The organism is Lacinutrix venerupis, assembly GCF_003663945.1.
Classification (GTDB): domain Bacteria; phylum Bacteroidota; class Bacteroidia; order Flavobacteriales; family Flavobacteriaceae; genus Lacinutrix; species Lacinutrix venerupis.
Genome location: NZ_RCCH01000005.1, coordinates 173,015 through 230,685, shown reverse-complemented (window position 1 = coordinate 230,685; position 57,671 = coordinate 173,015). Strand labels below are relative to the sequence as shown.

Sequence of the window (57,671 nt, the reverse complement as noted above, 5' to 3'; positions counted from 1 at the left end):
AAAAAAAAACATAGGAAACCAAGTCATAACAAGATTTCCAACCTAACAAATACAATTCTAAGTATTTTAAAAAAAGATAGAAACCAATCCTTTAACTATAAACAAATTGCAGCTAAACTTGGCGTTAACGATGCTAGTAGCCGTAATCAGATTATAAAAAAATTAGCGCAACTTAAAGCTAAAGAAGAGATTAAAGAAATAGATCGTGGTAAGTTTCAAATAGTAAATAATACAGAATACCATACAGGAATTTTTGATGCAGCTCAACGTGGTAACGGATACGTTATTTGCGATGATTTTGAAGATGATATCTATATAGCATCAAACAATGTTAATAAAGCTTTAAATGGTGATGAAGTAGAATTATACGTTTATAAAAGAAGAAAACGTGGCAAATTAGAAGGCGAAATAACTAAAATTATTAAACGTGCTAAAACAGAGTATGTTGGAATAATTCAACTTCATAAAAATAATAATTTTGCTTTTGTAGTGGTCGATGGTAATAAAATGAAAACAGACATTTTTGTACCAATTAACAAAACTTTAAAGGCCGAAGATGGTGATAAAGTACTTGTAACACTAGAAGATTGGCCAGAAAAAGCCGATTCTCCTAACGGTAAAGTTTTAAAAGTATTAGGAAAAGCTGGTGAACATAATACCGAAATTCACGCCATTTTAGCAGATTATGGTTTACCATACGAGTTTCCAAAAGAAGTGGAAGATTATGCAAATAATATAGATTTAAAAATACAACCAGAAGAAATTAAAAAGCGTCGAGATATGCGTAAAGATTTAACCTTTACCATAGACCCAAAAGATGCTAAAGATTTTGATGATGCATTATCTTTTACCGTTTTAGAAAATGGAAACTACGAAATAGGAATTCATATAGCAGATGTTTCGCATTATTTACAAGAAGGAACCGTTTTAGACGATGAAGCTTACGAGCGTGCAACATCTGTATATTTAGTAGATAGAGTAGTGCCAATGTTACCAGAAATTTTAAGTAATGGTGCATGTTCATTACGTCCGCATGAAGAAAAATATACATTTTCTGCAGTTTTTGAGCTCGATAATAAAGCACAAATTAAAAAAGAATGGTTTGGTAGAACAGTAACTTACTCTGATGCACGTTTTGCATATGAAGAAGCACAAGCCATTATAGAAAATAAAAACAATACCATTCCAGCCGAAGTTTCATTAACAGGAAAAGAATATAAAACAGATCAAGCCATTGCAGACGCTGTTTTAAAAATGGACGAACTTGCAAAAATAATGCGTGGAAGACGTATGCGAGATGGTGCAATATCTTTTGATAAAGTAGAAGTTAAATTTAATTTAGATGAAGATTCAAATCCTATAGGAGTATTTTTTAAAACCAGTAAAGATGCTAATAAATTAATTGAAGAATTTATGTTATTAGCAAACCGAAAGGTTTCAGAATTTGTTGGTAAACAAAAACCAGAAAAAACATTTGTTTACAGAGTACATGACGAGCCAGACGAAAGTAAATTAATGGCTTTGCAAGGCGTTGTCTCTAAATTTGGACATAAAATTAACTTTAATAGTAAAAATGGTATAGCATCTTCTTTAAATAAGTTATTAAACGATGTACAAGGTAAAAAAGAACAAAATCTTGTAGATACTTTAGCTATTAGAACTATGTCTAAAGCAGAATATACAACACATAATATTGGTCATTATGGTTTAGCTTTCGACTACTATAGTCATTTTACATCTCCAATTCGTCGTTACCCAGATGTTATGGCACATCGTTTATTACAAAGGTATTTAGATGGAGAAAAATCTGCAAACGAGGAGGTTTACGAAGAAAAATGTAAACACTCTAGTAATATGGAAAATCTAGCAACAAAAGCCGAAAGAGACTCTATTAAATACATGCAAATTCGTTTTATGCAAGATCATCAAGACGAAGAATTTGTTGGTGTAATTTCTGGAGTTACAGATTGGGGAATTTATGTAGAAATAATTTCTAATAAATGCGAAGGAATGGTTAGAACTCGTGATATAAAAGGCGATTACTATGAATTTGATCAAGATCAATTTGCTTTAATAGGACAAAAAACAAAAATAATGTATCAGCTTGGAGACGAAGTTATTGTAAAAGTAAAACAAGCCGATTTAGTAAAACGACACCTAGATTTCGAATTAATTGGAAAAGCAAATAGTTAAATTGTATAAACTTAAATTTTGTAACATTTTTTATAAAGTAACAACTAATAAAAAAAATAATTATGGTTTTAACTACAACAAATTCAATTGAAGGTTTTAGAATTATAGAATATAAAGGAATTGTAACAGGAAACTCTTACGAAACAAAAACAAATTTTTCTTTTAATTCAGGCAAGAATAAAGCTATTATGGATAATGTAATTAACGAAGCTAAAGAAGTAGCTTTTCAAAAATTACAAAACAATGCTAGAAATTTAAATGCAAATGCAGTTGTTGGAATAAATGTAGATTTTGAAACCGTTAATGGTTCTTATTTTTTTGTATCAGTTACTGGAACAGCTGTAAACGTAGCTACAGAAAAATAATTTTGTAATACTGTAACACTTTTAACTTTTAATACTCTTTAAAAGAAACAATACTTTATTATGAAATATATTACAACAGTAGTGCTTCTTTTTATGTCTATTGCAATATTTGGACAAAATCCAAAAGAGATGAAAGTACAAGATTTTAATACAGTTAAAGTCTTCGATTTAATACATATAAGCTTAGTAAAAGCTAATGAAAACAAAGTTATAATTTCTGGACAAGATGCAGATGATGTAGAAATTATTTCTAAAAATGGAATATTAAAAGTACGCATGAAATTTGATCGTATTTTTGATGGAACTAAAACTTTTGTAGCTGTACATTATACAAATTTAGAGGTAATAGATGGAAATGAAGGTACTAAAATTGTTGGAAACGAGTTAATAGTACAAGACAAAATAGAACTTCGTGCACAAGAAGGAGCAGTATTAAAAATAGGATTAGATGTAAAAAATCTTGAAGTAAGATCTGTTTCTGGTGGTATAATTGCAACAAAAGGTAAAGCTCAATCTCAAGAAATAGTATTAAATACTGGAGGCATTTATGAAGGTCGTGAGTTTGAAACAGAAAACACAATAGTTAAAATTAAAGCAGGTGGAGAGGCAGATGTTAATGCAAGCGAAACAGTAGATGCAAGAGTAACAGCAGGTGGTGATATTTACATTTATGGAAATCCAAATAATGTAACTAAAAAACACACGTTTGGAGGTAAAATAGAAATTAAAAAATAAAATTTACCCGATATTTAATTAAAGAGCTTCAGAGTAATCTGAAGCTTTTTTTATTTTAAATCATTTAACTAAAAATAGTAAATACTTTACTTTAACCACTTAATTTCTTTACTTTGTAATAAACATTTACTTTTTATATGATTGAAGATATTCAGGCGGCAATACCATTAGGCTTTTTTCTAGCTTTTATGATTGGTCCTGTATTCTTTGTATTATTAGAAACTAGTGTAATAAAAGGATTTCGTGCTGCTCTAGCTTTCGATTTAGGTGTAATTGTAGCAGATATTTTATTTATTGCTATTGCATATTTTTCAAGTTTTCAACTCTTAGAAAACTTAAGTAATCAACCAGGACTTTATGTATTTGGCGGTACTATTTTAGCAATTTATGGCTTTATTATCTTTTTTAAAAAACCTAAAAAAGAAGCTATAGAAACTATGAAAATAGTAATACCTAAAACCGATTATTTTAGATTATTTATAAAAGGTTTCTTTTTAAACTTTATAAACATTGGTGTTTTAGTATTTTGGTTAGGAGTAATAATTGTAGTTGGTCCAAGTTTAGAAAATAATGCAAATAGATTTGTAGTATTTTTTGGTGCTATGATTGGAGCTTACTTTGTAACAGATATTTTTAAAATACTATTAGCAAAACAACTTAAAAATAAATTAACACCTAATGCTATTATAAAAGTTAAACGTTTATTAGGTTTAATTTTAGTAATCTGTGGAATTGTACTTATAATTAAAGGTTTCTTACCAAAAGATAGTTTAAATCCTCAAGAAATATTTGAGCAAATAGAAGAGAAAACTCATTAAAAAGCCCTTATTAATTACTATAAAAATTTTAAAATAAAAAAAGCGTTACTTAAAAAGTAACGCTTTTTTAGAGGTGTCGAGCGGATTCGAACCGCTGTAGATGGTGTTGCAGACCACTGCCTAGCCACTCGGCCACGACACCTTAATTGGAAGGCAAATATAAAAATAATTACCTTTTAACACTACATAGTTTAACTTTTTCTTTTTTCAGTTAATTCTATAGTTACCATTTCAACATCTCCTCCTATAGGCGGATTTATTTTACTTACAGCAACTGTAGCAACGGTAACTAACTTATCTTCAGTAAATATACGGTCTAAAATACGTTTAGCAACATGCTCTAAAAGTGCACTTGGAGTTGCCATTTCTTCAATAACAACTTTGTTTAAAAAAACATAATCTACAGTATCACTAAGTGCATCAGAGTTAGCACTTTTTTGTAAATCGGCTTTTACCTTTAAATCTACACGATAATCACTTCCAATAGCAGTTTCTTCTTTTAAACAACCATGATATGCATAAACGCGGATATTTTCAACTTTAATTATTCCCATTAAATTATTTTAATTAGTAAAAAAGTCAAAGATATTACTAATTGTACTAGTTTTAGACTTAAAAAACTCTGTATATGTACACTTTTTACATGTTACAGTTGTAAATCTCTTATTTTGAATGTTAAAAAGCTTTGAAAATAGTCCTCCAGTAGCTTGCATTTGGTCTATATCGCATGAAGTATTATGGCATTTTGGGCATTCGTAATTCATAATTTTAAAATTTTACATAAACAATTCAAAGTATAAGTATTATAAATATATATTTTGTTACGTAATTTCATTAATTTTACAGCTTATTAAAATTGATTTAATAGCATTAATCAATAGTTATATTTATGTCTACAGAAACCAAATCGCTCAATTTTTTAGAGCACATTATTGAAGAAGATTTAACCAACGGATTATCTAAAGATAAATTACGTTTTCGTTTTCCACCAGAACCAAATGGTTATTTGCATATTGGCCATACTAAAGCTATAGGAATAAGTTTTGGACTAGGTGAAAAATATAATGCACCAGTAAATTTACGTTTCGACGATACAAATCCTGCAAAAGAAGAACAGGAATATGTAGATGCTATTAAAGAAGATGTATCTTGGTTAGGATACAAATGGGCAGAAGAGCGCTACTCTTCAGATTATTTTCAAGAACTTTACGATTGGGCAATACTACTAATTAAAGAAGGAAAAGCCTATGTAGATTCTCAATCAAGCGAAGCTATGGCAGAGCAAAAAGGAACACCTACACAACCTGGTGTAGATGGACCTTATAGAAATAGAACGGTTGAAGAAAACTTAGCTCTTTTTTCTAAAATGAAAGCAGGAGAATGTAATGAAGGCGAACATATTTTACGTGCTAAAATAGACATGCAACACGTAAATATGTTAATGCGAGATCCTATTATGTACCGTGTTTTAAAAAAAGACCACCATCGTACAGGTAGCGATTGGTGTATATATCCAATGTACGATTGGACACATGGAGAAAGCGATTATATAGAGCAAATTTCTCACTCTTTATGTTCGCTCGAATTTAAGCCGCATAGAGAACTTTACGATTGGTTTAAGGAACAAGTATATAATTTTGCAAAGAACAAGTATCCAATGCTTCCTAAACAACGTGAATTTGCACGTTTAAATTTAAGTTATACCATAATGAGTAAACGAAAGTTACTTAAATTGGTTGAAGATGGTATAGTTTCTGGTTGGGACGACCCAAGAATGCCTACTATTTCTGGTTTACGCCGTCGTGGTTATACACCACAATCTATTAGAAAATTTGTAGAAACTGTTGGTGTTGCCAAGCGAGAAAATATAATAGATGTATCTCTTTTAGAATTTTGTATTCGTGAAGATTTAAATAAAAAAGCCGATAGAGTAATGGCTGTTTTAAATCCAGTAAAACTAGTGATTACTAATTATCCAGAAGATAAAGAAGAATGGCTAGAGGCAGAAAATAATCAAGAAGACGATAGTGCTGGTTTTAGAAAAGTACCATTTTCTCGAGAATTATACATTGAAAAAGAAGATTTTAAAGAGGAAGCAAGTAGCAAATTTTTTAGATTAAAATTAGGTGGTGAAGTAAGGTTAAAAAATGCCTACATTATTAAAGCAGAAAGTGTTGTAAAAGATAATAATGGAGAAATTACAGAAATACGCTGTACATATTCTACCGATACCGAAAAACGTGTAAAAGGTACCTTACATTGGGTATCTATAAAACACGCTATAAAAGCAGAAGTTCGTGAATATGATAGATTATTTACAGACGAAGCTCCAGATAGCCATGCAGATAAAGATTTTATGGAATTTATTAATCCTAATTCTTTAAATGTAATTGAAGCTTTTGTAGAACCAAGCTTAGTAGAAGCAAAAATAGGTGAGCAGTTTCAATTTCAACGCTTAGGTTATTTTAATGTGGATAAAGATTCTACTGCAAAAAAATTAGTGTTTAATAAAACAGTTGGTTTAAGAGATTCTTGGGCGAAAGTAAAACCTAAAACAAATAATAATAACCAACAAAAACAATCACAACAAAATAAGCGTCCAGCAATAGATCAAATTAAATCTTACGGTAAAAAGTACGATAGAATGAAGGATGAGCAACGTGAAAAAGCTAAATTAGAAATCCAAGAACTAGCTAAAAATATTAGTTATCAAGATATAGAACCACTCTTTGGAACAGCAGTAAAAAAGGCTGGAACACGTATAATTACTATGATTAGTTTAGGCGTATTATTAGAAAATGGATTAGAAAAAAATGAAGCAATAAACGAGTTTATTTCTAAAGCATTAGCCGATAAAAACGAATTATTAGTAACAGAAGCTAAAGCATTAGCCTAAATTTAAATAACATATATAAAAAGCCTTTAAATATTAATTTAGAGGCTTTTTTGTATCTTTAAAACAACTAACCTAACACAAAATAATTATGGAATTTAATTTTTTAGCAATTTTAGTTGCTGCAATTGCACCTATTCTAATAGGTTTTTTATGGTATAATCCAAAAACTTTTGGAAATTCATGGATGCGAGAAGCAGAAATGACACCAGATAAAATGAAAAGTGGTAATATGGCTGTTATTTTTGTACTTACTTTATTACTATCATTTGTTTTAGCTTTTTTTTTACAACAATTAACCACACACCAAATGGGAGCTTATAGTTTAGCACAAGGTGAACTTGGCGAAACAGCAAATTATAAAGCTTTTATGGAAGAGTATAAAAATGAATTTAGAACTTTTAAACATGGTGCTTTACACGGTATTTTAGCAGGTGTTTTCTTGTTTTTTCCTGTAATAGCAATTAACGGTATGTTTGAGCGAAAAAGTTGGAAATATATTTTTATTAATTCTGGATATTGGATTGTTTCTTTAGCTGTTATGGGAGCAATTGTTTGTGGTTGGATTTAATAATGTAATTTTATAAAAAAATAAATTTAAGACTGATGGGTTGCCATCAGTTTTTTTATGAATAAACTACAAGTTAAAATATATAATAAAGTTTCTCAACTTCCAGACTCCTGGAATGCTTTACCTAATAATGATGTTTTTTTAAAAACACCATTTTTAATCGCATTAGAGCAATCTTCTCCTAAAAATATTACTTTACATTACATAGCTTTTTTTAAAGCTAAAGAGCTTGTTGGAATAGCTATAATACAGCGAGTAGAAATGTATCTTAAAGATATTTTTAGAAATAATAAGGATAAGTATTTAACTCAAAAAACAAAACAGTTAATATCTAAAATAGTTAGAGGTAATACGTTGGTTATTGGTAATATAATGCACACAGGACAACACGGTTTATATTTTAATATAAAAGAGATTAGTTATAAAGAGTATTTAGAGCAATTATCTTTAGTTATTAATGAAATTAAAACTAATTTAAAACAAGAACAGAATAAAAAAATTAGACTAATAGCTTTTAAAGATTATTTTAAAAACGATGTAATCCATAATAATCAGGACTTTTTTAATACCCAAAAACTTTACAAAGTTCAAGTACAACCCAATATGATTTTTAATATACCAGAATCGTGGAATACATTAGAAAACTATACATCGGCCTTTACAAAAAAGTATAGAGATCGTTTTAAATCGGCCAAAAAAAAGGGAGCACAAATTACTAAGCAAGAATTAACTTTTAAAGAGTTAAACATGTTAGAATCTAAAATGTATCAATTATATAAAAATGTATCAGACAATGCGCGTGTAAATACTTTTATATTAAAGCAAAATCATTTTAAAATTTTAAAAAGAGAACTAAAAGATAATTTTAAAGTGTTTGGTTATTTTTTAGAAGAAGAACTTGTTGGTTTTTATACTTTAATTTTAAATAACTCAACATTAGAAACCTATTTTTTAGGCTATAATCATAAATACCAACATAAAAACCAATTATACTTAAACATGCTTTTTGATATGGCACAATTTGGCATTAAAAATAATTTTAAAAAAATTGTTTATGCAAGAACTGCAATGGAAATAAAAAGCTCTATTGGTGCAAAACCAAAGCCTATGTATATTTATATGAAACATACAAACTTTGTAGCAAATTCAATGCTTAAGCTTATTGTTAAGTATTTAAATCCAACAATAAAGTGGAAAGAAAGACATCCTTTTAAGTATTAATTAACTTTAAAAATTTCTAGTTAAGTAATTGTTTTTATAATTTTAGAGTAAATCAAAACATTATGGAAAATAGAGACCTTCTTACTAAAATTAGTAATATAACTAGAGAAATTGAAGATAATTATCCTGAGGTTTATAAGCATTTGGATGAAATTCCTCAAACAATCCCTTCAGAAGAAAATCCAGAAGTTCATAAAAAGCAACTAGAAAATTATTTAAATAGCTTGCAAAATATTTTAGCTAAGGCAAAAGAAAACCCGAAGCTTTAACTTCGGGTTTTCTACTATTTATAACTAGTTAGCTATTGCTTATCTAGTTTCTTTTTTAGTTTAGCTTCTTTCATAGCCTCTCCAATTTGATTACTTGCTGCAAAGCTAGCAACCATATCGTTAAGCATATTACTTCCTGCTTGTGGTGAGTTAGGTAATAAAATTAAATTACTATTAGTTTCACCACCAATAGCTTGTAAAGTATCGTAATGTTGTGTTACTACAATTAAAGCAGAAGCTTCTTGAGAGTTAATACCAACTTTATTTAATACCTCTACAGATTCTTCTAAACCTCTAGCGATTTCACGACGTTGGTCTGCAATACCTTGTCCTTGTAAACGTTTACTTTCAGCTTCAGCTTTTGCTTTTTCTACAATTAAAATACGTTGTGCATCACCTTCATATTGTGCAGCAGTTTTTTCTCTATCTGCAGCATTAATACGGTTCATAGCTTCTTTAACTTGTTGATCTGGATCAATATCTGTAACTAAAGTTTTAATAATATCAAAACCATAATCTAGCATAGCATCGTTAAGTTCAGATTTTACTGCAATGGCAATATCATCTTTCTTTAAGAATACGTCATCAAGAATCATTTTTGGTACTTCGGCACGAACAACATCAAAAACATAACTTGTAATTTGATCGTGTGGGTAATCTAGTTTGTAAAAAGCATCATAAACCTTTTGGCTTATAACACGGTATTGTACAGATACTTTTAAACGAACAAAAACATCATCTTTAGTTTTAGTTTCTATAATTACATCTAATTGCTGAATTTTTAAACTTAAACGTCCAGCAATTTTATCAATAATAGGAATTTTTAAATGTAACCCAGATTGTCTTATACTATGAAATTTTCCAAATCTCTCAATAATAGCTGCTGTTTGTTGTTTTACAACAAAGAATGCAGAGATTAAAATAATGAGACCAAAAAATAAAATTGGAATTAAAATAAGTTTACCCATAACAGTTTTAAGTGGTTTAAAAAAGCTAATAATATTAGCTTTTACGATTAATAAATATGAAATACTAAAATAAGCTATATTTGCTCATAAACACCCAAATTAAAGATGAAAAGAATACAACTTTCCTTATTAGTAGCACTTATACTATGTTTTGTTACAAAAAGTTTTTCGCAACATAGAAATATAGATATTAAAAATGGCTTTGGTTTGTTTGGTGGTATTACACAATTCGATATTATAACAGACAATTTTGAAACTACAAAAGGAAACGGTTGGGTTGCTGGAATGAGTGCAACTGTAGAAATTCCGCATAAATGGTATAATGCAAGTTATGGCATGCAATTATCAGAAAATAATTTTGGCATTGCTGGAGTTTCTAATTTAGATTTTACAACCCAAGAATTAGAATATAAAGTGTTTACAGCACAGGTTCTTTTTCTTTGGCACGCAAAACTTGCAGGAAGTTATTTAACTTTTGATTTTGGACCAATGCTACAATATAATAGCGATTTAGAATTAAAAAATGAACAACAAGAACAGTTTTTAGTAACCAATTATACAGCTTTAACGGCTAAAGAAATTGAAGATATTTCTAATTTTAATGCCAATGGAGTGGTAGGTTTAACAGCTGGATTTAGTATTATAAAATTTAAAGCACAATATATTTATGGTTTTTTAAATACACTTAATGCATTAAACTCTAACAATAATATAGATATGGAGGATAATAATAAGTTTAAAGGAAATCAATCTATGTTTGCTTTTTCTGCAATGATTACTTTTTAAAAAATTGTAACTATCTTGTGCTTAATTAATTAATAAATTAACGAATTATGAAACAAAAACTACTTTTTTTTTACTTTATGCTTTTTAACTTATCTATAGTTTTTGGGCAAATAGATGGCGAAACTATTGCTCGTAATTGGTTAGAAAATAATAAGCATGAGTTAAATATTCAAGATAATCATACTTTAGATATGCAATTTAGTAGAGTAGGACCTTCTGGAGAAACGTTTCGTTTTTATCAAATGATGAATGGTGTACAGGTTTTTAATGCAGAAGTTACAGTTCATTTATCTAACAGAAAAAATGTAACATACCACGCAAGTACTTACGATTCTAGTATTGAAACCATAAATACAATACCAAGTATTTCTCAAACAGAAGCTCAACAAAGCGCTTTAACAAATTTAAATGTTGAATTAGAAGATGTTGTAAATTTAGAAAAGAAACTTTTTATAATAAAAAGCAATAACCAAACAACACTTGCTTACCGCTTTTTAGTAAATGCTTATACTAAACCTGGAGCTTGGGAGGTAATGGTAGATGCTCAAACAGGAGCTATTTTAAGTAGTAAAGATGTTGCTTTTTATTATTCTCATGGATATAAAGATAAAAAACACAAAACAACTCCATTAAAAACAAAAAACACCTCTTCAATTATGATGGCTTCTGGAACTGCAATGATATACGATACAGATCCATTAACAGCAACTACAAGTGCTTATGGCGGACAATATGTAGATGAAAACGATGTTACTAATGCTGCTTTAGATGCGGCAAGAACACCTGTTACACTTTTAGATATTGAATTATCAGGAGGAAATTATACTTTAAAAGGTCCTTACACGCAAATAGCAGAACTAACAGCTCCAAATAAAGGTTTATTTATTCAAGCTTCAAACAATTTTGAATTTAATAGACAAGAAGATGGTTTTGAAGCTGCAAACGTATATTACCATACAGATAAATCTATGCGTTATATTAATTTAGATTTAGGTATTACGTTAGCTCCATCTCAAAATGGTGGTGTAATCCGTTTCGATCCACATGGAGCAAACGGTGCAGATAACTCTTATTATACTAGTGGAACTTTAAATTTTGGTGAAGGTTGCGTAGATGATGGTGAAGATGCCGATGTAATTTTACACGAATTAGGTCACGGTTTACACGATTGGATTACTAACGGAGGTTTATCTCAAGTAAACGGATTAAGTGAAGGTAGTGGAGATTATTGGGCAAACTCTTATAAAAGAAGTTTAGGGCAATGGTCTGCAAGTGATGCTGCTAGAAATTGGGTTTTTGGTTGGGATGGACATAATGCATGTTGGCCTGGAAGAAGTACAGTTTACGGAGCACAATATCCAGGAGGATTAGTAGGACAAATACACACCGATGGACAAATGTGGGCAACTACATTAATGGAAATTTGGGAAGATATAGGTCGTGAAAAAACAGATAAAGCCTTTTTAGAAGGACTTGGTATGACTAATAGTGGTACTAACCAACAAAATGCTGCAATAGCTGTAAGGCAAGCGGCAATAGATATGGGAACAGCTCATGGTTATACTTGTGCAGATATTCAAGCCATGACAAATAGATTTACTGCACAAGGCTATAATCTACCAGCTTATACTTGTAATTTAAGTGTAGATGAATTTAATGTAAATACAATTTCAATATTCCCAAATCCAACAAATGGAGTTATTACTTTTAAAAATATAAATGAAGAATATAATGTTACTGTATTTAATATGTTAGGTCAAAAAGTTAAAGACCAAATAATAAATACTACTAATAAAACAATGGATGTATCTCATCTTTCTACAGGAACTTACTTTGTTAAGTTTAATGGAGTAGATGCTGTATTAAAGTTTATTAAAGAGTAAAAATTAGATTTATTTATAAATAAAAAAGCGAGCTAAATGGCTCGCTTTTTTTCTATATATATTTTAAATTTTATAAAACTGAAATTACTTTTTCTATACGCTTTATAGTTTCTGCTTTACCAATCATGTAAATAATATCAAAAACATCTGGACCTTGTAAAGCACCAACAAGAGCTAAACGTAAAGGCATCATAACTTTTCCAAAACCTATTTCGTTTCCTGTAATCCATCCTTTTATTTCCTTTTGAAGCGTTTCTACTTCAAATTCTTCAATATTAGATATTATTGAAACAAGTGTCGTCATAAGTTCTTTTGTTTCGTCTTTAAAAGCTTTTTTAGATGCTTTTTCATCAAAACTTTCTGGTGCTACGAAGAAGAAGCTACTTAAGTCCCAAAAGTCGTTTACAAACGTTGCACGTTCTTTTACTAAATTAACAACCATAGCAATGTAATTAACATCGATATCTTTTAACTCGTCATGATTATTTTTAAAAGCTTCGGCTAACTCATCGTTATTTTGTTCTTGCATGTAATGGTGGTTAAACCATTTTGTTTTATCTGGATCAAAACGTGCTCCGGCTTTATTTACACGACTTAAATCGAAAGCAGTAATAAGTTCTTCTAAACTAAAAATTTCTTGTTCTGTACCAGGATTCCATCCTAAAAATGATAAGAAATTAATAACTGCATCTGCAAAATAGCCTTCTTCTTTATAACCTTTAGATACATCTCCATTTGGTGATGTATACTCTAAAGGAAATACTGGAAAACCTAATTTATCGCCATCACGTTTGCTTAATTTTCCTTTACCAGTTGGCTTTAAAATTAATGGTAAGTGTGCAAATTCTGGAGCATCCCAACCAAAAGCAGTATATAATTGCATATGTAATGCTAAAGATGGTAACCATTCTTCACCACGAATAACATGAGAGATTTCCATTAAATGGTCGTCTACAATATTTGCTAAATGGTAAGTTGGCATACCATCGCTTTTAAATAACACTTTATCGTCTAATATATTAGTGTCTATTTTTATATCACCACGTATAATATCTTTTAAATGTAATGTTTGGTCTTGAGGCGATTTAAAACGAATAACATAATCATCACCATTATCTAATTTAGCTTTTACTTCTTCTTGAGAAAGAGATAAAGAGTTACTTAGTTTTAAACGGTTATGCCAGTTGTAAATAAATGTTTTTCCGTTAGCTTCATGGTCTTTACGGTGTGCATCTAAACTCACTGCAGTATCAAAAGCATAATATGCATTACCAGATGCTATAAGTTGCTCGGCATAATCCTTGTATAAATCTTTACGTTCGCTTTGTCTATAAGGGCCAAATTTTTCGTTTTTATTTGGGCCTTCATCAAAAGGAATATTACACCAGTTTAAAGCATCAATTATATATTGTTCTGCGCCTTCTACATAGCGGTTTTGGTCTGTATCTTCAATACGTAATACAAAAGTACCATTATGTTTTTTTGCAAATAAATAATTAAAAAGAGCAGTTCTAACTCCTCCTATATGTAAAGGTCCAGTTGGACTAGGTGCGAAACGCACACGAACATTTTTAGACATCAATTTAAGTTTTAAGTGCACAAAGATACAATTAACACATAATTATTAGAGTTTGAAAAATAAAATTGTAGTTTTATAAGTTGTAAACAAGTGGTTTTAAGCAGTAGTTGTTAAAAAAGAATTTATAAATTAATGAGCAATTTTAAAAATATACAAACTAAACTTGAGCAATTCATTAAAAAATATTACACCAACGAGTTAATTAAAGGTGCTATTTTATTTTTTAGTATTGGTTTGTTATATCTGTTAATTACCTTATTAATTGAACATTTTCTTTGGCTAAATTCTACCGCTCGAACAATTTTATTTTGGTTATTTATAGCTGTAGAAGTGGCGCTTTTTATTAAGTTTATAGTTATTCCGTTAGCAAAATTATTTAAACTTCAAAAAGGGATAAATTACGAAGATGCCTCGTTAATAATTGGTAGTCATTTTCCAGAAGTTAACGATAAATTATTAAATGTTTTACAACTTAAAAGCTCTAATTCGGACTCAGAGTTATTATTAGCAAGTATTAATCAAAAATCCTCCGAATTAACGCCAGTACCATTTAAGCTCGCTATTAATTTTAAGAAAAACACTAAATATTTAAAATATGCTGCTATTCCATTAGCAATAATATTAATCACAGCAGTTTCAGGTAAATTAAATTGGTTTAGCGATAGTTATGAACGTGTAGTTAATTATCAAACTGCTTATGAGCCACCAGCTCCTTTTCAATTTTTTGTATTAAACGAAAGCTTACAGGCTGTTGAAAATAAGGAGTTTAGATTAATTGTAAAAACTGCTGGCGATGTAATACCAGAAACTGCACAAATTACTTTTAACAACGAAACATATTATTTACAACAACGTGGAGCAGGAGCTTTTGAGTATGTTTTCGAGCAACCTAAAAACAATATAACTTTTAATTTATTTGCTAATAATGTAACATCTAAACCTTATACTGTTTCTGTTGCTCCAGTACCAACACTATTAAGTTTTGATATGGTTTTAAACTATCCAAACTATACAAATAAACGAGATGAGGTATTAAAAAGCACAGGTAATGCCATTGTTCCAGCAGGAACTAATATAACATGGAAATTAAATACAAAAGCAACAAATTATGCTACACTTTATGCAAACGATACAATACAATTTAATACCATAGAAAACAACAAGTTTTCTGTACAAAAAAGAGTATATAATAATTTAGATTATAGTATTGCAACAAGTAACAAGCAACTAAAAGATTACGAAAGTTTATCCTTTAACATTCAAGTAGTTCGTGATGAATATCCAGAGCTTAAATTACAATCTAAAATAGATTCTTTAGACCAACAATCTTTATATTTCTATGGTAAAGTTAGCGACGATTATGGTTTAAATAAATTACAATTAGTTTATTATCCAAGCGAAAATGAGAAGGATAAAAAAATAGAGCGTATACCAATTTCGGGTTCAAATTTTAGTGAATTTGTTAGTGCTTTTCCTAATAATTTAGAAATAAAAGAAGGTACGAGTTATAATTTATATTTTGAAGTTTTCGATAATGATGCAGTTAATAAAAATAAAAGCACTAAAAGTAGTGTGTTTAGTTATAGAAAACGTACTGCAGATGAAGAGGAACAAAAACAATTAAATGAACAAAATGAAACCATTCAAGATTTAAATAAATCTTTAGAAAAATTCGATAAGCAACAAAAAGAATTAGAAGAACTCTCTAAAACACAAAAAGAAAAATCTGAACTTAATTTTAACGATAAAAAGAAAATTGAAAATTTTATAAAGCGTCAAAAACAACAAGAACAAATGATGCAGAAGTTTAATAAAAAACTTCAAAAAAACTTAGAAGACTTTCAAAAAGAAAATAAAGAAGAAGATCAATTTAAAGAAGATTTAAAAGAGCGTTTAAAAGAAAATGAAGAGCAGCTTAAAAAAGACGAAAAACTTCTTGAAGAATTAGAGAAACTTCGCGAGAAAATGAATAAAGAAGAATTCTCAGAGAAGTTAGATAAACTTGCTCAAAAAGCAAAAAATCAAAAAAGAAGTCTCGAACAAATGCTTGAATTAACGAAAAGATATTACGTTAATAAAAAGATGGAAAAAATTGGAAATGAATTAGATAAGCTTGCAAAAGAACAAGATAAACTTGCAAATAAAGACCCAAAAGAGAATACAAAAGAAAAGCAAGAGGAATTAAATAAAAAGTTTAAAGACATACAAAAACAATTAGACGAACTTGAGAAGGATAATAAACAATTAAAACAACCAATAGATTTACCACGAGACGAAAATAAAGAAGAGAATGTAGCACAAGATCAAGAAAAAGCTACAGAAGAATTAGATAAAAAAGAACAATCTCAAACTGAAGAGCAGAAGCAAAGTCAAAATTCAAAAGCTAAAAAAAATCAAAAAGGTGCTGCCCAAAAAATGAAAGAAATGAGCATGAAAATGCAAGCACAAATGTCTCAAGGAGGACAAGAAGCTTTACAAGAAGATATAGAAACCTTACGACAAATTTTAGATAATTTAGTCCTTTTTTCTTTTGATGAAGAGCGTGTAATGAAGCAGTTTAAAAGCATAGAAGTTAACCATAATGAATATGCGACATATTTAAAAAAGCAAAAAGAATTACGTACACATTTTGAACATGTAGATGATAGTTTATTTGCATTATCACTACGTCAACCAAAAATTTCTGAAAAAGTAAATAGAGAAATTTCCGAAGTTTATTCTAATATAGATAAAGCATTAGCAGATTTAGCAGAAAATAATTTATATAGAGGAACATCTTCACAACAATATGCAGTAACATCTGCAAATAATTTGGCAGATTTTTTAAGCAATGCTTTAGACCAAATGCAAAATGCTATGGCAATGCCATCGTTAGGAAAAGGTAAAGGAGAAGGCGGTATGCCACTTCCCGATATTATTATGAGTCAAGAAGAACTCAATAAACAAATGGAAGAAGGTACAAAAAAAGGCAAAAGCGGAAAGCCGCAAAGTGAAGGTGGCGAGAAACCTGGAGAAAAGCCTGGAGATAAACCTGGTGAGAAGCCAGGTAAAGGTAAAAAACCTGGTGAAAATGGCGAAGACGGAGAGAATGGAGAAAGTGGAAAAAATGGTAAGAAGGGAAAAAACGGAAAAGGTGAAGGTGAAGAAAAAGGAGAAGGTAATGGAGGAGGTAAAGGTGAAGGACAAGATGGAAACGATGGATTTAGTGAAGATATAAATGGAGAATTATATAAAATTTACCAACAACAACAATTAATACGTCAAGCTTTAGAAAATAAACTTGCTATGGATGAAAAACTAGGAAAAGGTATTCCTGCAAATGCAAAGCAATTACTAAAACAAATGGAAGATGTAGAAGATAATCTTATAAATGGCGGTTTTACAAACGAAACTTTATCCAAAATGATGAATTTGCAACATCAATTATTAAAACTTGAAAAGGCAACATTAGAGCAAGGTCAGGATACAAAACGTAAATCTGAAACAAATAAAAAAGATTTTTCAAATACTACAAACAATCAAATTCCTAAAGCAAAAGAATATTTTAATACAACCGAAATATTGAATAAGCAAGCCTTACCTTTGCAACAAATTTATAAACAAAAAGTACAAGAATACTTTAAAGAAAAGAATGATTAGTTTTAACTACGAAAACGATTTTAAGCTTGTTAATGAAGCTAAAATTTCAAAATGGATATCTTCTGTTATTTTCAACGAAAACTGTAAGGAGGATGAAATAAACTATGTTTTTTGTGATGATGATTACCTACATAAACTAAATGTAGATTTTCTAAATCATGATACATTAACAGATATTATTAGCTTTGATTATTCGGTAGGAAAAAAGCTACAAGGAGATATTTTTATTTCCACAGAAAGGGTAGAGGATAATGCAAAAGATTTTAAAGTTTCTTTTGAAACAGAACTCCATCGTGTTATTGTTCATGGAATTCTTCATTATTGTGGGTATAAAGATAAAACAGATATTGAAGCAAAGCAGATGCGAGATAAAGAAAACTTCTATCTTAATACACTTATATAGAATTCATTAATTCGTAGTATATTTGCAGACTTTTTTATTTTAATAATATAATGTTTCACGTGGAACATTGTATTTTAAATTGAAAGAAAGCTTAATTGTTTCACGTGGAACACTAAAAAAGATAATTCTGTAGTTACAGGTGTAGTTGTAGCTAAATTTAAGAAGAAAGAAATTATGTTTAACGAAATTTACGATGTTATTGTTGTTGGAGCAGGTCACGCAGGAAGTGAAGCTGCTGCTGCTGCTGCAAATATGGGAAGCAAAACTTTGTTAATTACCATGAATTTGCAAAACATAGCACAGATGTCTTGTAATCCTGCTATGGGAGGAATTGCTAAAGGACAAATTGTAAGAGAGATTGATGCGCTTGGTGGTTATAGCGGAATTGTAAGTGATACGTCTGCTATACAATTTAAAATGCTAAACAAATCTAAAGGGCCTGCAATGTGGTCTCCAAGAGTGCAAAGTGATAGAATGCGTTTTGCAGAAGATTGGAGAATGCTTTTAGAAAATACTAAGAACTTAGATTTTTATCAAGAAATGGTCTCTGGGTTAATAGTTGAAAACGGAAAAATAGTAGGAGTAAAAACATCTTTAGGAATCGAAGTAAAAGGGAAGTCTGTTGTTTTAACAAATGGAACTTTTTTAAATGGCTTAATTCATATAGGTGATAAAAATTTTGGTGGTGGTAGAGCAGGAGAAAAAGCTGCTACAGGAATTACAGAACAGCTTGTAAATTTAGGTTTCGAATCTGGTAGAATGAAAACAGGAACACCTCCAAGAGTAGATGGTCGTTCTTTAGATTTTTCTAAAATGACAGAGCAACCTGGTGATGAAATTCCAGAAAAATTCTCTTTTTTAGATTCAACAAAACCATTAGAGAATCAAAGATCATGTTACATGGCGCACACAAGTGAATTGGTTCACGATTTGCTTCGCGAAGGTTTCGATCGTTCTCCAATGTTTAATGGTAGAATTAAAAGTTTAGGACCAAGATATTGCCCAAGTATTGAAGATAAAATAAATAGATTTTCAGATAAAAATAGTCATCAATTATTTGTTGAACCTGAAGGTTGGAATACTGTAGAAATGTATATAAATGGTTTTTCTACTTCTTTACCAGAAGATGTTCAGTTTAAAGCGATGCGTTCTATTGTTGGTTTTGAAAACGTAAAGTTCTTTAGACCTGGTTATGCAATAGAATATGATTATTTTCCACCTACACAATTAAAACATACATTAGAAACTAAGTTAGTAGATGGATTGTATTTTGCTGGTCAAATTAATGGCACTACAGGTTACGAAGAAGCTGCTTCGCAAGGTTTAATGGCTGGAATAAATGCATCTTTAAAAGTGCAAGAAAAAGATCCGTTTATCTTACAAAGAAACGAAGCATATATAGGAGTTCTTGTAGACGATTTAATTACAAAAGGAACAGAAGAACCTTATAGAATGTTTACGTCTCGTGCAGAATATAGAACTCTATTAAGACAAGATAATGCCGATTTTAGATTAACACCTCGAGCTTATGATTTAGGTTTAGCTAGCGAAAAACGATTAAGAAGAATGGAGGAGAAGCGTGAAGCTTCAGAAAAATTTGTTCAGTTTTTTAAAGACACAAGTGTCACTAAAGAAGAAGCAAATCCTATTTTAGAATCTAAGAACTCGGCTAGTGTAAAACAGCAAGGTAAAATGCATAAAATATTTGCAAGACCAAATATTACTATTGAAGATATGCGTAAAATTAAATCTGTAGACGATTATATTAAAGAGCATAATTTAGATAGGGAAATTATAGAGCAAGCCGAGATTCAGGTAAAATACTCTGGATATATTGATAAGGAAAAGAATAATGCAGACAAATTAAATAGATTAGAAAATATTAAAATACCTCCTAATTTTAATTATTCAAAATTGCAATCTATGAGCTTAGAGGCAAGAGAAAAATTAAACAAAATTCAACCAGTTACAATTTCTCAAGCATCGAGAATAAGTGGTGTTTCTCCTGCAGATATTTCTGTGCTTTTAGTGTATATGGGAAGGTAAAAATTTAGCAATTAATTTAACGTTCCACGTGGAACGTTAAATTAATTTTTCTTTTTTATATTCTTTCATTAGGAATTTTTCTAAATATTCAATTATAGAATTTATTTGAAATATTTAAATAAAGAGCAATTTTAAGATGAGTTTTATATATAGTATAAATCTATTCCTATTGGAAATAATAATACTACAAAGATGTATTTCTTAAAGAATATTGTATTACAAAAAACAATAAAAAGCATTATTAGAAAAAAAATAAATTAATATGCAGGTAAAAGATTTTTCGGTTTCTGGAGAAGAATTCCAATTAATAAAAAATAAAGAATTTGGTTATTTAGAAACGACACCGCAACCGTCTTTAAAAAAGCTATCTAAATATTATGAAAGTGAAGATTATATTTCGCATACTAATAGTAAGCGAAACTTGTTTGAAAAAGCATATCACTTTATAAGAGATATTTCCTTAAAACGAAAATTAAAACTGATTAGTTCATTTAACTCAGAAGAAAAAAAAATACTAGATATTGGATGTGGTACAGGATCTTTTTTAAAAATAGCTAAAAACAATAATTGGAATGTTGTTGGAATAGAGCCAAACGAAAAAGCAAGAAGTATTGCAATCGAGAATTGTGGTAACTCAATTTTTGATACTAATAAGATAGAAGAACTTAAAGATGGTAGTTTCGATGTTATTACACTTTGGCATGTTTTAGAGCATCTTCCAAATCTTGATAGACAAATAGCGTCTTTAAAAAGGCTTTTAAAAGCTAACGGAACTTTAATAATCGCTGTACCAAATTTTAAAAGTTTCGATGCAAAATATTATAAAGAGTTTTGGGCTGCTTATGATGTGCCAAGACATTTATGGCATTTTTCTAAGGAATCTATTATTAAATTGTTTTCTACAAAAAAAATGATAGTAGTAAAATCTCTTCCTATGGTTTTTGATGCTTATTACGTGAGTTTACTTTCAGAAAAATATAGAAATACATTTTTAAGAATAATACCTGCATTTTTTATAGGATTGGTTTCAAATTTAAAAGCTAAGCAATCTGGAGAGTATTCTTCTCTTATTTATGTGATAAAAAACAACAAAAACTAATTTTAACACGTTTTAAAGCTGTTTATTTTGTTTTAATATATGTTTTACTGTTAAATCTCTAAAACAGGCTTAAATACACCTTAAAATAATGCAATTTTAATAGATATTTATTATTTATAAAATATTTTAGTATAAATTATATTTATAGTTTGTTTTTCTCCTTTAATTTAGATAATTATTATAGCCACTTTTCTATTTTTGCGCAAACAGAAAATTATTTTATAAAATGAAAAAATTAATATTAGCAGTAATTGTATTAGTAACTTTTGCATCTTGTCAAGAACAAAAAATAGGATTTGTAGATAATGGAAAAGTTATTAACGATATCCAAGAGAAAAAAGATATCGAAACTAAATATGATGGTTTAACAGAAGCTTTTAAAAAAAGAGCAGATAGTATAGGTCAAACTTACCAAGCCGAATACCAAGGACTTCAAGCAAAGGCAGCTAGAATGTCTCAAAGTAAACAACAAGAAGAAATACAAAAGTTTCAAGCAAAAGCGCAACAATTTCAACAAATGATGCAAGCAGAGCAACAGCAAATGCAAACAGCTTATCAAACAGAATTAGATTCTGTAATTTCTAAAATGAAAACTACTGTTGAAGATTACGGTAAAGCAAATGGTTATAAATTTATTTTTGGAACAAACGAATCTGTTGGAACTGTATTATACGGCGATGAAGCTTCAGATTTATCAGATATTATAATTAAAGAAATAGATTCTAAATACAAAAAGTAATTAGTAATTAATCTTTTTCACTTTTAAAAAACGCTAAATAACTATTTAGCGTTTTTTTTTGTTTATTAATCCCGTAGAATTCAGCGCAATAAAATAAATTGCCTATATTTAGATCAATAATTTAACGCTATTAATTATTCTATTTTAAGATGATGAAAAACTGCATAACCATCAGTTTCATCGTCTTTACTTTTTGTGGGTTTTTATATGCCCAAGAAGCAGTTCCGTTTAAAGTTCAAAATGAATTTTTTATTTACGGAGATGCTGCTGTTATTGGTAACAATATACTAAGTAAAGACGCTAAAAAACCATTTAACGACACATCATTAACCAATGATGATATAAATATGGTTTTTGTTGATATTGACAACGATTCCTCTACTTTTAGCTCGAGTTCTGCTAGCTTAAAATTACCTAAAAATCACAGCAAAATTGTTTATGCCGCTTTATATTGGTCTGCAACTTATAGTTATGAAGAAGGTTTTAGAAAAGAATCTGCAGGACAATTTATATTTCAAGGAAAACGTGTAAATAATAGAGAGAACATTCATAAAATAAAATTTAAAACGCCAAGCGGAGACTACAAAAATATTATCGGAAAAGTGCTTTTTGATGGTGCAAAAAACACTTCATTTAGGCTAAACTCGCCTTACGTTTGTATGGCAGATGTTACCAAACTACTTCAAAAAAATGATATAGTAAATGGAGAGTATACAGTAGCAAATGTTATGGCAACAAAAGGATTTGTATCTGGAGGAAGCGCTGCAGGATGGTTACTTTATGTTATTTACGAAGCTCCTACAAAAAATCCTAAATATATTACTACTTACAATGGTTTTGCACATGTAAATAACCAACCACTAAAACTAAAATTTAATAATTTTAAAGCCTTAGAAAAAGGAGAAATAAAAACAAGTTTAACGTTTGCAGCTTTAGAAGGTGACTCTGCATTAAAAGAAGATGAGTGTATTTTAATTAATCCAATTTCAAAACGCCTCTCACTTTTAAGCACAGAAAATAGGCCTAGAAATAACTTTTTTAATAGTAAAATTACTTATAGTAATACAGCTTTTAATGAGCGATCTCCTAAAAGCGAAAACACCTTAGGTTTTGATATTGTTTCTATGGATGTACCAAACGAATCGCAACCGTTAATAGACAATACAACCACAGAAATTGAAATGGCTTTTAATACTAATTCCGATAGATTTTATATGTTTTTTACTGCTTTTCAAACAGAAATAAGTAAAACTTTTTATGAGGAAAACAAAGACAATACAGTAATAGAAATTACAGATGTAGAAAAACCAAAAATAATAGTTAGTGAAAAACCTAAAAAGGAAAAAATTACTAAAAAGAAACAGTTAAAAAAAGAAATAAAAAATACTGAAATAGCCAAATTAACTGTTCCTCAAGAAAAACAAAAAGTAAATAAAACTAATCAAGATATTTTTACATCAGAAAAACAATTACCTTCTCCAGAAGCATATAAAACAAAAACAATAGAAAAGGAAAAACCACTACCAGTATGGTTACAAAAAAAACAAACTGAAAATAATGTAACTATTACACAAACAGATATTTATCAGCCAAATATAACTCTTCAAAAACCAATATATTCAAACACTTCTCTTGTAATGAACAGAGAAAATTATGAGAAATTATTAACCATAGAAGATTATGTTTACGAAACTCAAAAATTTAAAAGAATTCTTAACCAAGAGCCAAATATAATAGCTGGAGTCGAAAAAGGATACTATATAATAGCCGGATTGTTATACGACTTAGATTATGCTATTAATTATCAAAAAGAGCTTCAGGAAAAAGGTGTAAATTCAAAAATATTTAAAGACATATCTAAAGGTCATTATTACGTATATCTTTTTAATTCTGAAAATTTTTACGATGTATTCATGCTTAGAAAAGCATTTATTAAAAGCGAATTTTTAGAACAAGTTTGGATACTAAATATTAATATAGAAAAACAGGTAATAAAGAAGCTTTAACAATAAACAGAGAAGACTTTTGGATTTATAATTACAACCCAATTACTAGAAGATTACATTATTCTGATTTTTTATGAAGTAATCTCGTTAATTTTATAGACAAATCGGTGAGAATAATTTTAGAGTTACCATTACGCTCAATATGGTAAATAGCGTCTTGTATTTCGTTAGAAATGTCTAAAATATTGTTGTTATGTACAAAAGGCGCAAAATTTTCAAGTTTAAATTTTTCGTTTTTAACTTCCATATAAACTAATTCTTCTGCATTGTAGTTTAATAGCAAAGCTTGACGAAAAAAATCTAAACAAAAGTTTAAAAAATGTTTTTGTGTTTCACGGCCAGTTTTAGCAATATCTTCACTCCATTTTATTAAATCGTGAATAGCTGCTTTGTTACCTTTAGCTTTAAAAGCAGAACGAATCCAGAAAATAAACCAGTCTTCAAACTGAGTGTCTTCACTATCGCTATATACTAAATCGCATGCTTTATTATAGTTTCCATTAGCTTGATGTGCTAATTTTGTTGCTATTGTTTCATTTAAACTATAATTTTTTATAAGAGCATTTTTAATATCAACTTCGGCTAGTGGTGGAAAGTGTAATATTTGACAACGAGATCTAATGGTATTAATTATTTGCTCTTCTTCTTCAGCAATTAAAATAAAAATTGTTTTATTTGGAGGCTCTTCAATTAACTTTAAAAGCTTGTTTGCAGCAGCAGTATTCATTCTATCTGCCATCCAAATAAGCATTATTTTGTAACCACCTTCGTAAGATTTTAAAGATAAAGATTTTATAATATCTTGAGCTTCATCCACACCAATTTGGCCTTGCTTATTATCTACACCTAATTGCTTATACCAATCAAAAAGATTTCCGTACGGTTGTTTGGTTAATAAATCTCTCCATTCTTCTAAAAAATGACTAGAAACAGGATGTCTTTTAATTTTATCGTTAGTAGTTACCGGAAATGCAAAATGTAAATCTGGATGAGAGAAATTTTTAAATTTTAAATTACAAGCCTCATTGCCATTATTATTTTTACCGTTAGTATTAGAGCATAAAACATATTGCGCATAGGCAATTGCCATAGGTAAAGTTCCAGAACCTTCCGGTCCAATAAAAAGTTGAGCATGAGGTACACGACCATTATCTACACTAGTAGTTAGGTGTTTTTTTATATGTGTCTGTCCTATTATTTCACTAAAAAGCATAAGGCAAATATAGTTTATAGCTGTTATAGTTTAAATTTAAGCCTAAGGAAATTACTTATTTTTGTAAAGTATCGGTTTAAAATTCAATTTTAAACAGTGTAACTCAAACACGTTTGTTAGTATTTATCTATATTTGAAGCATATAAAACGTATCGCTATTTTTTATAATAATGAAAATAATATTAATGAAATATTTATTACTAATTAGTTTTTCCTTTTTAGCTTTTTTTAATGGCTATTCTCAAGAACAGACTATTAAACAAAGTCTAGAGTATGATGGTGTGGATTTTAAATCGGTTAACGAGTTTTATATCTATGGAGATAGTAAAGTTATAGGAAACAGTATTTTAGGAGAACATAAGGTTAACGATTTTGATGATATAACAGTAAGTAACGATGATGTGAAAATGAAATATATTGACATCGACGACGACAAATCTACCTTTAGTTCAAGTTCTGCTAAATTAAAACTACCAGATAATTTAAAAAAAATAACCTATGCAGCCTTATATTGGACAGCAACATATAGCTTAGAGCAAGGAAAACGAAGAAAGGTTAAAGATAGTTACGAATACAAAGGAGATTTTAGACATAGTCACGCAATAGATACAATTAAATTTAAAACGCCAAATAGCGAATACCAAACTATTGCAGGAGAAATTATTTACGACGGAGCCGAAAACCCAACACATGCAATAAATTCACCTTACGTTTGTGTTGCAGATGTTACAAAAATACTTAGAGAAGCACAAGATAAAAATGGAGACTATACTGTAGCTAATGTAAGAGCCTCACAAGGTTATATTTCTGGAGGTAGCGCTGCTGGATGGATGCTTTATATTATTTACCAATCGCCTACAGATAACCCAAAATATATTTCATCTTATAATGGTTTTGCTTTAGTAAATAACCTACCAGTAGACATTACTTTTAGAAATTTTAAAGCAGTAGATCAAGGAGATGTTAAAACATCGCTTGTAGTTTCTGCTTTAGAAGGAGATTTAACATTACTACAAGACGAGTGTGCAATAATTAAAAGAGATGGTTCTTACCAGTCACTTAGTAATGGATCAAGGTACCAGCAAAACTTTTTTAATAGCAGTATTACAAATAACAGTTTAGTTAATACAGACCGTATTCCAAGCAGTAGAAACACATTAGGTTTCGATATTGCAGAATTAGAAATACCAGACTACAATAACTCTATTATAGATAATAATATGAGTTCTACAACATTAAGATTAAAAACAAAATCAGATAGATATTATATGTATTTTGCTGCTTTTCAAACAGAAATTAGTCAAGATTTTTTTGAAGATGTTGTAAAAGAAAAAGAGCCTGTTAGCAAAGTTTCCACTATCGAGCCAGAAGTTATTAGAACCACACAAGCAGAGGTTAAAAAAAACAATAGAAAATACGTATGGAAACCACCAGGAAAAAAAGGTTTTGACTCTAAAGATTTTAAAATGTTAGTTGCAAAAAAACCAACAATTTTTAATGGTGTTAGTAATGGCTATTATGTGGTAACTAATGTGTTTTCAGAACCTTATAGAGCTAGAAAATGGGAAGCATTTTTAATTAAAAAAGGACATACACCAATTACAATTACTAATCCAAAAAATAATTGGAATTTTGTAGCTGTACTGCAAACAGAAAGTGCAAAAGAAGCCTTTACAAAACAACAAGAATTAATTCAAGAGTATAAATTTAGAGACACTTGGGTATTAAAAGTTAATTTAGATTAAAAAAGATAAAATAAATATGAAAACTATAAAAGACTTCAATTTTAAAAATCAAAAAGCTTTAATTAGAGTAGATTTTAATGTGCCATTAGACGATAATTTTAATGTAACCGACGCAACAAGAATTTCATCTGCAAAGCCAACATTAATAAAAATATTAGAAGACGGCGGAAGTTGTATTTTAATGTCTCATTTAGGAAGACCTAAAGGAGTGCAAGATGAGTTTTCTTTAAAACACATAGTTAGTAAAGTTGAAGACATTATTGGAGTCGAAACAAAATTTGTATCAAATTGTGTGGGAGCAGAAGCAGAGGAAGCTGCAGCAAATTTAAAACCAGGCGAACTTTTAATTTTAGAGAACTTACGTTTTCATGAAGAAGAAACTAAAGGAGATAAAGATTTTGCAGAAAAATTATCGAAACTTGGAGACATATATGTAAATGATGCTTTTGGTACCGCACATAGAGCGCATGCATCTACAACAGTTGTAGCACAATTTTTTCCAGAAAAAAAGTGTTTTGGCCATTTATTAGCACAAGAAATAGAAAGCATAGACAAGGTTTTAAAATCTGACGACAGACCAGTTTTAGCAATCTTGGGAGGAGCAAAAGTATCATCTAAAATTACTGTAATAGAAAATATATTAGACAAAGTAGATGATATTATTATTGGTGGAGGAATGGCCTTTACCTTTGTAAAAGCTCAAGGCGGAACCATTGGAGACTCTTTAGTTGAAGACGATAAATTAGAAATGGCCTTAGACATTTTAAAACAAGCTAAAGCAAAAAATGTAAACATACATTTACCTGTAGATTCTATTATAGCAGATGCTTTTAGCAATACTGCAAATACTAAAACATCAGATATTACTGCTATTCCAGAAGGTTGGATGGGATTAGACGCAGGACCAGAATCAAGAAAGCAATTTCATAATGTAGTTATGAATAGTAAAACAATTTTATGGAATGGTCCTTTAGGTGTGTTTGAAATGGAAAGTTTTGCAAATGGAACCATTGCTTTAGGAAACTCTATAGCAGAGGCTACAAAAAATGGAGCATTTTCTTTAGTTGGTGGAGGAGACTCTGTTGCTGCAGTAAAACAATTTGGTTTTGCAAATAAAGTAAGCTATGTAAGTACCGGTGGAGGAGCCATGCTAGAAAGTTTAGAAGGTAAAACACTTCCGGGAATAGCAGCTATTTTAGATTAAAATAGTAATTATACCATTTTTGTAATTATAGCGTTAATTTAGCACAACTATTTTTTAAATGACATTAGTTTTAAAATATACATTTCTCTTTTTTTCTGTTTTATTCGGAATGCAATTGTATGCGCAAGATTCGCTAAATGTAAAAACAACAAGGCTTTCAGAATCTGAATTAATTGCAGGCGAAAGCTATGTAATAGATACCATTGTAGACGGTAAAGTTTTTTTTAAAAAATCTATAGAACCTATAAAGGAAATAGATTTAACAAAAGAATTACAAGACCACGAAATGGCATCAGAATTCGATAAAAAATGGATGGAAGAGCTGTATAGCACCTCTCTTTTTGATACTATTTATCGAGAAGTAACAGACCTAAAATATGAGGCTGTATATTATCCAGAACTTTCTACAGATACTTTAAAGGCACGTTTAGAACGTTTAAATGCAAGGACTCCTTTTAATGTAGAATACAATCCGCAATTAGAAAACTTAATAAAACGTTGGTTAAAAAATAGACATCAGTCTATGGAGCGTTTAATGGGATTAAGTAAGTATTATTTTCCAATGTTTGAGCGAGAATTGGATAATTATAATATTCCTTTAGAGATGAAATATCTTGCCATAGTAGAATCGGCTTTAAAACCAAGAGCAAAATCTAGAGTTGGAGCAACTGGTTTATGGCAGTTTATGTTTGCAACAGGAAAACAATATGGGCTAGATGTAAGTAGTTATGTAGACGAGCGTAGTGACCCTATAAAATCTACAAAATCAGCGTCAATATATTTAGCAAAATTATACGAAATTTTTGGAGATTGGGATTTAGCATTAGCGGCATATAATTCTGGTCCAGGAAATGTAAGTAAAGCTATTAGACGTTCAGGAGGTTACAGAAATTACTGGAATATTAGGCCTAATCTTCCACGTGAAACAGCAGGTTACGTTCCTGCTTTTTTAGCTACAATGTATATATTCGAATATGCAAAAGAGCATGGTTTTATACAGCATAAACCTCAATTTAATTATGTAGAAACAGATACTATTCATGTAAAACAGATGATTACATTGGATCAAGTTTCAGAATTTACTGGTGTAAAAATGGAAGTCCTTCAGTTTTTAAACCCATCATATAAATTAGATGTTATTCCATATATAAAAGGTAAAAATTATACTTTAAGATTACCAAGGGATGTAGTAGGTACTTTTGTAAATAATGAAAAAGACATGTATGCTTTTGCTAAAGCAGAATTTGATAAACGAGAAAAACCATTACCTAAACTTTTAACTGCAGATACTAAAACAAGATATAAAGTAAAACAAGGCGATTATTTGGGTAAAATTGCAAGAAAATTTGGTGTTCGAGTTAGCCAACTAAAACAATGGAATGGTTTACGAAGTAATAATTTAAAAATAGGGCAACGTTTAACGGTATATCCTCGTAATCCATCAGCAATAACTAAAGCTGCTTCAAAACCTAAAAGTACTGCAAATTTTAAAGGAAAAACATATACTGTAAAGAGTGGAGACTCATTATGGAGTATTTCTCAAAAATTTTCTGGAGTTTCTGTTCAAGATATTAAAAATTGGAACGATATTAGTGGTACTAATTTAAAAATAGGAATGACTTTAAGAGTTTCTAAAAGTTAGTTATAAAAAAATTAAATTATGCGTAAATTTATTCTATTAGTAACAATCGTTGCTACTACTTTATCATGTAATAATAATGGTAAAAAAGAAAACATTAAAATACTACCAGATTCTGCAGGACCAGTTAATAAAATAGCTATTGTAATAAATAACGAATTATGGGAAAATAGCGTTGGAGATACTGTTAGAAGTATTATGGCACAATCAATAGATGGATTGCCACAACCAGAACCAATGTTTTCTTTAAATCAAATACCAACTCAAGTTTTTACAGGATTTGCAAAACAAAATAGAAGTATTTTAAAAATAGAACAAGGAAAAGCAGATTTTAAAATTGAAAGAGATGTACACGCAAGACCGCAAAAAATTGTTACAATTTCAGGAAAAGATATAGCCGAAATTAAGGAGCAAATAATAAATAAAGCAGATAATATTGTTGAGGCTTTAAAAGAAGAGGAAATAAGGTACAAACAATCACAAATGAGTAAATCTCTATCTAATACTACAGATGTTCAAGAATCTTTAGGTATTAAGGTAAAGTTTCCATCTTATTACAGAGTAGCAAAAACAACAGCAACACCAGAAGATAAATTTAATTGGATAAAACGAGATTTACCAACAGGATATACAAATGTGTTGTTTTACGAATTACCATTAAGCGCTATTAAAAAAAATGATAGCTTAGTAAGTGAAATAATAAAAACAAGAGATTCTATTGGAAAAAAATATATTGCTGGTCCTGTAGACGGTAGTTATATGGCAACAGAAATGGCTTATGCACCACATGTTTACGAAACAATTATAGATAATAAACCTACAATAGAAGTTAAAGGTCTTTGGGATGTAAAAAAACAATTCATGTCAGGCCCTTTTTTAATGTATTTAATAGAAGATAAAGTAAATAATAGGTATTTGGTTGCAGAAGGATTTGTTTATGCTCCTTCGGTATCTAAACGTAATTATGTTTTTGAATTAGAATCTATTATAAGGTCTATTAAAATTAATTAGTAATATTTTTTAATATAAAGCACAAAAAAACCATCGCATTGCGATGGTTTTTTTGTGTTATTTAGTTTAAAAAATTACTTTTTTTCTTCAGCTTTTTCTTCGTCTTCTTTACTAGCGTCTTTAAATTCTTTAATTCCGCTTCCAAGTCCTTTCATTAATTCAGGAATTTTTTTACCTCCAAAAAGTAATAAAATAGCCAAAACTATTAATCCTATTTGCCATGGGCCTGGCGCTAAAAATATACTTAGTGATATCATAATAATTGTATTTAAAGCACAAAGTTAGTAATTAAAGTTTTTATAATGCGTTAAAATGTATAACAATTAAGTAATGTCTTTGTTATATAGTCTCTTTTAAATTGATTTGTGAGAATAAAGATTAGAGCATTTAACTTAGTTCGGGTTAAAGAGTATAAAAACTACACTATAAAAAAAGCGTGTAATTTTAAAATTACACGCTTTTTTAAAAAATCTTAATTTTTTAACTAATTTTATCACACAAATGACTTGTGTATCTAGATGTCGTTATAGCTTCTCCTGCAGCTTCAACATCGCTACCTCCATTAATTGTCATTAGCATATTACTGTTTAATTCTGTAATGTTACTTTTTTTAAAGTTTAGTTTTTTTGCTTGAGTTTTCATAAAAAAGATTTTAAAAGGGTTATTAGTTACTTCAAATATCTAATATTAAAACTTATAATAAAAAATATAACTCCCTAAATTTATAAAAAAACAGTATAAAAAAAAGCATCAAAACACCTATAAATATTATGTTTTATAGAATGCTTTAGGATGCTTTTATTTTTTTTAGTAGCTTGGCTTAAATTAGATTAATTCCTTATAATGCGAGCATTAAAATTACTTATAATACTATTTATTGTATCTCTATTTTCAATTCAATCATTCTCACAACAGGATAAACAAATATTAGAAGATTCCATTAGAAATAATATTTATAGTCATCCAGCCAAGGCTTTAAACTATCTTCATAAATACCTTAGTATTTTAGAATCTGAAAACAATATAGAAAATATTATAATTACTAATTCATCCATAGCTGCTGCTCATGAGATAATGAACCAAACGGATAGTACGCTTTTTTATCACTATAAAAATTTAAGTATAGCAGAGAAACCTAAAGATATTATTCAAACAAAGCATAGTATAGCTAGGATTTTAGAGAATAAAGAACGTTTTAGAGAGAGTTTAAGATTATATCAACAAACTTTAGCCTTAGCAGAAAAAAATGAAGACTCTAAGTCTATAGAAACTGTTGAAGCATATATAAGATCATTAAAATTAAAAATAAGTAAATCTAATAACGCTTTAGAAGAGCTTAAAACAGATTATAACAATAAAATTTTACTTGGCGATTTTAATTTAAGGTTTATTAGAAAAACATTAATTGAGGCTTATATAAAGGCAGAAAAATTAACGGAAGCAGAACAGTTAATAACAGATGGTTTAGCTGAAGCAAAAGCTAAAAATGATTGTGAGTTTGTTTATCACATGAATTTTTTAAAATCTAAAATAGATGTGTTTAATAACAAGCTCAATTCTGCAAAAAAAGCAAGCGCAGAAGCTCTAACTTGTGCAATAAAACTAAAAAATCAGGAATTTATTAATGAAATTAAATATAGAAATGCAGAAATTAATTTTTTGAGTTCTAATTTTACTGCTGCTATAACAGATTTAAATATAATAATAGAAAGTACAATAGATAAAACACCATTACAAAAAATAAAATACTATAAACTGATTTCAGATACCTATAATGCTCTTAAGGATAGTAAGATGGCAGATGTATTTTATTATAAATATTTAGAGGAAAAACAAAAAGTTTCAGAGAACAAACTAGCTACTTTAGAGACTTTATATAACTTTAATTTAAATAAAAAAGTAGCTTCATTACAAAGTGATTTTGAATTAGAGTTAGACCAAGAGATTTTAGAAAAAGAAAAATATAAAAAAAATAATTGGGTATGGACATTTATTAGTATTTCGCTAATAGTTTTAATAGTTGCTTTGTTTTTCTTTTTCAAAATGAAAGCTTTTCAAAATCAGAAACGTTTTAACGAACTTATGATTAAAATTAAAGCTTATGAAGATAAAAAGAAGACTACTACTTTAGGTCCTATTGCTAATAAAAAAGAAGAAATAGATAAAGAGCTTAAAGAAACACAGGATATAGTAGGTGAAAATGATTTAAAAAAAGAGGTAGAAATAGAGCTGTCCAAAACAGAAAAAGTTAACACTACTAGAGAAAAAGAAAATGAAGAAGAAGACTCTGGTTATGTTATAGATGATAAAAAAGTAGAAGAAATATTAGTAAAAATTCAAAAATTAGAGGATAAGCAATATTATTTACGCCAAGACTGTACTATGCATAATATGGCTAAAAAACTCAAAACAAACACCTCATACCTCTCTAAAATAGTAAATACTCATTTAGAAAAATCTTTTAGTACTTACATTAATGAGCTTAGAATCAATCATGCTATATTAGAACTGAAAAACAACAAGCGTTTGCGCTCTTATTCTGTAAAAGGAATTGCAGAAGAAATGGGCTATAAAAATGCAGATGCTTTTTCACGTTATTTTAAAGTTGCTACAGGTATTTCTCCTACTGTTTATATAAAAAAGATTGAAGAAATTAAAAATAGCTAACATTGCTTTAATTAATTGATTTTAAATGTTTTACATTTTGAAAAAGCATGGTATTTTTTATAAATATACGGTAGCTTAGTTTGGAAGTGACTTTTATTTAAACTTACTTTGAACCATCGAAAGATATGTTCTATTAATTATAACTCAAATAAAACATTTATTAATTAGAACAAAAAAAAAACAGAGCTCTGTAAAGCCCTGTTAATTTTGAAAACACAAATTTTCATGTATTCCGTGTCCGTCAACATTGAATACTCTACAAATATATATATTTTTTGTATCACTACAAAGTAGAATATATTATAAAAGAGTCTTCACTTATTTTTTCGGAATACATAATTAAATATTGCTTAGGCACGATAGCGCTTGAGATGAAAAGTTGATGAACACACTATGGTTTGTTAGTAATCAACTTTTCATAAAAGAATTAATTATAAATCTAAAAAATTCGAAAAAATGAAAACATTACACCACAAAAATCAGGAAAATGAAGCCTTAGGCTTTATCTCTAACGAGCTACAAGAAGAGTTTACTACCGTTTGCCTTTCATTAGGCGATGCCATAATTTTAGATTAAAAGTACAATTTAAAATTATGGAAGAGATTAAAAACTCTTTTAAAGAGCATTTAAAAAAGAGAACAATAGTAGAAATCCAACAAGAGAAATCTTTATGGAAAAAGCTATTAATAAAGTTAAAAATTTTCACAAAAAGAATTTAAAACAAAACATTATGAAAACACAAAACTCAAAACTAGTTTTTAAGAAAAGTTCAATTAGCGAATTAAATACTAACCAATTAAGCCAAATTAATGGAGGAACAGTCTCTTCTATTTCACCAATGCTTCCTACATCTATAATTACAGTCTCTATAATTACAAACGGTAGTCAAGGAGAAGATATACAGTCTAGATAAAATAAATTGAAAGTACAATTAAAATAATAATTACAAAATATGAAAACACAAAGTTCAAAATTACAGTTCGACAAAAATTCAATTACAGAGTTAAATAGTTCTGAATCTATAGCTGTAAATGGAGGATGCCAATGGAGCCAATCATCAGGGCCAACATTAACTATAAAAATATCTATAGTTGCAGATAATCCATCACAAAACGATAATATTTCATTTTAGAATAATCTAGAAATTATGAAAACACAAAAGAAAAAACTCAACTTTAAAAAGGATGTAATTGTCGAGCTTAACGACAAACAAATTGAAAATATAAACGGTGGATCATGGACTGTTGTAGAAAGTATAATTAGGGCAACAACCTATGGAACTTGGATAGATAATGGACCACTTTAAAAACCAAATTAAAATTATGAAAACACAGGACAACAAATTAAAATTAGATTTTAGAAAAAAATCAATAACAGAATTAACAGATCAAGAAACATACGCTGTAAACGGAGGAACAAGTTTTTTATGCTCTAATTGTATGACAGTAACTATACCAATTACTATTAAATAAATTTAAACATTATTAATAGAAATTGAAGAAATAATCATTAACAACAATAAAAACCAAATTAAAATTATGAAAACACAGGACAACAAATTAAAATTAGATTTTAGAAAAAAATCAATAACAGAATTAACAGATCAAGAAACATACGCTGTAAACGGAGGAACAGGTTTTGTATGCTCTAATTGTATGACGATAACAATAACAATGACTATTAAATAAAATATCCGTTAACAACAATAAAAATCAAATTAATATTATGAAAACACAAAACACAAAACTAGTATTTAAAAAGAACGCAATAACAGAATTAACAGATGCAGAAATTCACTCTGTAAACGGAGGAACAGGAATCGTTTGTTCAAATTGTATGACAATTTCAGAAAAATCAATAACTGTAACAGTTATAAATTAACAAACAATTATGAAAACACAAGATAACAAGCTTAAGCTTAATAAGAATTCTTTAATAGAATTAAATATTGATTCTATGGCGACTGTTAATGGTGGAAGCTGGACAGTAATAATAGACCCTATAAAAGAAAAAATTAAAACAATTACTCAATAAATAATAACCATTAAAAACACAAATTATGAAAACACAAAACACAAACTTAGCCTTCAACAAAAGTTCAGTAACAGAATTAAACGATAACCAATTACAAGATGTAAATGGAGGAACTTCTCCAGTATGTACAGGGATTATTATTAGCCTATTAATTACAAGAAAATAAAATTTATTAAACACTAAAAAACACAAATTATGAAAACACAAAACACAAGTTTAGCCTTTAACAAGAGTTCAGTAACAGAATTAAATGATAACCAATTACAAGATGTAAACGGAGGAACTTCTCCAGTATGTACAGGGATTATTATTAGCCTATTAATTACAAGAAAATAAAATTTATTAAACACTAAAAAACACAAATTATGAAAACACAAAACACAAGCTTAGCCTTTAACAAGAGTTCAGTAACAGAATTAAATGATAACCAATTACAAGATGTAAACGGAGGAACTTCTCCAGTATGTACAGGGATTATTATTAGCCTATTAATTACAAGAAAATAAAATTTATTAAACACTAAAAAACACAAATTATGAAAACACAAAACACAAGCTTAGCCTTTAACAAGAGTTCAGTAACAGAATTAAATGATAACCAATTACAAGATGTAAACGGAGGAACTTCTCCTGTATGTGTAGGAGTTATTATTAGCCTATTAGTTACAAGAGAATAAAATTTATTAAACACTAAAAAACACAAATTATGAAAACACAAAACACAAACTTAGCCTTCAATAAGAATTCAGTAACAGAATTAAATGATAACCAATTACAAGATGTAAACGGAGGAACTTCTCCTGTATGTGTAGGAGTTATTATTAGCCTATTAGTTACAAGAGAATAAAATTTATTAAACACTAAAAAACACAAATTATGAAAACACAAAACACAAACTTAGCCTTCAATAAGAATTCAGTAACAGAATTAAATGATAACCAATTACAAGATGTAAACGGAGGAACTTCTCCAGTATGTGTAGGAGTTATTATTAGTCTATTAGTTACAAGAGAGTAAAATAGATTATTAAAATTAAAAAAAACCTGAACAAAACATTTGTTCAGGTTTTTTTATAAAATTAGGTTTGTTTAATTGAAGAAGAAAAAAAAATTATCTAAAACGATAATCTTTTCTGTCTGTATTCTAGTAAAGAGAATGTTTTATTCTCTTTAGAAAACCAAATTTTTTATTAAAATAATCAATATATAAAGACTGTTTTTCCAATTTTTTTAGTTTTTAAAAAAGACTTGTCTAAAAATAGATTAATTTCTTCCTCCTTATTAAATACTTCATCAACAGGAATATTACTTGAACCGTCTCTACTTAACATTTTTAAACCATTTTCTAAATCTTCGGTAGTACCTAAACAATTAGCTCTAATTTGTATGTTTTTAGAGATTAAATTACTAATTAATGAAGGCAAGTTGGTATATGAATCTTTGCTTTGTATCTTTTCACTAGATTGATTAAACATCCCACAAGTAACATAATGTGCTTCAAAATTTAAATTAGGCTGTAAGGCTACAATGTGTGTATCTGCGAAAGGATCTAGAACAGCATCAAAAAACAAGTTTTTAGGTATATTATTATCTTTAAAATTATAAATAGTTTTAATGAAAGGAAATAGTTCTTTTACCTTTTTAGTCTCTTTTCCAGAATATGATAATCCATAAATAGTACAGTTTTTATCTCTTAAAAAATTAAGTATAATTAAAGAAGTATTTGAGGTTACAGAAGTCACCAAAACATTTTGTCCGTCTTTAATATCTGCTTTTCTTATCATAGATGTAGCAGTCTGGACGCCAATACTCATTCCAGCAGCTTGTTCTACAGGAATATTTTTAGGAACTTTTATTAATTTTCCTTTATGAAATATTTCCAACTCTTTACTACCATGATTGCTTGGTATTCCAGGAGTTGCATTAAAAGGAGCAATAGGATAAGCACAATTAGCAATCACATAATCTCCAACTTTTAAATTATTTACAGTTTTCCCAATCTTTAAAACTTCTCCACAAAACTCAGAACCAATAGGGTAGTATGTGTCTTGATCTGATTTTTTTAATTTATGCCACGCATTTTCAATAACACCAAAATCTCTATAGTTTAAAGAAAAGCCTTTTTTCTTTACTAAAACCATATCGCTATTATTCTCATTGTTTTCATCAATTTCGATATCTGGCACATGTATTAGTGCTAGCGGTATTTTTAGAGAATCAATCTCCAAAATATACTTGTCTGCTTCGTCTAATTTTTCTGCTAATGATGGGCTTAATACGCCTAATACTCTCATAATTTTTATTTTTAAGTTTAAAAAAAGAGCGCTAATTAGCGCTCTTTTAAATGTAGTTGCTATTAATCTAAGCAGTGGTTACTGCTTTTCTTTTTTTTTGTATGTGCATTTGCTTACTGTAATATTTAAAAAGCATATCGTAAACAACCATTTCATGTATACGTTGTTTTGATAAGAAAATACGGTTACAAACCATGTGTAAGTAACTAAGTACAGTATTTTCTAATCCACCAGGCAGGATATTTTGATCTGCCAGAGATTTTAAGTTCTGTACAACTGTTTTGTTTTTAACAGAACGTTCTTTTAAAATATTCCACAATGGTTCATACATATCAGCTTTAGCCTCTTCATTTAAGAAAATTTCAATATTAGACATGTTCTCACTGTACAGTTCGTTTACTTGCTTGTTTAATGTTCCAGTTTTGTTAAACTCTTTACCAAATGCTGTTTTAGCGATGTTTAATAGCTGCATTTTTTGTTTTACATTAAATCCAAAGTCATTAAGTAAATGATCCATAGAAAGTAAAGAAAATAACCAACGCACACGTTCTCCAGCATCACCTTCAATCATATCTGCAAATTTAACAGTAGCTTCGCTATCATTATAATACAAATCTTCTGTAGCATCTATAGATTCAAATCCATAACGTTGTAATTCTCTTAAGTATGTATCTGTTTGTGTTTTCCAAATTAACAGGTTGTCTTCGAATGGTTGTATGTGTTTTTTAATAATTAAGACACACTCAGAGAATTTTGTTTGGTCATTTAAGTGAATTCTAAATCTTAAATGGTGTCCATCTTTATCATAATAACGAATAAAGAACCATTTATCAATTAGGTTATTAGCTTCTAGTTCGTCAACTATAGGCTTAATGGCTTGGTTAAGTAATTTTTCTCCTACACGCTCACCACAATAAAATTTGTAATAAAGCCACTCATCTCCAGTAGAATATGATGCTTTTTGTAACGTTGCTTTTTGTGCTTGTAATTGCTGTGTTGGTTTAATGTCTTTTGCTTTTGGAGCATTTTTATAAGATGGTAAAACAAATTCATTACAATATGATCCAGTTACAGTATCTTCTTCAAAAAAGAATTCTTTAAGTTGAATAAAATGCTCTCCTTTCATCATGTAATAAAAAGTCTTACAACTTAAATCATTTTCAAAATTCAAAACAACTTCATTATCTCCTTGAGCAAAAGCCACAATATTAGGGATATCTCTTTCTTTTTGGAAGTCTTTAACTACTTTTATAATGTCCTCTTTTTTATTATCTAAAATAGATTGCATTGTTTTTTTATTCAAATTCCAAGTAGCACGAGAAAGTACAACACCTTTATAGCTTACTCTTGGTAAAAAGTTGAATTCGTTTTGTAAACTTCCCCAACTAAATCCTAATCCAGATTGCTCTTGGTCTTGTAAGTCGCATAAAAAATGATAAATAGGTAATGCGTTAGCACTATAATTATGAGCGTTTCCAAGGCGTGGAATAATTTCTTTATTTAAGCGTTTAGAGCGTAATATTACTTTTCCTCTTTTTACAGAAACGTATAAGTCGTCAACATTTAATTGGTGATCTTCATTTAAAGAAGAGTTTCCTAAATATGGAATTTCATAATCTCTTTGAAACTTTCGATATAGAATATTACCTGTTCTAGCTTGAGGTAAATGAATAATCTCAGCTAAAATTTTATCTGGATATAATGCTTTTTCATTTTCATGAATGGTGTTACACATCTCTTCTATGGTTTCATCTAAATGAGCAAAACGACCAATTAATCCATTTGCTGAAGGTCCCCAAACAGTTTTTAAATGAACTTTTTCTTCACCATTTTCATGAAACACATTAAAAAACGTTGAAAAGCTATCTGGATATAAACTTTCTTTCTCTTCAAATTGATTAATTTCTTCGTCTGTTAATTCAACTTCAACAGCATTTTCTTTTAAAGCCTTAAGTGCCTTTTTAAATAAAAATCCAGTTTTATCTGTCCAATTAATTTGTTTGCTTGAGGCTTGATTCCCTTTAATTGCTAATTTATCGACTAAAGGTGTTTTTGCACTAGCACCTTTGGCGTATCCTATTCCTAAGTCTGGATCAAGAACATTTATAAGTGGCTGTTCATACTCTTCATAACGTTCTTGAAATTTCTTTTTAAAATCATCCAATGCAGCATTAGACCTTTCATTACTTAATTTATTTAAAGCAACTATTGCTACACGAAGTTTTTTAACAATAGAATAGCTTAAAGTTGCATTAGGTAAACTTTTAAAGCTGTCTACTTGAAACAGTTTAGTAATGTCCGCTTCTTGAATTTCTTTTTCTATTTGTTCGTGTATCTCTCTATATTTTTCTGGGTTGTTAAATACATTATCATCTATAGCAGAAATTTTACTTTTTAGAGAAATAAGTAGTTCTTTTACAACATTTGCTTCATAAAAATTAAAACGGTCTTCTTTTAAAACAGTTAAAAGACTTTCTAAATAATCGTCACCAGTTAAAGTGAATTCTAATTCATTAACAAAAAACTGACTATCGATAACTTGATTAATAAATGCTTTAGCATCTTCAACACTAATATTATCATCTATAATAGGCTTTATAAGTTGTTCTATTGTGGCACCGTTTTGAGCAATTTCAATGGTTTTTTCTAAATATTCATTAATATCAACTTCAGATATTTTATGGCATCTTGCTCTGTCTTTAAAGTAATATTCTACAAAACGGTACTTATCCATAACTTTATACATAGAATTGTTAGGATAGTACTTTAAAACCTCTCTAATTTCTTTATGTTTAGTGATTTCTGGCAAAATTTCACCTAAAAAATACATATCGAATTTTGTTGTACGTTTTAATTCACCTTCAGCAACATTAATATCTGTTTCTTTTGCTAAATCAATAGTACTTACTGAAGCCCATAATCCAAAAGGAGTACAACGGTTTGCCAGCCTGGAGGTATATTTATATAAAGAACCTTTAAGGTTTTTAAGTTCGTCTTCAGTTTGAAAAGCTTCACCTTTTTCCCACATTTCGAGAGCTTTGTAAATGTTTGGAGAGCCAATAAATAAAGCCTCTCTGTGTTTTGGAACTTTAAATATTTCTTGGATTTCCTCCCAAGTAATATCAATTTTTTTAACGCTTAGCGGTGTTCTAACAACCGCTTTGTTTGCAAATGAGTGATTTTTCATAATCGACGGATTTTTTTTAGTTATACATTTAAATTGCTCCACATTTTAGCATAATAGCTATTGTTGGCTAATAGTTCTTGGTGTGTTCCAGACTCGACAACTTCACCTTTTTTCATGGCAATTATCTTATCTGCTTTAACAATAGATTGTAATTTATGGGCAATTATTATAATGGTTTTTCCTTGTTTTTGTAAATCGGTAATTAGGTCTTTTATAACCAATTCGGACTCAGAATCTAATGCAGAAGTTGCTTCGTCTAAAATTAGAATTTCTGGATCTTTATAAAGAGCTCTTGCAAATGCAATACGTTGTCTTTCTCCACCAGAAAGGTTAGCGCCAAATTCTCCTAAATAGGTTTCAAAACCATTAGGTAAAGATTCTATAAAGTCGTAAGCGCCTACTTGTTTAGAAACTGTTATAACTTTTTCCATATCTGGGCTGTACTCTCCAATTGCAATATTTGAAATTATAGAACCATCAAACAATTCAACATTTTGAGGGACTGTTGTTACTAAAGCATTAATACTGTCTTTGGTTATATATTTTAAATCGTAATCTCCAATAAGTATTTTTCCTTCGCTTGGTTGATAGACATTTTGAATTAATGATGCAATTGTACTCTTACCACTACCGCTTTCCCCAACTAAGGCTGTAAATTTACCTCTTGGAATTGTTAAAGTTATATTTTTAAAAATGTCTCTACCTAATTCATAATGGAAACGAACATTATCGAACTGTATGTCTCCAAAAGAATGTTCTGATATGGTAATATTAGCTTCGTTTGCCTCTGTTTCTAAATCCATGATACCAAATAATCTATCTGCAGCAATCATTGCGTTTTGGATGGATTTGTTAGTGCCAATTAATTGTGATGCCGGTCCGGTAAAGTATCCTATAATTGAATAGAATGAGAATAATTCTCCAGGAGTAATTTCTCCATCTATAACATAAAAAGTACCTGCCCAAAGTAAAATAACGGTGAATACTCTAGAAATAAACTGTGTAGAGATATTAGAAAAAACATTATTTAATCCAGATTTGTAAATAGTTTTTAATAAATCTATAAATTTTAATTCTGTTTTGTTTTTAGAAAATTGCTCAAGAGATAAACGTTTTACAGTACCAATATTTTTTATAGACTCTACTAGTTGAGATTCTAATAGTGCGTTTTTTTCCATCACTTGTCGCTCTACTTTTTTATTAAGACTATTAACTATAAAGTATATAATTATATACAATGGAATAATTAGTGTAATTATAGCAGCTAGTTTCCAGTAATAGGTGTACATGAAAATGAAAGAAAAAATTACAATAAACACATTAACGACTATGCTTAAAGCTGTTTCGTTAATTAGTAATCTAATTTTTACAGCGTCACCAATTCTAGACATTATTTCACCAATTCTCATAGTATCAAAAAACTTTTGAGGCATTGTAAATAAGTGTTTGTAATAACCTAAAATAAGTCTTGAATCTATTTGCTGACTTGTTTTTAGCATGAATACATCTTTTAACGCACCAAATACAAATTGAAGAATGATACATACTAAAACAATAATACTCATTAAGTTTAGCAGGCTTTTATTGCCACTTACTAAAACAAAATCTGTTATTTTTTCTATGTATATGGAGACAGAGAACCCTAAAACAGTATAAATTATTGAGCCTATTAACGCTTGAATAAGAATATGTTTATGCGGATTTAATAAAAACGACATGCGTTTTAAATTCGAAAATTTTTCATTTCTTTCTTTAAAAATATCTTCATCAGGAATAAGTATTAACATAAAACCTGTAAAAATCTTTTCAAACTCAGCCCTTGTTTTCTTTTCTAGCTTACCATTTGCAGGATCCATTACTTTTACATAATCCTTAGTTACTTTATAGATAACCATGTAATGTGGAAACTCATGCTCTTCAAGCTTAATCATAACATGCGCTATAGCAGGTAGAGGAATTTCCTCTAAACTATCCATAGAAGCTTTTACACCTTTTGCAATAAAATCTAATTTAATTGCTGCTTCTCTAAGACCTAAAAGCGTTGTTCCTTTTTGGCTAGTATTTGCATACTGCCTAATTCTTGCAATTGGTAAGCTTAGTTTATAATGCTCTGAAATAGAAGCTAAACACGCTGCACCACAGTCACTAAAATCATGTTGTTTAATTTCTATTTTACTCATTTTTATTGTTATAAGGGTTAAACCAATCGTCTATGCTATCAAATAATAGTTGAAACAAACTTCTACGTGTTAAAAAAAATCTACTTGTAACTGTCATTCCTTTTTTTAAATCACCACGAGCACCATTAACCAGCGAGAGATATTTTTCGTTAAGAGAGCTTCTAACTTTAAAAATATTGGAGTTATTTATTTGAACAATATCTTTACCAACTTCTGTAATTTCACCAGTTGCAAATCCCCACTGGTTGGAATTGTAAGAGTCTACTTGGTATTTGGCTTCAATACCCTCATCTATATAGCCAATATCAGAAGGTGATAGAAAAGACTCAATAACTAAATTTTTACTCGGAGATATGTTTGCTAAATTACTTCCTGCATTTAAAATACTTCCTAAATTAAAACCTTGAACATTTATTAATTCTCCATCTATAGGAGCAATTAAAACATACATATCTTTTTCTTCTTTAAGTTGTTTTTTGTTAGAATCTAAATTTTCTAAAGACTGTTCATAATCTGTTAATTCTGTTTGCCAAGTTAATTGAGCTTGTTTATAAATATTAGTTCTGTCGTTTTTTAATTTATTTAGTTCTAATAAGGCATTATCATACTCAGATTTTGCGATAACATCTTTTTCAAAAAGTATTTTTGCACGATTGTATTCTGCTTGAGTATTTTTAATAATCGTATTTATATTAAATAACTGTTGTTGGAATTTTAAATATTCCTTTTTGTATTGCTTAGTTTTTAGTTTAGAATAGTTTCCTTTAATTAGAAATTCTAAATCTTTAATAAAATTTTCGGTATCTTCTTTTTGAGAATCTATTAAATTATCACGTTCATCTAAAATCTTTTGGTTCACTACCAGCAGTGTATCTCCAACCGAAACAGATTGATTTTCTATTAAATTAAAATAAGTAATACGGCCAGTTGCAGGTGCAAATAAAGTTACGGGCTTTTCATGCGATGTAATAATACCACGACTAGTTGTATATATATCTACATAAATAAAAGGTAGTGCTGCTAATGCTGTTGCAAGCACTAAAAAAATAATCCAAAATATAAGATTAGTTTTTTTACTGTGTTTAGCAATATGATATTCTACTGTATTATGTAAAATATCTTCTGGGAAAATATTGTTTTCATTCATAATTTTTAGACCATTAATAAGTTAATAATAATATGTCTTTTTTATTAAGAGATTTTATGAATGAAACTCTAATTAATAAATATAACATGTGCTTGAGTATTTTAATCAAAGCAACATATAATAATAAACAAATACAAAGTAAGTGTCCTTAATTTTATAAAATAAAGTATTATCAAAATTTTATTAAATAGTTAAAAAACAGCTATTTATGTTATTTTTAATATAAATTAAATAAAAAAAGTCCATTTAAAATGTTTTACAAAAAAGCCTTTTTTATATTTGTTACAACATAGGTTATGAAAAAAAAGAAATCAAAAAAAATATCAAAAAAATTACTTCACAAGTATCGTTTGGTGATTTTAAATGAAGATACTTTTGAAGAAAGGTTATCGTTTAAATTAACAAGGCTAAACGTTTTTGTATTGGTTGGTATTTCATCTATTGCATTAATAATTTTTACTATTTTACTTATTGCTTTAACACCATTAAGAGAATATATTCCAGGATATTCTTCCACAGCTTTAAAAAAGAAAGCAGTAGAACTTAATTACAAAACAGATTCATTACAACAGGTAATTACAAATAATGACCAATATTACGCATCTATAAAAAAAGTATTAAAAGGGGAAATTAGCGCTGTAAACTTTAATCGAGACTCTATAATTGAAGCGGCTAATATTGAGACAAACGAAATAGATTTAACAGCAAACAAAGCAGATTCCATATTAAGAGTAAAAGTAGATAAGGAAGATAAGTATAGTCTTTTTGAAACAGCAAAATCAAAAACCAATTTTGTTTTATTTCCACCTGTAAATGGTGAAATTAGTGAACATTATAACACAAAAGAAAAACACTATGCAGTAGATATTGTTGTTGCAAAAAACACACCAGTAAAAGCAACAGCAGATGGAACAGTTATTTTTGCAGAATGGACTGCACAAACAGGTTTTGTAATTTTAATAGAGCATAGTCATGGCTTACTTTCTGTATACAAACACAATGCAACGTTAACCAAAGAACAAGGAGATTTAGTAAAAGCTGGAGAAGTAATTGCTACTTCTGGAAATACAGGCGATTTATCTACAGGGCCACATTTGCATTTCGAATTATGGAGTGATGGCTATTCTGTTAATCCAACAAATTTTATAGATTTTAAGAAATAAATATGTCGTTAAAATCAATTTTAGCAAAATCATTTGCAAAATATATTTACTATAAAGTTCAAAAATGGTCTAATAATCCTATTGATACTCAAGACAAAGTATTTAAGAACTTAATAAGCGAAGCAGCCCAAACTAAATTTGGTAAAGATCATGATTTTGTTAGTATAAATAATCATAACGATTTTGTAAAACGAGTACCAATTCGTGATTATGAAGCACTAAAACCTTATGTAGAAAGAGTAGTTGCAGGAGAAAAAGATATTCTCTGGAAAGGTAAACCACTCTATTTCGCAAAAACATCTGGTACAACTTCTGGTGCAAAATATATTCCTATTACTGCCGAAAGCATGCCTAATCATGTTAATGCGGCACGAAATGCTATTTTATTATATATCCATGAAACAGGAAATTCTAAATTTGTAGATGGCAAAATGATTTTTCTACAAGGCAGTCCTGTATTAAAAGAACAAAACGGAGTACAATTAGGGCGTTTATCTGGAATTGTAGCACATTATGTACCAAAATATCTTCAAAAAAATCGTCTTCCTTCTTGGGAAACCAATTGTATAGAAGACTGGGAAACTAAAGTAGATGCTGTAGTAGAAGAAACTTTACCAGAGAATATGACAATTATTTCTGGTATACCATCTTGGGTTCAAATGTATTTTGAAAAGCTTCAGAAAAAAACAGGACAAAAAGTTGGCGATATATTTAAAAACTTTAACCTATTTATTTTTGGAGGTGTTAATTACGAACCATACCGAGCAAAGTTTGAAAACCTAATAGGAAGAAAAGTAGATAGTATAGAACTATATCCAGCAAGTGAAGGTTTTTTTGCTTTTCAAGACAAGCAAAAAGAGAAAGGAATGCTGCTTCAATTAAATTCTGGAATGTTTTATGAATTTGTTTTGGCTGAAGAGTTTTTTAATGAAAACCCAAAACGAATAACTATTAAAGACGTAGAATTAAACAAAAATTACGTAATAATAATTTCTACTAATGCAGGACTTTGGGCTTATAATGTTGGAGACACAGTAATGTTTACAAGTATAAAACCATATAGAGTTATTGTCTCTGGGCGCATAAAACATTTTATTTCAGCATTTGGAGAACATGTAATAGGTAAAGAAGTAGAGCATGCTTTAAAAGAAGCTACTAAAGGCACATTGGTTAGTATAAACGAGTTTACTGTAGCGCCTCAAATTAATCCAGAATCTGGTTTACCATATCACGAATGGTTTATTGAATTTGAAAATAAGCCAGAAAATTTACAAGATTTAGCAATAAAAATAGATAATGCATTACAACAGCAAAATAGTTATTATTTAGATTTAATTGTTGGTAAGGTTTTGCAACCGTTAAAGATATCTGTAATACAAAAAAATGGATTTCAAAACTACATGAAATCTATTGGGAAATTAGGTGGGCAAAATAAAATTCCACGCCTCTCAAACGATCGTAAAATAGCAGATGCTTTAAATACCGAAATAATATTTAAATAATAGTATATTTGCCAGCTAAGGAAATTACATGAGTAAAATTAAAAAACACGAAAGAACAAGAGCTCAAGAAAGCTCGAACGCTATTGAAAGAATGTACATTACAATGAGGCATTTATTCAACCGCGGTTTTTATAAGCCTATGGGCGTGTCTGGAGAAACTCTACGTGAAGCTCTTTTAGTATTAAGACCAGAAATTTATGGTTCTATAGCAGACGAAAAAGCTGAGCTAGAAGGACTTTTGTATGTTATAGATAGATTACCTATAGGTATAGAAGAGTGTCGTTTTATTAACTTAACAAGTGACGAAGGTTATGCTAATTCTCATTTTGAAGCCATAATACCTCCAAAAAGAAGACGAAATTGCTACAGGATTGATGCAGAGCAAATGAATATTGAAATTACACGAGGAAGAAGTGAAATTTACGATATTTTAACACATTTAACCTTTTTATTTGTTGAGTCTCATAAAATTTTTAAAAGAGTAGTTATAGATGATAAAGGCTCTACAACTAGAGACTGGATTAAACTTGAGGCAGCAGTTTTAAGTAAAAAGAAGCTAACAAAACCAGAAAGAGAAATTGCAATAACACATACAGCTAATATTTTAGGACGTACATTTAAAGAATTAACAGATGTTTATCCTGTGTTTGCTACAGCTAAACATCCAGAACGTTTATTAGAAATAGTATATTGGCTAGGTAAATTAGCAATAGATGAAGTTGTTAATAATAATAAGCGTACAGTAACTTTTAGTCCTGTTTTAAGAGAGCGTTTAGGGCATCATATTCATGGAGAACGTTGGGCAAACACTATAAAAGAGACATTAAAAGCAAACGGTTTATTATCTAGACCAATTCATATAGTTAGTGCAAATCTTCATAGTGTAATGAATACGCTTTATGCACCACAAGCTTTAAAAACGTTATCAGCAAAAAAGAATATATTTGAGGTTTACGAGGCTTTAAGTAGCTCAGAAAACGAGAATTTACGCAATAAAGTAACACAAAAAGCGTTACAGCAAGGGATGATATATATCAAAGATAGCTCTGGAACTAACATAAATGTTCAGATTTTTGATACTGCTAAATTTGATATAAGCCATACCGATTTAGGTATAAAAAAACAAAAAGAGTCTAACGAGAATAAGCCTGTACTTTTTGTAATGGATTATGCATTTGGAGAGCAAGCTTACGAAACTATAGATGAGTTTTTAAAACCATTTGGAGAAGGAAAAGATAAAATACATTTAAATATTGAATCTATTTCAATAATGGGAAAAGCCGGAATTTTAGAAGGAGGAAAAGGAGATATTATGATTCCTTCTGCTCATATTTTTGAAGGCACAGCAGACAATTACCCATTTAAAAACGAGCTAAAAAAAGAAGATCTTGAAGCTCAAGGAGTAGATGTTTACGAAGGAAGTATGATTACTGTTTTAGGAACATCTCTTCAAAATAAAGATATCTTAAAGTTTTTTAATATGTCTACATGGAATGTTATTGGGCTTGAAATGGAAGGAGCCCATTACCAAAAAGCAATTCAAGCAGCATCAAAAGTAAGAGGAAGTATTAATCCAGACGTAAAAGTAAGATATGCATATTACGCCAGTGATAATCCATTAGAAACAGGAAGCACATTAGCATCTGGTGGTTTAGGAACTTCTGGTGTTAAGCCAACTTATTTAATAACAAGAAAAATATTACAACAAATATTTAATTAATTCAAACTATGAGTCAAGAATTACCATCAAATAAAAACAACAATGAAGAGGTTGATTTAATTGTGTTTTTTAATCTTATTGGAAATGTTTTAAGTAAAGTTTTTAACTTTATCTCTACTGTTTTTAAAGCTATTTTTTCTGTTATTATTTATACTATAAAAGTATTTATTAATGGTTGGAAAATTGTTTTAGGAGTAATAGTAATTTCTGCTATTATTGGTTATGGATTAGAAAAAGTCACACCCAAATATTATCAGTCAGAAATGTTGGTTAAGCCATATTTCGATTCAAAATTCCAATTAGTTAATAATATTAGTTTTTTCAACGCTTTAATAAGTAATAAGGATTATAAGCAATTAAATTTAATATTTAACTCAGATAGTACTTCAAATGTAAATGTTGAAAATATTAAAGGTTTTACTATAGAACCAGGACCAGAAACTGAAAACGATCGTATTTTACAATATCAAGATTTTGTACGTGAACTGGATAGTATAGGTCGCTTACAAGTGGATTATGATCGATTTATAGAAAACCGTAGTATTTATTCTGGTAGTATATTTTTAATTACTGCAAAATCTAATAAAAAAGATATTTTTAAAGATTTAGCATATGGTATTAATACTGCCTTTACAAACGAGTATTCAAACTCAAAGAAAATAAAGGATACATTATTATATAAAATACAAAGAGAAAACATAGAAGAGAGCTTAGACGAGGTTCAAAAACTTCAAGACATTTATATTCAAGCTCTACAAGAGCAAGCAAAAAGTCCAGGACAACGTGTAAGTGCAGGAGAATTTTTATTAACTAAAGAAAAAGAGTTAGATACTAAGGAGTATGCCTTACTTGATAAAGAACTTGATTTAAGAAATCAATTAAGAAAATTAGACGAGAAACGAATTACAGAAGATGTTTTTGTAGATGTAATCTCTAGTTTTCAACCAGTAGGAAGGCAAGAAATAGGCTTGTTAGACAGATATTCTATTGTTTTTCCAGTTGTAGGCTTTATTTTACTATGTTTTTTATATCTTATTAGAAGAGTAATTTTTTATGCTAAAAACTATGAAGGATAAAACTATTTTAATTACGGGAGGAGCTGGTTTTATAGGCTCTAACTTTATACCATATTTTTTAGAAAACAACCCAGAAACCCACTTAGTAAATTTAGATAAATTAACTTACGCTGGAGATATAACAAATATAAAAGAGATTGAAAACAATCCTAATTATACTTTTGTTAAAGGAGATATTTGTAATAGAAAACTAATTGAAGATTTGTTCGATACGCATAAGTTTTCTGGAGTAATTCATTTTGCTGCAGAGTCTCATGTAGATAACTCTATTAAAAATCCAGGAGCATTTATAGATACTAATATTACTGGAACATTTAACTTATTAGATGTTGCAAAACAACACTGGATGAATGGGCCTAATCAAGTAAAAACGGGTTTCGAAAATGCTAGATTTCATCATATTTCTACAGATGAGGTTTATGGAACTCTAGGTGAGACAGGTTTGTTTACAGAGCAAACACCATATGCTCCAAATAGTCCATATAGTGCATCAAAAGCATCTTCAGATTTTATAGTTCGTAGTTATTTCCATACTTATGGCATGAACGTTGTTACAACCAATTGTTCTAATAACTATGGGCCAAAACAACATGATGAAAAGTTAATTCCTACAATTATAAGAAAAGCCATTACTGGAGAAAATATACCAATTTATGGCGACGGTAAAAACATTAGAGACTGGTTATTTGTACTAGACCACTGTAAAGGTATAGAGTTAGTTTTTAAAAAGGGAGAAGCTGGAGAAACATATAATATTGGAGGAAGAAACGAAAGAGATAACTTATATATAGTTAATACAATTTGCAAGATTTTAGATGAAATTAAACCAGCTGAAACATCTTATAAAAAGCAAATTACATTTGTAACAGATAGGCCTGGTCACGATTTTAGATACGCTATAGACGCCTCTAAAATAGAAAATGAATTAGGTTGGGAAGCCGACGAAAATTTTGAAACAGGTATTAAAAAAACAATAAGTTGGTACTTAAATAAATATAGCTCATAATATGAAAGGTATAATATTGGCAGGAGGTTCAGGAACACGTTTACATCCATTAACTTTAGCAGTAAGTAAGCAGTTAATGCCTATTTACGATAAGCCAATGATTTATTATCCCTTATCTACATTAATGTGGTCTGGAATTAAGGATATTCTTATTATTTCTACACCTCACGATTTACCATTATTTGAAGCTTTACTTGGAGATGGAAAAAAATTTGGATGCAATTTTGAATATGCAGTACAAGAAGCTCCAAATGGTTTAGCAGAAGCATTTATAATTGGAGCCGATTTTATAGGTAACGATAAAGTAGCACTAATTCTTGGTGACAATATTTTCTATGGTACTGGCCTAGAAAAGCTTTTACAAGATAATAATAATCCAGAAGGCGGTATTATTTACGCTTATCATGTACATGATCCAGAACGTTATGGTGTTGCAGAGTTTGATGATAATGGTAATGTTATTTCAATAGAAGAAAAACCAAAAAAACCAAAATCTAATTACGCAGTACCAGGTATCTATTTTTACGATAATGAAGTGGTTAATATTGCTAAAAATATAAAACCAAGCCATAGAGGAGAATTAGAAATTACAGACGTAAATAAAGAGTATTTAAGGCAAGGAAAATTAAAAGTAAGTGTCTTAGACAAAGGAACCGCTTGGTTAGACACAGGTACATTTAAATCTTTAATGCAAGCCTCTCAATTTGTTCAAGTTATAGAGGAAAGGCAAGGTTTAAAAATTGGTGCTATAGAAGAAGTTGCATATAGAATGGGTTATATAGATAAAGCACAATTAAAAAAACTTATAGAACCATTAGTTAAAAGTGGTTACGGTAAACACCTTTTGAGCATTTTAGAACATTAATATTAGTATAATGAAAGTTTTAGAAACAAAATTAAAAGACTGTTACATTATAGAACCTAGAGTTTTCGAAGATAAAAGAGGTTATTTTTTTGAAAGTTTTAATACCAAACAGTTTCAAGAGTTAACTCACTTTAAAAATACGTTTATACAAGATAACGAGTCTTTTTCTACTAAAGGCGTTTTAAGAGGCTTGCATTATCAAACAGGAGAACATGCACAATCTAAACTAGTTCGAGTTATAAAAGGTAAAGTTTTAGATGTAGCAGTAGATTTAAGAAAAAACTCAAAAACTTTTGGAGAACACGTTGCTGTAGAACTTTCAGAAGATAATAAAAAGCAACTGTTAGTACCTAGAGGTTTTGCTCACGGTTTTGTTGTACTTAGTGATACTGCAATTTTTTCATATAAATGCGATAATTACTATAATAAAGCATCAGAAGCTGGTATCATTTTTAATGATAAAGATTTAAATATAGATTGGCAAGTGCCTCAAGAGGAGCTTTTAGTTTCAGATAAAGATAGTATACTTCCAGCGTTTAAAAATGCTGTTATTGAATAAGAATTAAGTATATCTATAAGCTAAGAGTTAAATAATATTTTGCAGTAATAAACAATAGGTTTACTTATATAAAGAAAGATAAAAATGAAAACTAAAGTTTTAGTTACTGGTGCAAATGGTCAGCTTGGTCAATGTTTACAGTTATTGGCTTCAAAAGCTAACATTGAATTTACTTTTTTAAATAGTAAAGAATTAGATATAACCTCAGAAAAAAGTATAAAAAACAACTTTAATTCTACTTATAATTTTTGTATTAATTGTGCTGCGTATACAGCAGTAGATAAAGCTGAGGAAGAAAGAGATCAAGCTAATTTAATAAATAATATAGCTGTAAAAAATATTGCAGAATCTTGTAAAGAAAACAATATTACATTAATTCATATCTCTACAGATTTTGTGTTTAATGGAAATAAAACTCAAATGTATTCTGAACAAGATAGCACTAACCCAATTTCGGTTTATGGACAAACAAAGCGAGATGGTGAAAAAGCTATAGAAAGTATATTAACTAAATATTTTATAATTAGAACCTCTTGGTTGTATTCTCAATTTGCAAATAACTTTGTTAAAAGTATGCTTAACTTATCTAAAACTAGAGATACACTTGGTGTGGTAAGCGATCAAATTGGTACTCCAACTTACGCTATAGACTTAGCAAAAGTTATATTAGAAATTATTAAACAAGATAAAAATTACGGTTTATATCATTATAGCAATAAAGGTGTTGCTAGTTGGTACGATTTTGCTAAAGCAATTTTTAATAAAACAAATACTAAAATTACTTTAAACGCCATTCCTACATCATCATATCCAACGGCAGCTAAAAGACCAAAGTATAGTGTTTTAGATAAAACTAAATTAGTAGAAAATTTTAATATTGAAATCCCAGAATGGGAAGATAGTTTAGATACTTGTTTAAAAGCTATATTTTAATATAACATCTATTATTATGGCTCATAAAGTTGCAATTATAGGATTAGGGTATGTAGGTTTACCATTAGCAGTCGAGTTTGCTAAAAATAAATTTAATGTCATTGGTTTTGATATTAATGAAACTAGAATAAAAGAATTAAAGGCAAATAAAGATAATACATTAGAAATTTCAACTAAAGTATTACAATCTACTAAAACACTTAATTTTTCTAGTTCATTAGAAGACTTAAAAACCGCAAATATTTATATTGTAACAGTACCAACACCAATTACAAAACATAAATCTCCAGATTTAACACCAATAATTAAAGCAAGTAAAACAATTGCTAAAGTTTTAAAAAAAGGAGATATAGTAATTTATGAATCTACTGTATACCCTGGTTGTACAGAAGAAGTTTGTGCTCCAATATTAGAGTCAGAAAGTAAATTAGTATTTAATAAAGATTTCTTTTGTGGCTACTCTCCAGAACGTATAAACCCAGGAGATAAAACACACACTATAGATAAAATTATTAAAGTCACTTCTGGTAGTACACCAGAAGTAGCAACAATTGTAGATAATTTATATAAATCTATTATTACTGCAGGAACCCATAAAGCCAGTTCTATAAAAGTAGCAGAAGCTGCTAAAGTAATAGAGAACACGCAGCGCGATTTAAACATTGCATTTATTAACGAATTGGCTATTATTTTCGATAAGCTAGAAATAGATACCACTCAAGTTCTAGCAGCAGCAGGAACAAAATGGAATTTCTTGCCATTTACACCAGGATTAGTTGGTGGACACTGCATAGGCGTAGACCCTTATTATTTAACACACAAAGCAGAATCTGTTGGCTATCATCCAGAAGTTATATTGTCTGGAAGAAGAATAAATTCAAATATGGGAATGTTTGTAGCTAATAAATTAATTAAATTATTAGTAGTTAAAGGAAGCGAAATAAAAGGAGCAGATGTGCTTGTAATGGGTATGACTTTTAAAGAAAACTGCCCAGATATTAGAAATACAGGTGTAATAAATGTAATTAACGAGTTAAATGGATTTGGCTTAAACGTAGATGTTTACGATTCTTTTGCAAATAAAGATGAGGTTAAACACGAATACGGTATTGATTTAATTCCTGAAATAACAAAAAAATATAAAGCCATAGTATTAGCTGTTAAGCATACTAAATTCAATACTTTAGATTGGCACAACTTAATAAGCGATGACACAGTAGTTTTCGATTTAAAAGGATTTCTACCAGATAATTTGGTAACTGCAAGACTTTAAGGTTTTTATAAAGAATTTCGAGTATTTATTAGTTTTGGTTTAATTGTTAAAATATTTATAAAAACAGTACATTTGCAACTTTAAAAGGAAAACTTTAATGAAAAAGAATTTAATTATTTTTGGAACAAGACCCGAAGCTATTAAAATGGCACCTTTGGTAAAGGAGTTTTTAAAAAATAGTAAGGAATTTGATACTCGTGTTTGTATTACTGCTCAGCACAGAGAAATGTTAGACCAAGTATTAACATTTTTTGAAGTAACACCAGACTATGATTTAGATTTAATGAAACCAAATCAAAATTTATATTCTCTAACAGCAGATATTATAACAAATTTAAAGCCAATACTAGAAGAGTTTAAGCCAGATTATGTTTATGTACATGGAGATACCACCACCACCATGGCTGCAAGTATAGCTGCATTTTATTCAGGAGCAAAAGTATGCCACGTAGAGGCAGGATTAAGAACTTTTAATAAGCGTTCTCCTTTTCCCGAAGAAGTTAATAGAAGTATTGCTGGTAGTGTTTCAGATTATCATTTTGCACCAACAACAACATCTAAGCAAAATTTATTAAACGAAAACATTTCAGAAAACAACATTCTTGTTACTGGAAACACAGTAATTGATGCATTAGATTTTAGTTCGGGTAAAGTAACATCTTCTCAATATTCAGATAAAGAAGTTGAACAATTAATTTCAATAGTAGATAACTCTAAAAAATTAATTTTAGTAACAGGACATAGAAGAGAAAACCATGGTCAAGGTTTCATTAATATTTGTAGTGCATTAAAAGAAATTGCAGAGCAAAATAGCGATGTTCAAGTTATATATCCTGTACATTTAAATCCAAATGTACAAAAACCAGTATACGAGTTATTAGCAGATATTGATAATGTGAAGTTAATAGATCCGTTATCATATCCAGCATTTGTATGGTTAATGAATAAATCATATTTAATTATTACAGATAGTGGTGGTGTGCAAGAAGAAGCACCAAGTTTAGGAAAACCTGTTTTAGTAATGAGAGATACTACCGAAAGACCAGAAGCTGTAGATGCAGGAACTGTTTTTTTAGTAGGAACAAACAAAGAAAAAATAGTAAAAGAAACAAACAACTTATTAAATAACGAAGAAGCTTACCTAAAAATGAGTAAATTGCATAATCCTTATGGAGACGGTACTGCTTGTAGTAAAATAGTAAATTTCATATCTAATTTATAATCATGAATAACAAACCAAGTGTTGTAATGGTTGGTTTAGGCTACATTGGCTTACCAACAGCAGCTTTAATTGCAAGTAGAAACATAAAAGTTACAGGAGTAGATATCCACCAACATGTTGTAGATACTATTAATAAAGGAGAAATACATATTGTAGAGCCAGATTTAGATGGTTTAGTACACCATGTTGTTAAAGAAAATTACTTAACAGCTAGCACAACTCCGGTTGAAGCAGATGTATATTTAATTGCAGTTCCAACACCATTTAAAGGTGATCATGAACCAGATATTTCGTATGTAGAATCTGCTACACGTGCTATTTTACCAACTTTAAAAGAAGGAGCTTTAGTAATTATAGAATCTACAAGCCCAGTTGGTACAACAGAAAAAATGGAAAAAGTTATTTTTTCTGAAAGACCAGAATTAGAAGGGAAAATATTTATGGCGTATTGTCCAGAACGTGTTTTGCCAGGAAATGTAATACATGAGTTAGAACATAACGATAGAGCAATAGGAGGGATAAACGAAGCTTCAACAGAAAAAGCTGTAGCATTTTACAGACATTTTGTTAAAGGAGAATTACACAAAACAAACTCTAAAACAGCCGAAATGTGTAAGCTTGTAGAAAACTCTTCTAGAGATGCACAAATAGCATTTGCTAACGAGTTGTCTATGATATGTGATGAAGCAGGAATTAATGTTTGGGAGCTTATTAGACTAGCAAACAAACACCCAAGAGTTAATATTCTACAACCAGGAACTGGAGTAGGTGGACACTGTATAGCGGTAGATCCTTGGTTTATAGTAAGTGAATTTCCAGAACAAGCAAAAATTATACGTGCTGCAAGAGAAATTAACAACTATAAAACAGAATGGGTTATAGAAAAAATTAAAAGTACAGCTTTACAGTTTGAATTAGATAATGGTAAAAAGCCAAAAATCGCTGCAATGGGATTAGCTTTTAAACCAAATATCGACGATTTAAGGGAATCTCCAGCTTTAAATGTGGTAGAAGCTTTAATTAAAGATAACTTTAATATTATGGCTGTAGAGCCTAATATAACCTCACATAAAACTTTAGAAATATACAATGCAAAAAATGCTTTAGAACAAGCAGATATTGTGGTGTATTTAGTTTCTCATAACGAGTTTAAAGCATTAGAATCTAAAGCAATTACATTAGATTTTTGTAATGTTACTAACCAATAAATTAAATAAAAAATGAAAAATATTTTATTAGTGTTATTATTTCTAGTTACTATATCATGTAAGGATGAATCAAAAAAAGAAATTCTAAAACCAGAAACTACTAATGTAAAACAGGATGAAAAGGACAAAGTTAGTTCTGTGAAAATTTTTCCAATTGAAGAAGATATTACAATGAAACTTAAGTATATTTTTGACAACGATTTTGTTTTTGATAAAGGTTTAGTTCTTGAGAGTATTGGATTAGTTGAAGTTGATAAAGATTTATATAAATTCGTTTTTATTCTAGAAAAAGGATTAGATTTTAAAAGAATAAGTGAAGATTTAAATTTTGGAATGATTTTTTATCCTAGTGATGAATCTTTACTTGAAACAGAAACTGAAAAGAAAAGAGGCTCTATAAAAACAGGTATAGGAACAAAAATTAAACAGATGGGTGAACATTTTGTATTTACTTTAGATGAATTTAGGTTATTACCCAAGAATTTTAAAACAGTTAGGTTCTATTTTTATAATAAAAATGGAGTCGGTATAGTTGGCGATAATCTTATTTTGACTAATGTATCTATATAGATTGTAAAAACATTATTTTAATATGACTATACCAAAATTTAA

58 protein-coding genes and 1 tRNA gene (2 of these 59 running past the window's edge) are annotated in these 57,671 nt (G+C 29.1%); 47 read left to right on the top strand and 12 right to left on the bottom strand.

Annotated elements, in window-relative coordinates:
• The 4 genes from rnr to CLV86_RS09260 all read left to right on the top strand — a co-directional run.
• Window positions 1-2,193: the 3' portion of a ribonuclease R gene (gene rnr / locus CLV86_RS09275; protein ID WP_121051833.1), read on the top strand. Its footprint begins 6 nt before the window's first position; 2,193 of the gene's 2,199 nt are visible here — the last part of the coding sequence; the start codon falls outside the window, past its left edge; it ends in the stop codon at window positions 2,191-2,193.
• 62 nt (window positions 2,194-2,255) lie between these two features.
• Window positions 2,256-2,558 (top strand): heavy metal-binding domain-containing protein, encoded by a 303-nt coding sequence (locus tag CLV86_RS09270; RefSeq protein ID WP_076731584.1) that lies wholly within the window; start codon window positions 2,256-2,258, stop codon window positions 2,556-2,558.
• A gap of 60 nt (window positions 2,559-2,618) precedes the next feature.
• Complete coding sequence (locus tag CLV86_RS09265) at window positions 2,619-3,293, top strand: head GIN domain-containing protein (RefSeq protein ID WP_121051831.1); 675 nt, start codon at window positions 2,619-2,621, stop codon at window positions 3,291-3,293.
• A 137-nt stretch (window positions 3,294-3,430) separates the two neighbouring features.
• Window positions 3,431-4,111, top strand: a complete 681-nt coding sequence (locus CLV86_RS09260) for a LysE family translocator (protein ID WP_076731582.1) — start codon at window positions 3,431-3,433, stop codon at window positions 4,109-4,111.
• 71 nt (window positions 4,112-4,182) lie between these two features.
• On the opposite strand, the gene CLV86_RS09255 is transcribed toward CLV86_RS09260, so the two are convergent.
• From CLV86_RS09255 to CLV86_RS09245, 3 genes are all read right to left on the bottom strand, one after another.
• Window positions 4,183-4,253 (bottom strand) — tRNA-Cys (locus CLV86_RS09255).
• 49 nt (window positions 4,254-4,302) lie between these two features.
• Window positions 4,303-4,665 carry a dihydroneopterin aldolase gene (gene folB, locus CLV86_RS09250; protein WP_121051829.1) on the bottom strand — a complete coding sequence of 121 codons (363 nt, stop codon included), beginning with the start codon at window positions 4,663-4,665 and terminating at the stop codon, window positions 4,303-4,305.
• A 9-nt stretch (window positions 4,666-4,674) separates the two neighbouring features.
• Entirely contained in the window at window positions 4,675-4,875 is a 201-nt protein-coding gene (locus tag CLV86_RS09245) for a zinc ribbon domain-containing protein (RefSeq protein WP_121051827.1), read from the bottom strand.
• A gap of 125 nt (window positions 4,876-5,000) precedes the next feature.
• On the opposite strand from CLV86_RS09245, the gene CLV86_RS09240 reads away from it, so the two are divergent.
• The 4 genes from CLV86_RS09240 to CLV86_RS09225 all read left to right on the top strand — a co-directional run bounded on the left by CLV86_RS09240 (window position 5,001) and on the right by CLV86_RS09225 (window position 9,065).
• The gene (locus CLV86_RS09240; protein WP_121051825.1) at window positions 5,001-7,007 is read left to right on the top strand and encodes a glutamine--tRNA ligase/YqeY domain fusion protein; all 2,007 of its coding nucleotides are present in this window, start codon (window positions 5,001-5,003) and stop codon (window positions 7,005-7,007) included.
• Between the two features lie 88 nt (window positions 7,008-7,095).
• On the top strand, window positions 7,096-7,575 hold the full coding sequence (locus CLV86_RS09235; protein WP_076731578.1) for a DUF1761 domain-containing protein: 480 nt from the start codon (window positions 7,096-7,098) through the stop codon (window positions 7,573-7,575).
• Between the two features lie 57 nt (window positions 7,576-7,632).
• Window positions 7,633-8,796: a GNAT family N-acetyltransferase gene (locus tag CLV86_RS09230; RefSeq protein WP_121051823.1), complete on the top strand. Its 1,164-nt coding sequence runs from the start codon at window positions 7,633-7,635 to the stop codon at window positions 8,794-8,796.
• A gap of 62 nt (window positions 8,797-8,858) precedes the next feature.
• Window positions 8,859-9,065, top strand: a complete 207-nt coding sequence (locus CLV86_RS09225; protein ID WP_076731576.1) for a hypothetical protein — start codon at window positions 8,859-8,861, stop codon at window positions 9,063-9,065.
• A 32-nt stretch (window positions 9,066-9,097) separates the two neighbouring features.
• Here CLV86_RS09225 and CLV86_RS09220 read toward each other — a convergent pair whose 3' ends face one another.
• The gene (locus CLV86_RS09220; RefSeq protein WP_076731575.1) at window positions 9,098-10,033 is read right to left on the bottom strand and encodes an SPFH domain-containing protein; all 936 of its coding nucleotides are present in this window, start codon (window positions 10,031-10,033) and stop codon (window positions 9,098-9,100) included.
• Between the two features lie 105 nt (window positions 10,034-10,138).
• Between CLV86_RS09220 and CLV86_RS09215 the strand changes: the two genes are divergently transcribed.
• Window positions 10,139-10,819 (top strand): hypothetical protein, encoded by a 681-nt coding sequence (locus CLV86_RS09215; RefSeq protein ID WP_121051821.1) that lies wholly within the window; start codon window positions 10,139-10,141, stop codon window positions 10,817-10,819.
• Between the two features lie 47 nt (window positions 10,820-10,866).
• Complete coding sequence (locus CLV86_RS09210; RefSeq protein WP_121051819.1) at window positions 10,867-12,702, top strand: T9SS type A sorting domain-containing protein; 1,836 nt, start codon at window positions 10,867-10,869, stop codon at window positions 12,700-12,702.
• 70 nt (window positions 12,703-12,772) lie between these two features.
• Here CLV86_RS09210 and gltX read toward each other — a convergent pair whose 3' ends face one another.
• Window positions 12,773-14,281: a glutamate--tRNA ligase gene (gltX, locus tag CLV86_RS09205; RefSeq protein ID WP_121051817.1), complete on the bottom strand. Its 1,509-nt coding sequence runs from the start codon at window positions 14,279-14,281 to the stop codon at window positions 12,773-12,775.
• 132 nt (window positions 14,282-14,413) lie between these two features.
• Between gltX and CLV86_RS09200 the strand changes: the two genes are divergently transcribed.
• From CLV86_RS09200 to CLV86_RS09175, 6 genes are all read left to right on the top strand, one after another.
• Window positions 14,414-17,920, top strand: coding sequence for a DUF4175 family protein (locus CLV86_RS09200; RefSeq protein WP_121051815.1), 3,507 nt, complete (start codon window positions 14,414-14,416; stop codon window positions 17,918-17,920).
• On the top strand, window positions 17,913-18,323 hold the full coding sequence (gene ybeY / locus CLV86_RS09195; protein WP_121051813.1) for an rRNA maturation RNase YbeY: 411 nt from the start codon (window positions 17,913-17,915) through the stop codon (window positions 18,321-18,323). The genes CLV86_RS09200 and ybeY overlap by 8 nt, the downstream gene beginning before the upstream one ends.
• A 174-nt stretch (window positions 18,324-18,497) precedes the next feature.
• On the top strand, window positions 18,498-20,369 hold the full coding sequence (mnmG, locus tag CLV86_RS09190; protein ID WP_121051811.1) for a tRNA uridine-5-carboxymethylaminomethyl(34) synthesis enzyme MnmG: 1,872 nt from the start codon (window positions 18,498-18,500) through the stop codon (window positions 20,367-20,369).
• 262 nt (window positions 20,370-20,631) lie between these two features.
• Window positions 20,632-21,468 (top strand): class I SAM-dependent methyltransferase, encoded by an 837-nt coding sequence (locus CLV86_RS09185; RefSeq protein ID WP_121051809.1) that lies wholly within the window; start codon window positions 20,632-20,634, stop codon window positions 21,466-21,468.
• A gap of 226 nt (window positions 21,469-21,694) precedes the next feature.
• Window positions 21,695-22,207 (top strand): OmpH/Skp family outer membrane protein, encoded by a 513-nt coding sequence (locus CLV86_RS09180; protein WP_076731567.1) that lies wholly within the window; start codon window positions 21,695-21,697, stop codon window positions 22,205-22,207.
• Window positions 22,208-22,359: 152 nt separating this feature from the next.
• Entirely contained in the window at window positions 22,360-24,213 is a 1,854-nt protein-coding gene (locus CLV86_RS09175) for a hypothetical protein (RefSeq protein ID WP_121051807.1), read from the top strand.
• 58 nt (window positions 24,214-24,271) lie between these two features.
• Here CLV86_RS09175 and CLV86_RS09170 read toward each other — a convergent pair whose 3' ends face one another.
• Window positions 24,272-25,426: a DNA polymerase III subunit gene (locus tag CLV86_RS09170; protein WP_076731565.1), complete on the bottom strand. Its 1,155-nt coding sequence runs from the start codon at window positions 25,424-25,426 to the stop codon at window positions 24,272-24,274.
• Between the two features lie 185 nt (window positions 25,427-25,611).
• On the opposite strand from CLV86_RS09170, the gene CLV86_RS09165 reads away from it, so the two are divergent.
• Genes CLV86_RS09165 through CLV86_RS09150 form a run of 4 tightly spaced genes read left to right on the top strand, consistent with a single transcriptional unit; the run spans window position 25,612 to window position 31,025 of the window.
• Window positions 25,612-27,171, top strand: a complete 1,560-nt coding sequence (locus CLV86_RS09165) for a hypothetical protein (protein ID WP_121051805.1) — start codon at window positions 25,612-25,614, stop codon at window positions 27,169-27,171.
• A gap of 16 nt (window positions 27,172-27,187) precedes the next feature.
• Window positions 27,188-28,375: a phosphoglycerate kinase gene (locus CLV86_RS09160; protein WP_076731564.1), complete on the top strand. Its 1,188-nt coding sequence runs from the start codon at window positions 27,188-27,190 to the stop codon at window positions 28,373-28,375.
• 58 nt (window positions 28,376-28,433) lie between these two features.
• Entirely contained in the window at window positions 28,434-30,017 is a 1,584-nt protein-coding gene (locus tag CLV86_RS09155; RefSeq protein ID WP_121051803.1) for a LysM peptidoglycan-binding domain-containing protein, read from the top strand.
• A gap of 18 nt (window positions 30,018-30,035) precedes the next feature.
• Window positions 30,036-31,025 (top strand): DUF4837 family protein, encoded by a 990-nt coding sequence (locus CLV86_RS09150; protein WP_121051801.1) that lies wholly within the window; start codon window positions 30,036-30,038, stop codon window positions 31,023-31,025.
• Between the two features lie 74 nt (window positions 31,026-31,099).
• Here the strand turns inward: CLV86_RS09150 and CLV86_RS09145 are convergent, their stop codons facing one another.
• A complete protein-coding gene (locus CLV86_RS09145; RefSeq protein WP_076731561.1) occupies window positions 31,100-31,282 on the bottom strand; it encodes a Sec-independent protein translocase subunit TatA/TatB in 183 nt (60 codons plus the stop codon).
• A 223-nt stretch (window positions 31,283-31,505) separates the two neighbouring features.
• Window positions 31,506-31,667 (bottom strand): hypothetical protein, encoded by a 162-nt coding sequence (locus CLV86_RS14250; protein WP_170148529.1) that lies wholly within the window; start codon window positions 31,665-31,667, stop codon window positions 31,506-31,508.
• Window positions 31,668-31,868: 201 nt separating this feature from the next.
• Here CLV86_RS14250 and CLV86_RS09140 point away from each other — a divergent pair, with 201 nt between their 5' ends.
• From CLV86_RS09140 to CLV86_RS09095, 14 genes are all read left to right on the top strand, one after another.
• The gene (locus tag CLV86_RS09140; protein ID WP_121051799.1) at window positions 31,869-33,692 is read left to right on the top strand and encodes a helix-turn-helix domain-containing protein; all 1,824 of its coding nucleotides are present in this window, start codon (window positions 31,869-31,871) and stop codon (window positions 33,690-33,692) included.
• A 730-nt stretch (window positions 33,693-34,422) separates the two neighbouring features.
• Window positions 34,423-34,605 carry a class I lanthipeptide gene (locus tag CLV86_RS09135; RefSeq protein WP_147427028.1) on the top strand — a complete coding sequence of 61 codons (183 nt, stop codon included), beginning with the start codon at window positions 34,423-34,425 and terminating at the stop codon, window positions 34,603-34,605.
• A gap of 39 nt (window positions 34,606-34,644) precedes the next feature.
• Complete coding sequence (locus CLV86_RS09130) at window positions 34,645-34,824, top strand: class I lanthipeptide (RefSeq protein WP_121051795.1); 180 nt, start codon at window positions 34,645-34,647, stop codon at window positions 34,822-34,824.
• 15 nt (window positions 34,825-34,839) lie between these two features.
• Window positions 34,840-34,998, top strand: coding sequence for a class I lanthipeptide (locus CLV86_RS14245; protein WP_170148528.1), 159 nt, complete (start codon window positions 34,840-34,842; stop codon window positions 34,996-34,998).
• Between the two features lie 16 nt (window positions 34,999-35,014).
• Window positions 35,015-35,164, top strand: coding sequence for a class I lanthipeptide (locus CLV86_RS14240; RefSeq protein WP_170148527.1), 150 nt, complete (start codon window positions 35,015-35,017; stop codon window positions 35,162-35,164).
• Window positions 35,165-35,230: 66 nt separating this feature from the next.
• The gene (locus tag CLV86_RS14235) at window positions 35,231-35,380 is read left to right on the top strand and encodes a class I lanthipeptide (protein WP_170148526.1); all 150 of its coding nucleotides are present in this window, start codon (window positions 35,231-35,233) and stop codon (window positions 35,378-35,380) included.
• A 37-nt stretch (window positions 35,381-35,417) separates the two neighbouring features.
• The gene (locus tag CLV86_RS14230; protein WP_170148525.1) at window positions 35,418-35,573 is read left to right on the top strand and encodes a class I lanthipeptide; all 156 of its coding nucleotides are present in this window, start codon (window positions 35,418-35,420) and stop codon (window positions 35,571-35,573) included.
• Window positions 35,574-35,582: 9 nt separating this feature from the next.
• Window positions 35,583-35,726, top strand: a complete 144-nt coding sequence (locus CLV86_RS14225) for a class I lanthipeptide (RefSeq protein WP_170148524.1) — start codon at window positions 35,583-35,585, stop codon at window positions 35,724-35,726.
• Window positions 35,727-35,751: 25 nt separating this feature from the next.
• Window positions 35,752-35,892 (top strand): class IIb bacteriocin, lactobin A/cerein 7B family, encoded by a 141-nt coding sequence (locus tag CLV86_RS09120; protein WP_121051791.1) that lies wholly within the window; start codon window positions 35,752-35,754, stop codon window positions 35,890-35,892.
• Window positions 35,893-35,921: 29 nt separating this feature from the next.
• Window positions 35,922-36,062 carry a class IIb bacteriocin, lactobin A/cerein 7B family gene (locus CLV86_RS09115; protein WP_121051789.1) on the top strand — a complete coding sequence of 47 codons (141 nt, stop codon included), beginning with the start codon at window positions 35,922-35,924 and terminating at the stop codon, window positions 36,060-36,062.
• A 29-nt stretch (window positions 36,063-36,091) separates the two neighbouring features.
• The gene (locus tag CLV86_RS09110; protein WP_121051789.1) at window positions 36,092-36,232 is read left to right on the top strand and encodes a class IIb bacteriocin, lactobin A/cerein 7B family; all 141 of its coding nucleotides are present in this window, start codon (window positions 36,092-36,094) and stop codon (window positions 36,230-36,232) included.
• Window positions 36,233-36,261: 29 nt separating this feature from the next.
• Window positions 36,262-36,402, top strand: coding sequence for a class IIb bacteriocin, lactobin A/cerein 7B family (locus CLV86_RS09105; protein WP_121051787.1), 141 nt, complete (start codon window positions 36,262-36,264; stop codon window positions 36,400-36,402).
• Between the two features lie 29 nt (window positions 36,403-36,431).
• Window positions 36,432-36,572 carry a class IIb bacteriocin, lactobin A/cerein 7B family gene (locus CLV86_RS09100; protein ID WP_121051785.1) on the top strand — a complete coding sequence of 47 codons (141 nt, stop codon included), beginning with the start codon at window positions 36,432-36,434 and terminating at the stop codon, window positions 36,570-36,572.
• A 29-nt stretch (window positions 36,573-36,601) separates the two neighbouring features.
• Window positions 36,602-36,742: a class IIb bacteriocin, lactobin A/cerein 7B family gene (locus CLV86_RS09095; protein WP_121051785.1), complete on the top strand. Its 141-nt coding sequence runs from the start codon at window positions 36,602-36,604 to the stop codon at window positions 36,740-36,742.
• A gap of 181 nt (window positions 36,743-36,923) precedes the next feature.
• Here CLV86_RS09095 and CLV86_RS09090 read toward each other — a convergent pair whose 3' ends face one another.
• From CLV86_RS09090 to CLV86_RS09075, 4 genes are all read right to left on the bottom strand, one after another.
• Complete coding sequence (locus CLV86_RS09090) at window positions 36,924-38,018, bottom strand: alcohol dehydrogenase catalytic domain-containing protein (RefSeq protein ID WP_121051783.1); 1,095 nt, start codon at window positions 38,016-38,018, stop codon at window positions 36,924-36,926.
• Between the two features lie 67 nt (window positions 38,019-38,085).
• Window positions 38,086-41,205: a lantibiotic dehydratase gene (locus tag CLV86_RS09085; RefSeq protein WP_147427027.1), complete on the bottom strand. Its 3,120-nt coding sequence runs from the start codon at window positions 41,203-41,205 to the stop codon at window positions 38,086-38,088.
• 20 nt (window positions 41,206-41,225) lie between these two features.
• Window positions 41,226-43,385, bottom strand: a complete 2,160-nt coding sequence (locus CLV86_RS09080; protein ID WP_121051779.1) for a peptidase domain-containing ABC transporter — start codon at window positions 43,383-43,385, stop codon at window positions 41,226-41,228.
• Entirely contained in the window at window positions 43,378-44,532 is a 1,155-nt protein-coding gene (locus CLV86_RS09075; protein ID WP_121051777.1) for an HlyD family secretion protein, read from the bottom strand. The genes CLV86_RS09080 and CLV86_RS09075 overlap by 8 nt, the downstream gene beginning before the upstream one ends.
• A 296-nt stretch (window positions 44,533-44,828) precedes the next feature.
• Here CLV86_RS09075 and CLV86_RS09070 point away from each other — a divergent pair, with 296 nt between their 5' ends.
• The 13 genes from CLV86_RS09070 to CLV86_RS09010 all read left to right on the top strand — a co-directional run.
• Window positions 44,829-45,695, top strand: coding sequence for a M23 family metallopeptidase (locus tag CLV86_RS09070; RefSeq protein ID WP_121051775.1), 867 nt, complete (start codon window positions 44,829-44,831; stop codon window positions 45,693-45,695).
• Window positions 45,696-45,697: 2 nt separating this feature from the next.
• Window positions 45,698-47,197 carry a GH3 family acyl-acid amido synthetase gene (locus CLV86_RS09065; protein WP_121051773.1) on the top strand — a complete coding sequence of 500 codons (1,500 nt, stop codon included), beginning with the start codon at window positions 45,698-45,700 and terminating at the stop codon, window positions 47,195-47,197.
• 28 nt (window positions 47,198-47,225) lie between these two features.
• Window positions 47,226-48,917, top strand: coding sequence for a DUF6909 family protein (locus CLV86_RS09060; protein WP_121051771.1), 1,692 nt, complete (start codon window positions 47,226-47,228; stop codon window positions 48,915-48,917).
• Between the two features lie 8 nt (window positions 48,918-48,925).
• On the top strand, window positions 48,926-49,993 hold the full coding sequence (locus CLV86_RS09055; RefSeq protein ID WP_121051769.1) for a hypothetical protein: 1,068 nt from the start codon (window positions 48,926-48,928) through the stop codon (window positions 49,991-49,993).
• Window positions 49,983-50,999 (top strand): dTDP-glucose 4,6-dehydratase, encoded by a 1,017-nt coding sequence (rfbB, locus tag CLV86_RS09050; protein WP_170148523.1) that lies wholly within the window; start codon window positions 49,983-49,985, stop codon window positions 50,997-50,999. Before CLV86_RS09055 ends, rfbB begins: the two co-directional genes overlap by 11 nt.
• A 1-nt stretch (window position 51,000) precedes the next feature.
• Window positions 51,001-51,864: a glucose-1-phosphate thymidylyltransferase RfbA gene (gene rfbA / locus CLV86_RS09045; RefSeq protein WP_076731555.1), complete on the top strand. Its 864-nt coding sequence runs from the start codon at window positions 51,001-51,003 to the stop codon at window positions 51,862-51,864.
• Between the two features lie 10 nt (window positions 51,865-51,874).
• The gene (gene rfbC, locus CLV86_RS09040; protein WP_121051765.1) at window positions 51,875-52,423 is read left to right on the top strand and encodes a dTDP-4-dehydrorhamnose 3,5-epimerase; all 549 of its coding nucleotides are present in this window, start codon (window positions 51,875-51,877) and stop codon (window positions 52,421-52,423) included.
• A gap of 84 nt (window positions 52,424-52,507) precedes the next feature.
• Window positions 52,508-53,356 carry a dTDP-4-dehydrorhamnose reductase gene (rfbD, locus tag CLV86_RS09035; protein WP_076731553.1) on the top strand — a complete coding sequence of 283 codons (849 nt, stop codon included), beginning with the start codon at window positions 52,508-52,510 and terminating at the stop codon, window positions 53,354-53,356.
• Window positions 53,357-53,372: 16 nt separating this feature from the next.
• A complete protein-coding gene (locus CLV86_RS09030; protein ID WP_121051763.1) occupies window positions 53,373-54,629 on the top strand; it encodes a nucleotide sugar dehydrogenase in 1,257 nt (418 codons plus the stop codon).
• Between the two features lie 97 nt (window positions 54,630-54,726).
• Window positions 54,727-55,851, top strand: a complete 1,125-nt coding sequence (gene wecB / locus CLV86_RS09025) for a non-hydrolyzing UDP-N-acetylglucosamine 2-epimerase (protein WP_121051761.1) — start codon at window positions 54,727-54,729, stop codon at window positions 55,849-55,851.
• A 2-nt stretch (window positions 55,852-55,853) separates the two neighbouring features.
• Window positions 55,854-57,059, top strand: a complete 1,206-nt coding sequence (gene wecC, locus CLV86_RS09020) for a UDP-N-acetyl-D-mannosamine dehydrogenase (RefSeq protein ID WP_121051759.1) — start codon at window positions 55,854-55,856, stop codon at window positions 57,057-57,059.
• A 12-nt stretch (window positions 57,060-57,071) separates the two neighbouring features.
• The gene (locus tag CLV86_RS09015) at window positions 57,072-57,629 is read left to right on the top strand and encodes a hypothetical protein (protein WP_121051757.1); all 558 of its coding nucleotides are present in this window, start codon (window positions 57,072-57,074) and stop codon (window positions 57,627-57,629) included.
• 22 nt (window positions 57,630-57,651) lie between these two features.
• A protein-coding gene (locus CLV86_RS09010) for a hypothetical protein (RefSeq protein ID WP_121051755.1) crosses the window boundary here: on the top strand, window positions 57,652-57,671 show its 5' portion. Its footprint extends 1,183 nt past the window's final position; only the first 20 of its 1,203 coding nucleotides appear in the window; it begins with the start codon at window positions 57,652-57,654; the stop codon falls past the right edge of the window.

Coding starts and splice junctions, on each gene's coding strand:
- CLV86_RS09270 (WP_076731584.1), top strand. CDS start 2,256: ATGGTTTTAACTACAACAAATTCAATTGAAGGTTTTAGAATTATAGAA.
- CLV86_RS09265 (WP_121051831.1), top strand. CDS start 2,619: ATGAAATATATTACAACAGTAGTGCTTCTTTTTATGTCTATTGCAATA.
- CLV86_RS09260 (WP_076731582.1), top strand. CDS start 3,431: ATGATTGAAGATATTCAGGCGGCAATACCATTAGGCTTTTTTCTAGCT.
- folB (WP_121051829.1), bottom strand. CDS start 4,665: ATGGGAATAATTAAAGTTGAAAATATCCGCGTTTATGCATATCATGGT.
- CLV86_RS09245 (WP_121051827.1), bottom strand. CDS start 4,875: ATGAATTACGAATGCCCAAAATGCCATAATACTTCATGCGATATAGAC.
- CLV86_RS09240 (WP_121051825.1), top strand. CDS start 5,001: ATGTCTACAGAAACCAAATCGCTCAATTTTTTAGAGCACATTATTGAA.
- CLV86_RS09235 (WP_076731578.1), top strand. CDS start 7,096: ATGGAATTTAATTTTTTAGCAATTTTAGTTGCTGCAATTGCACCTATT.
- CLV86_RS09230 (WP_121051823.1), top strand. CDS start 7,633: ATGAATAAACTACAAGTTAAAATATATAATAAAGTTTCTCAACTTCCA.
- CLV86_RS09225 (WP_076731576.1), top strand. CDS start 8,859: ATGGAAAATAGAGACCTTCTTACTAAAATTAGTAATATAACTAGAGAA.
- CLV86_RS09220 (WP_076731575.1), bottom strand. CDS start 10,033: ATGGGTAAACTTATTTTAATTCCAATTTTATTTTTTGGTCTCATTATT.
- CLV86_RS09215 (WP_121051821.1), top strand. CDS start 10,139: ATGAAAAGAATACAACTTTCCTTATTAGTAGCACTTATACTATGTTTT.
- CLV86_RS09210 (WP_121051819.1), top strand. CDS start 10,867: ATGAAACAAAAACTACTTTTTTTTTACTTTATGCTTTTTAACTTATCT.
- gltX (WP_121051817.1), bottom strand. CDS start 14,281: ATGTCTAAAAATGTTCGTGTGCGTTTCGCACCTAGTCCAACTGGACCT.
- CLV86_RS09200 (WP_121051815.1), top strand. CDS start 14,414: ATGAGCAATTTTAAAAATATACAAACTAAACTTGAGCAATTCATTAAA.
- ybeY (WP_121051813.1), top strand. CDS start 17,913: ATGATTAGTTTTAACTACGAAAACGATTTTAAGCTTGTTAATGAAGCT.
- mnmG (WP_121051811.1), top strand. CDS start 18,498: ATGTTTAACGAAATTTACGATGTTATTGTTGTTGGAGCAGGTCACGCA.
- CLV86_RS09185 (WP_121051809.1), top strand. CDS start 20,632: ATGCAGGTAAAAGATTTTTCGGTTTCTGGAGAAGAATTCCAATTAATA.
- CLV86_RS09180 (WP_076731567.1), top strand. CDS start 21,695: ATGAAAAAATTAATATTAGCAGTAATTGTATTAGTAACTTTTGCATCT.
- CLV86_RS09175 (WP_121051807.1), top strand. CDS start 22,360: ATGAAAAACTGCATAACCATCAGTTTCATCGTCTTTACTTTTTGTGGG.
- CLV86_RS09170 (WP_076731565.1), bottom strand. CDS start 25,426: ATGCTTTTTAGTGAAATAATAGGACAGACACATATAAAAAAACACCTA.
- CLV86_RS09165 (WP_121051805.1), top strand. CDS start 25,612: ATGAAATATTTATTACTAATTAGTTTTTCCTTTTTAGCTTTTTTTAAT.
- CLV86_RS09160 (WP_076731564.1), top strand. CDS start 27,188: ATGAAAACTATAAAAGACTTCAATTTTAAAAATCAAAAAGCTTTAATT.
- CLV86_RS09155 (WP_121051803.1), top strand. CDS start 28,434: ATGACATTAGTTTTAAAATATACATTTCTCTTTTTTTCTGTTTTATTC.
- CLV86_RS09150 (WP_121051801.1), top strand. CDS start 30,036: ATGCGTAAATTTATTCTATTAGTAACAATCGTTGCTACTACTTTATCA.
- CLV86_RS09145 (WP_076731561.1), bottom strand. CDS start 31,282: ATGATATCACTAAGTATATTTTTAGCGCCAGGCCCATGGCAAATAGGA.
- CLV86_RS14250 (WP_170148529.1), bottom strand. CDS start 31,667: ATGAAAACTCAAGCAAAAAAACTAAACTTTAAAAAAAGTAACATTACA.
- CLV86_RS09140 (WP_121051799.1), top strand. CDS start 31,869: ATGCGAGCATTAAAATTACTTATAATACTATTTATTGTATCTCTATTT.
- CLV86_RS09135 (WP_147427028.1), top strand. CDS start 34,423: ATGAAAACACAAAACTCAAAACTAGTTTTTAAGAAAAGTTCAATTAGC.
- CLV86_RS09130 (WP_121051795.1), top strand. CDS start 34,645: ATGAAAACACAAAGTTCAAAATTACAGTTCGACAAAAATTCAATTACA.
- CLV86_RS14245 (WP_170148528.1), top strand. CDS start 34,840: ATGAAAACACAAAAGAAAAAACTCAACTTTAAAAAGGATGTAATTGTC.
- CLV86_RS14240 (WP_170148527.1), top strand. CDS start 35,015: ATGAAAACACAGGACAACAAATTAAAATTAGATTTTAGAAAAAAATCA.
- CLV86_RS14235 (WP_170148526.1), top strand. CDS start 35,231: ATGAAAACACAGGACAACAAATTAAAATTAGATTTTAGAAAAAAATCA.
- CLV86_RS14230 (WP_170148525.1), top strand. CDS start 35,418: ATGAAAACACAAAACACAAAACTAGTATTTAAAAAGAACGCAATAACA.
- CLV86_RS14225 (WP_170148524.1), top strand. CDS start 35,583: ATGAAAACACAAGATAACAAGCTTAAGCTTAATAAGAATTCTTTAATA.
- CLV86_RS09120 (WP_121051791.1), top strand. CDS start 35,752: ATGAAAACACAAAACACAAACTTAGCCTTCAACAAAAGTTCAGTAACA.
- CLV86_RS09115 (WP_121051789.1), top strand. CDS start 35,922: ATGAAAACACAAAACACAAGTTTAGCCTTTAACAAGAGTTCAGTAACA.
- CLV86_RS09110 (WP_121051789.1), top strand. CDS start 36,092: ATGAAAACACAAAACACAAGCTTAGCCTTTAACAAGAGTTCAGTAACA.
- CLV86_RS09105 (WP_121051787.1), top strand. CDS start 36,262: ATGAAAACACAAAACACAAGCTTAGCCTTTAACAAGAGTTCAGTAACA.
- CLV86_RS09100 (WP_121051785.1), top strand. CDS start 36,432: ATGAAAACACAAAACACAAACTTAGCCTTCAATAAGAATTCAGTAACA.
- CLV86_RS09095 (WP_121051785.1), top strand. CDS start 36,602: ATGAAAACACAAAACACAAACTTAGCCTTCAATAAGAATTCAGTAACA.
- CLV86_RS09090 (WP_121051783.1), bottom strand. CDS start 38,018: ATGAGAGTATTAGGCGTATTAAGCCCATCATTAGCAGAAAAATTAGAC.
- CLV86_RS09085 (WP_147427027.1), bottom strand. CDS start 41,205: ATGAAAAATCACTCATTTGCAAACAAAGCGGTTGTTAGAACACCGCTA.
- CLV86_RS09080 (WP_121051779.1), bottom strand. CDS start 43,385: ATGAGTAAAATAGAAATTAAACAACATGATTTTAGTGACTGTGGTGCA.
- CLV86_RS09075 (WP_121051777.1), bottom strand. CDS start 44,532: ATGAATGAAAACAATATTTTCCCAGAAGATATTTTACATAATACAGTA.
- CLV86_RS09070 (WP_121051775.1), top strand. CDS start 44,829: ATGAAAAAAAAGAAATCAAAAAAAATATCAAAAAAATTACTTCACAAG.
- CLV86_RS09065 (WP_121051773.1), top strand. CDS start 45,698: ATGTCGTTAAAATCAATTTTAGCAAAATCATTTGCAAAATATATTTAC.
- CLV86_RS09060 (WP_121051771.1), top strand. CDS start 47,226: ATGAGTAAAATTAAAAAACACGAAAGAACAAGAGCTCAAGAAAGCTCG.
- CLV86_RS09055 (WP_121051769.1), top strand. CDS start 48,926: ATGAGTCAAGAATTACCATCAAATAAAAACAACAATGAAGAGGTTGAT.
- rfbB (WP_170148523.1), top strand. CDS start 49,983: ATGAAGGATAAAACTATTTTAATTACGGGAGGAGCTGGTTTTATAGGC.
- rfbA (WP_076731555.1), top strand. CDS start 51,001: ATGAAAGGTATAATATTGGCAGGAGGTTCAGGAACACGTTTACATCCA.
- rfbC (WP_121051765.1), top strand. CDS start 51,875: ATGAAAGTTTTAGAAACAAAATTAAAAGACTGTTACATTATAGAACCT.
- rfbD (WP_076731553.1), top strand. CDS start 52,508: ATGAAAACTAAAGTTTTAGTTACTGGTGCAAATGGTCAGCTTGGTCAA.
- CLV86_RS09030 (WP_121051763.1), top strand. CDS start 53,373: ATGGCTCATAAAGTTGCAATTATAGGATTAGGGTATGTAGGTTTACCA.
- wecB (WP_121051761.1), top strand. CDS start 54,727: ATGAAAAAGAATTTAATTATTTTTGGAACAAGACCCGAAGCTATTAAA.
- wecC (WP_121051759.1), top strand. CDS start 55,854: ATGAATAACAAACCAAGTGTTGTAATGGTTGGTTTAGGCTACATTGGC.
- CLV86_RS09015 (WP_121051757.1), top strand. CDS start 57,072: ATGAAAAATATTTTATTAGTGTTATTATTTCTAGTTACTATATCATGT.